Source organism: Kitasatospora sp. NPDC032121 (assembly GCF_055580145.1).
The window spans coordinates 53,085-106,968 of record NZ_JBVILX010000020.1; the positions used below are offsets into that span (position 1 = coordinate 53,085).

Consider the following 53,884-nt stretch of genomic DNA (forward strand, 5'->3'; position numbering starts at 1 on the left):
CGCCAAGCCCACCGTCGGCGAACGCATCTTCGACGCCTTCGTGACCGGCACCTGGGCGATCGAGTCCACCAGCACCCGCGGCGACAAGGCCCACGGCAGGATCACCATCGAGTCCAGCGGCCGCAACGGCGGCTGGACGCTCGTCTGGGACGACCTCGACGGCAAGCCCGTCACCTGGCGCGGCAGCCTGCTGCTGCGCGGCGGGCACCTGTCGCTGAGCCTCTTCGAGGGCCCCGAGAAGCTGATGGCCGGGCACCCCGAGGCCCTCCAGGTCCCGGACGCCGTGGGCGACACCGTCCAGCTGACCCTCCCCTGGGCACCACCCGGCGCCACCGCCGCGAGCAGCAAGGACAAGCTGAACGTCAGCTACGCGAACAGCGTCCTGACCATCGCCCACACCTCGGGCGGCAAGCCCACCACCCACGTCTGCACCCGCACCTGACCCGGTCAGTCAGTCTCGGCGGCAGGCCGGGTGCGGGTGAACCAGCAGGCCAGCAGCAGGTTGGGCACCCAGCACAGCCAGGCGATCGCGGTGTAGGAGGTACGGAAGTCCAGGTGCAAGGCGGCGGCGGCGAGCAGCATGAGGCGCAGGGTGACGGCGGCGAAGGTCAGCGCGAAGCTGCGGACCATCCAGCGGCGGTGGTCGGTCACCCGGCCGTCGAGGATCGCCCGCAGCCCGGCGCCGCCGGTCACCAGCCAGGCCACGGCCAGGCAGGCGAACCCGGCCCCGGTGACGGCGCCCCCGTACGCGACGGGCGCCAGCAGCAGCGCCCCCGCCGCGCCGACCAGGCAGGCGAGCAGGTAGGTGGCGCCGGTCCGGCGGTGCAGGCGCGGCCGGCGATCGCGCAGGCGGCGGGAGAACTGCCACGGCCCGACCGCGAGGGCGGTGATGGCGCCGAAGATGTGGACGTAGAGCGGGAGTTGGTGGCTCAGGTAGGTGGCGCGCTGGTGGCGGAAGAACGTGGACGGGTCGAAGCTGAGGTACTTGGCGGAGGTGACGACGATGAGCGTGGAGAGCACCGTCATGACGGCCCAACCGGCCCGTGTGATGCGCATACCTCCGAGTCTCGGGCCTGGCGGCCCCGACGGGAATCCGGGTCGACCCCGATGAGCACCCTCAGACAACACTCATCTCCCGTTTGATAGAAGGGAGTTGAGCACATTCCCCCAGTGAGGTGCATTGTCGGCAGCTTCCTCGCCCTGGACTGACCAGACCCGACGCGAACACCCCCGGCCCGGCGCGGAAGTTCCGCGCCGGGCCGGGGCACGTCGGGTCACGCGGCCCGCTGGCCGTGGAGCAGGACGGGCAGGGAGCGGTGGGCGAGGGCCTCGGTGGCGCGGGCGGCCTGGGAGGGGGCCATGAAGTCCGGCAGGTCCGGGGCGGGGACGAAGCGGGCGCCCAGCAGGCCGCTCCTGCGCTGCGACGGGACGGTGATCCGGGTGCTGTCGGGGACGGTGCCGCCGTCGAAGACCAGGTTGAGGCGCTGCAGGTAGCGGTCGGCCGGGGTGAAGTCGACGGCGAGGATGTCGGTGAGACGCACGATCAGCCCGGTGTCCGCGTGGAGGTGGCGGGCGGCGGCCAGGTGCGGGGGCTCGTTGGGGCGGGCGGAGCCGCCCGGGAGGATCATGCCGTCCATGTAGTCCGGGTCGACGAGCAGGACGTCGCCGCGCTGGTTGCGGATCAGGACGAGGCAGCCGAGCCGGCAGACGGGGGGCTTGGCGAGCAGGCGGGGGTCGTGCATCGGGGGTCGCTTTCAGACGTCGAAGGTGAGGCGCTCGTAGCGCAGGCCCTTGCGGAGCAGGTCGACCATGCGCAGGAGGTCGACGGGGCGGGCGGTGAGGTGCAGCAGGTAGCTGCACGTCAGGCGGCCGGTGTCCCAGTCCACTTCGAGGGTGGGGAGGTGGACGCCGCCGAGCGCGAGGACGGTGGTGAGGTCGTCCAGGACGTCGGCGGCGTTGCGGCGCTGCTCGGCGGTGGCACGGGAGAGGGTGGACATCACCGCTCCCCGGGGCGCTTGTGGACCTCGAAGGCGCGCCAGGCGCTGTAGGCGTCGCCGAAGAAGACGAAGGCGGCCAGGTCACCACCGGGCCGACGCAGCCACTCGCCGGTCATCTCGTTGCGGACCCGGTAGCGGTCGGCCTCCGGGTCCCAGCGGACGCCGTAGCCGTGGAGGCGCGGGAGTTGGTCGTGGGGCATGGGAATGGAACCCTCTGCGATCGGAGTTTCACGTTCTGTACATATGGTGGCGCAAGGTCCCCTAGGATCAGAAGTGGCTTGCTACTTGCCATGAGGCACCACGGGAGTTGAGGGCTGCCATGAACAAGAAGAAGATTGACCCGGAGTCGAGCCCCTGGGCGCCCTTCGGAATCCAGCTCAGGGCCTTCCGAGAGGCCAAGGACCTCCTCCAGGAGGAGCTGGCCCCGCTCATCGGGTGCTCGCCCTCCCACCTCTCCTACATCGAACTTGCGCACCGGCCGCCGAGCCGCAAACTTGCGGAGCTCTCCGACATCGCCCTCGACACGGGCGGCACCATGCTGCTGATGTGGTATCAGCTGAAGAACGCCGCGATCCTGGAGGGTTTTCCGGAGTACGCCCGGTATGAGCTCCTGGCGGAGCAGATCAGGATCTTCGAAGTCAACGTCATCGCCGGTCTTCTGCAGACCCGGGCCTATGCGACCGCAATCGAGATGAGTGCTGTCAGGCTTGGCACCGCGACCGAAAAGCTGGCCGAGGAACGCATCGAGTTCAGGCTTGCCCGCCAGACGATCATGGAGCGGGCTCATCCTCCACTCGTGCACGTGGTCCTGGACGAAAGTTGCCTGAGAAGGGTCGTTGGTGGGCGAGACGTCATGGTCGAGCAGTTGCTCCACCTTGAGAAGTTGGCCGAGCGACCTGAAGTGATCATTCAGGTCGCGCCGTTCACCCTCGGTGAGAGTCGGCCGTTCACGCACATGGCGTACCTCCTTACCATGCCGAACCGCAAAGTTCTCGCTTATGGCGAGGTTGAACAGCGCGGCTACATCGATCGCGATACCAAGTCAGTTGCCTCCCTGACCAAGAGCTACGATCGGCTTACGGTCGAGGCCCATGGCCAGGCCGAATCGCTGGCTTTCATCCGTGCGGCAAGGAGGGACCTGGAGTGGATGTCGACCTGACTGACGTTTCCTGGCGCAAGAGTTCGTACAGCGGCACCGGGGGCGGTGCCTGCATCGAGGTCGCCGACGGCTTCGCCGACGTCACCCCCGTACGCGACTCCAAGGACCCCTCCGGCCCCGCCCTCCTCTTCCCCACCGCCGCCTGGCAGGCCTTCGTCACCGCCGTCCGCACCGGCGAGTTCGACACCCACTGACCGTGACCACCAGCCCCACCACCCCAACCCCGGGGCGGCGGGGCCGAGCTGCGCGCACCCGCACTGCCGAGACCCCCGCCCGCAACACTTTTTCAGGCGCTCTGCAAGGCGAATACGAAGGTGGCCGTGCTGAGCACGAGCATGCCGGTGGCGTTGAGGAAGAGGTTGCGTCCCAGATCGCGGGCGCGAATGTGCATGCCCACGGCGGTGAGGAAGTAGCAGACGACGGCGGCGCTGGTCAGCACCGCCAGCGGGGCGGACCAGATGCCCGCGACCAGTCCTGCGGCCGTCACGGTCTTGAGCAGCGGTAGGAGCGGCCAGAACCTGCGGGGGAATCCGACGTCCCGCAGGCAGTCGTGGATGAAGCCGACCGGCTTGAGGCACATCGCGGCGTCCGCGAGCTGGATGACGGCGAGGCCGGCCAGCGGCCACCAGAACTGGATCACAGTTGCTGCTCCTTTAAAGGTTCGGATCTGCGCGCCCCGAGCAAGGGCACGTCTGAGAGACAGGGCGGCGCGGCGATTCGTGACACCGTCACCGAAGGCCCGTGGTCAAGTCAGTTGCCTCCCTGACCAAGAGCTACGATCGGCTTACGGTCGAGGCCCATGGCCAGGCCGAATCGCTGGCTTTCATCCGTGCGGCAAGGAGGGACCTGGAGTGGATGTCGACCTGACTGACGTTTCCTGGCGCAAGAGTTCGTACAGCGGCACCGGGGGCGGTGCCTGCATCGAGGTCGCCGACGGCTTCGCCGACGTCACCCCCGTACGCGACTCCAAGGACCCCTCCGGCCCCGCCCTCCTCTTCCCCACCGCCGCCTGGCAGGCCTTCGTCACCGCCGTCCGCACCGGCGAGTTCGACACCCACTGACCGTGACCACCGGCCCCGCCGCCCCAACCCGGGGCGGCGGGGCCGAGCTGCGCACACCCGCGCTGCCGAAACCCCCGCCCGCCCGCAACCCCGTCGTCATTCACCGGACTGGAGTACGGCGACCGTTGTACGGCGCCTCAGCTGGCGCACCCCGCTCCAAGTCGAAACGCGACATCCGCCAGTCGGTCGACCATGTCGTGTCCAACGAGGCGACGGGCGGCCCCGGGGGGGGGGGGGGGGGGGGGGGGGGGGGGGGGGGTGGCCCCCCCCCCCCCCCCCCCCCCCCGCCGCATGCGCGCGGAAGCGTCCGAAGAGGCGTCCGAGGAGGCGCTCGAAGACACGTCCGCGGAGGCGCCCGCAGGCGCGCCCACCGAAGTTCCCGCTCCGCCCGACGCTCCGTCACGCGTCGTTCACGCGCTGGTCGCTGACCTTCGGATGAATGAGGGCGCCCGCAGTTGTACAGCCAACTGCGGGCTCCCCTCTCCCCGCCTCCGTGACCAGCCGTACCCGGCCCCGGCGCACCGTCCCCCGGCGGGCCCCGGCCCCGGGCGGCGGACAGGACAACCGTGGCCGCAGGCAGCGCCCTGACGCTCAGCTCCTCCAGCAACCCCACCGAAGGCGACCGGCTCACCTTCCACTGGACCACCGACGCCCCCGACGCCAAGAACTGGGTCGGCATCTACGACGGCGGCCGCCAGCCCGGCAACGGCGGCTCGCTGCTGTGGAAGTACACCCCGGGCACCTCGGGCGACGTCCAGCTCGACACCTCGGCGCTGACCGGCGGCCCGTACACCGCCTACCTGCTCGCCAAGGACGGCTACGGCATCCTCGCCCGGACCGAGCCGTTCGCCTTCCGCCCCAAGCCCGCCGTCGTGCGCCCGCACGCCGCCGTCGACTCCTTCACCGCCACGCCGGTCGCCCCGGGCGCGGCCGTGACGGTCCGGCTCGGCGGACTCTGGTCCCGTCCGGCCGGAAACCCGGCCGGCTCCGCTACCTTCCGCAAGGTCGCCGGCCCGGCCTGGGCCTCCGTCAGCGCCGACGGCATCCTCACCGGCACCGCCCCCGCCGCCCCCGGCAAGGCCCCCGAGCCGGTGGTCGTCGGCGTCAAGGACAGTACGGGCGCCACCGACACCGTCACCGTCCTCGTTCCGGTGGTCGACCCGGCCGCCGCACCGCGCCTCAAGGCCGCCGGCTGGAACCTGCACGACGCGGGCTCCGCCCACACCGACGCGCTGGAGAAGCAGCTGCGCGTGGTCCTCGCCCAGGGCCTGGACGTGCTCGCCCTCCAGGAGACCGCGGGGGAGCGGGCCAGGACCCTGGCCGACGCCCTCGGCTGGTACGCCTACCAGAGTCCGGGCAGCATCGGCATCCTCAGCCGCCACCCGCTCGGCGACGTCACCCCGCCGACCGCCGAGCTGCCCGCCGCCGCGGTCACCCTGCGGCTGCCCGGCGGCCGCAGCGTCCGCTTCTGGGCCGCCCACCTGGACGAGGCGGGTTACGGCCCGTACGCGGTCCAGGACGGCCGGACCGCCGCCGAGGTGCTGGCCGCGGAGAAGGGTTCGCTGCGGCTGAAGCAGGCCGAGGCGCTGGCCGCCGCCGTGCGCGCGGACATCGCCCGGCGCATCCCGGTGGTCCTGGCCGGCGCGCTCTCCTCGCCCTCGCACCGGGACTGGACGGCCGCCACCGCCGCCGCCCACCAGGGGGTCGGCGCGCTCGCCTGGCCGGTCACCGTGGCCCTCCAGGACGCCGGCCTGACCGACGCCTTCCGCGAGGAGTGCCCCGACCCGGTCAAGGCCCCGGGCAACACTTGGTCGCCCACCCGCAAGCGGCGCGGCGACCGCCCCGAGCCGCAGGACCGGATCGACTACGTCCAGTACGCGGGCCCGCTGAAGCTGGTCGAGGCGCACACCCTGGTCGCCGACTGGCCGCAGCCCGAGCCCGGTGCCGCCGCCAACGAGTGGCCCTCCGACACCGCCGCCGCGGTCGCCACCTTCCGGCTCTGAGCTCCCAGGCTCCCCGACTCCCAGCTCCGAGAGGCCAGTTCGTCATGCCCGAGCTCTCCCGCCGCACCTTCGTCGGCGCCACCGCGGCCGCCGGCGCCACCGCCCTGACCGGTCTGACGGCCACCCAGGCCGCCGCCGCCCCGGCCCCCGCGCCCACCGCCGGCGCCAAGCCGGCCGTCCCGCTCACCGGCACCGTCAAGGACGTCAGGCACGTCGTCGTCCTGATGCAGGAGAACCGTTCCTTCGACCACTACTTCGGCACCCTGGCCGGCGTCCGCGGCTTCGGCGACAAGCAGGCGCTCCAGTTCCCGGACGGCACCGACGTCTTCCGCCAGCCCGACAGCCGGCGCAGCGACGGCGGCGTGATGCTGCCGTACCGGATGGACACCGCCAAGTACAACGCGCAGAACGCCGGCGGCCTCCCGCACGACTGGGCCACCGGCCACCAGGCCATCAACAACGGCGCCATGAACAAGTGGGTCGCCGCCAAGGGCGAGCGCACCATGGGCTACTTCACCCGGGACGACATCCCCTACCAGTACGCCCTGGCCGACGCGTTCACCGTCTGCGACGCCTACTTCACCTCGCTGGCGGGCCCGACCGACCCCAACCGCCTCTACCTGTGGACCGGCACCTCCGGCCCCGGCCGCGACGGCACCACGGGGCCGTGGATCGACAACACCCCGGTCACCGACAACCCCGTCGCCGACTGGACCACCTACGCCGAGCGCCTGGAGGCGGCCGGCGTCAGCTGGCGCGTCTACCACAACCCCAGCAAGGACGACCGCACCGGCGACTACGACGACAACGCGCTCTCCTACTTCAAGCAGTTCCACGACTTCCCGCACGACGACCCGCGTTACGTCAACGCGATGACGAAGTTCGACCCCGCCGACTTCGACCGCCACTGCAAGGACGGCACCCTGCCGACCGTCTCCTGGCTGGTCGCGCCCTACCTGTTCTCCGAGCACCCGGAGGCCGGCCCGGCCTACGGCGCGCACTGGGTCGACCAGGCCCTGCAGTCGCTGATGTCCAACCCGGAGGTCTGGCGGCACACCGTCTTCCTGGTGATGTACGACGAGAACGACGGCTACTTCGACCACATGGTCCCGCCCACCCCCGAGCCCGGCACCCCCGAGGAGTTCACCCAGGGACGGGCCATCGGCCTCGGCAACCGGGTACCGCTCTGGGTGATCTCGCCCTGGTCGCGCGGCGGCTGGGTCAACTCCCAGGTCTTCGACCACACGTCCGTGCTGCGCTTCATGGAGCTGGTCACCGGGGTGGCCGAGCCCAACATCTCGGCCTGGCGCCGGGCCGTTTGCGGGGACCTCACCAGCTGCTTCGACTTCGCCGCCCCGGAGCACTCGATCCCGGCGCTGCCCGACACCAAGGCGCTGATGGCCAGGGCCGACGCGGGCACCAAACTGCCCGGTGTCGCGCTGCCGGCGGTCGGCGCCCAGGCGATGCCCGTCCAGGAGCGCGGCGAGCGCCCGCACCGCCCGCTGCCGTACCAGCCGTGGGCCGACGTCGAGGTGGACCGGAGGACCGGCAAGGTCACCTGCACGATGAGCAACGACGGCTCGGTGGCGTTCCCGTACGCCGTCTACCCGAACATCCTGCTCCCCTTCGCCGGCACCCCGTACACCGTCGCCCCCGGCGCCACCGCCCGGTACGTCTGGGACGCCGCCACCACGGGCGGCCGCTACGACTTCACCGTGCACGGCCCGGACGGCTTCGTCCGCCGCTTCGCCGGCACCGTGGTGCGCGACGGTCAGGACGGCCAGAACGACATCGGCGTGCCGATCGTCACCGCCGACCTGCGCGGCAACCGCAAGCTCACCCTGCAGTTGGCCAACGACGGGATGACCGACGTGGCCTTCACCGCCGCGCCCAACGACTTCGCGGGCACCGCGCAGACCGTCTGGGTCAAGCCCGGCAAGCAGGCCAACCTGGCCTGGCCGCTGGACAAGCAGGGCCGCTACGACGTCGTCGTGACCGCCCACACCGGTCAGCGCTTCGTCCAGCGCTACGCGGGCTGGGTGCACTGACGCGAGGCCGGCCGGGGGCGCCGATCCGGTGACCCCCGGCCGTGGCTCGGCCGCCGTACCGGACCCCGCCGTTACCGTCGGGCGCATGCAGAAAATCACCACCGTCCTCTGGTTCGACGACCGGGCCGAAGAGGCCGCCGCCTTCTACACCTCCCTGTTCCCGAACTCCCGGATCACCAGGACCACCCGCTACGGCGAGGCCGGCCCCCGTCCGGCCGGCTCGGTGATGACCGTCGAGTTCGAGCTGGCCGGCCGCGAGTACATGGCCCTCAACGGGGGCCCCGAGTTCCACTTCACCGAGGCGATCTCGCTCCAGGTGGAGTGCGAGGACCAGCAGGAGGTCGACGCACTCTGGGCGGGACTCACCGCCGACGGCGGTCAGCCGGGCCCGTGCGGCTGGCTCAAGGACAGATACGGCCTCTCCTGGCAGATCACCCCCCGGGTGCTGCTCGACCTGGTCGCGGGCGAGGACCGGGCCAAGGCGGACCGCGTCTTCGCGGCCATGCTGCGGATGCAGAAGATCGAGATCCAGCCGCTGCTCGCCGCGGCCGAGGGGTGAGGCCGTGACCGCCCTCAGCCACCGCGGCATCACCTACCTGCGGGCCACCCCTGAGCGGGTCTGGCACGCGCTCACCAACGCCGACGAGTCAGGCCTCTACTGGGGCCACCGCAACGTCTCCACCTGGCTGCTCGGCGCGCCCTGGGAGCACCAGCGGACCGACGGCTCCGGCATCGCCGACGTCACCGGCACGGTCGAGGCGGTCGACCGCCCGCACCGGCTGGTCACCACCTGGGCCGGGCCGCAGGAGGACCGGGCCGGCTGGCCGTCCCGGGTCACCTTCGAGATCCAGGGCTGGCAGGACCTCACCCGGCTCACCGTCATCCACGAGAACCTCGCCGACGAGGCCGCGCGGGCCGACGCCGAACAGGGCTGGTCGGCGGTGCTCGCCAATCTCAAGACCTACCTGGAGACCGGCCACCCGCTGCCGCAGCAGCCCTGGCTGATGCCCTGACCGCAGCGCTCCGGGGAACGGCGCCGGGCGGGACACCTCGGGGAACGGCGCCGGACCCGCCGGCCCGGACCCGCCGGCCCGGACCCGGCGAAGCGCCGGGCGGGACACCCCGGCAACGGCGCCCGGCCTACGCCGCCGGGCGCTGCGCCTTGACGGAGGACCGCCCGCCGCGGGCCCGCTCGCCCCGCAGCAGGCGGCGCAGCGCGGCGTAGCGGGAGAACCGCTCCCGGTTCGCCACCGACGCCCGGTCCAGCTCCTCCATCAGCCGCCGGCCGCGGTGCTCCAGGTCCATCTCGTCCAGGATGCGGTCCACCTCGGCCAGTATCGAACCGTGCAGCTGCCAGGCCTCCGGGTGCTCCTGGACCTTGCGCAGCAGCAGCTGGGCGACGTTCTCCCGGCAGGTCCACGCGGCTGCCAGCTCGGCGGTCAGTCGCTCCTCCGCCTCCTCGGCGTTGCGGCTCACCTGAGTGGTCACCAGCACCGCGTAGCTCACCATCGCGCCGCCCACGTGCGCCAGCAGTTCCTCGAGCCCCACCGCGACGTCCGGCGGGAAGAGCCGTTCATCGGGTCCGCGCCGCTTGGCCAGATCGGTCAGCGAGCGGGCCAGCACCCGGATCACGACGACGCAGATCTCCAGCGTGTCCAGCCCGGTGCGCAGCACCAGCCGGGACAGCAGCCCCTCGCTGATCCGCGGGTTGAACCGCAGGCTGTCCTCGGCCTGGCGCAGCGCCGCGTCCACGTCGGCGATCGCCTGGTCCAGCCGGCGGGCCTCGTGCAGCCGCTCGGCGGCCCTGGCCACCGGGGTGGGGCGGCCCAGCTCCTCGGAGATGTCCAGCAGCAGCTGGCGGGCCCGCCGGGCGAGGTCCTCGATCGACTCCCCGGCGGTGTCCACCCAGACCGGTGGCGCGAACAGCAGGTTGAACAGCAGGCCGACGGCGGCCCCGATGAGCGTCTCCAGCACCCGGTCCCAGGCCTGCGAGGCCAGCTTGGTCACGCCCAGGATCAGCATCGCGCTGATCGCGACCTCCTGGACGAACTCCTCGACCCGGACGAACCGGCCGACGACCAGTGAGGCCAGGATGATCAGCCCGAGGCTCCACCAGGAGAGCCCGACCACGGAGCTGAAGCCGATCGCGATCAGCACCCCGACCACCACCGAGTTGACCCGCCGGATGCTGGTCTTGAGCGTCGAGTAGACGGTGACCTGGACCACCAGCAGCGCGGTCAGCGGCGCCGTCAGCGGGGCGGGCTCGCTGCTCAGCTGCGTCGCCACCGCGTAGGAGATGGTGGCCGCGACGGTGGCCCGGATGGTCTGGACCACGAAGGGGTCTCGGGCGCTGCGGCGGACCAGGTCCTTGAGGGTCTCCGGGAGAAGGGCCATGTCGCCCTTCTTTCCCCGAAGCCGCCGTTCACACCGCTCCCGGGACCTTCCGGCACCCGTACGCCCGCATCGGGCCGGGCCGGTGCGGGCCGGGCCCGTGCCGTGCGCCGCCGCCGGTACCCCGCTAGTCGTCGCGGTTGAAGCGCAGCTTCCAGGGCGCCAGCGCGGACTCGACCTGCACGCCCATGCTCATCTTCGAGGCGCCCTCGATCCGCTCCTCGAAGCGGATCGGCACCTCGCGGATGGTCATGCCCTGCTTGACGACCCGGTAGTTCATCTCGACCTGGAACGAGTAGCCGTTGCTCTGCACGGTCGGCAGGTCGATGGCGCGCAGGGTGTCGGCCCGCCAGGCCTTGAAGCCGGCCGTGGCGTCCCGGACGCCGAGGCTGAGGATCGCGTTGACGTAGAAGTTCGCCCAGGCGGAGAGCGCCTTGCGGTGCCAGGGCCACTCCTCGGCGGTGGAGCCGCCCGGGACGTAGCGCGAGCCCAGCACCACGGCGGTGCCGTCGGTGAGCAGCGTCTCGACCATCGCGGGTATCGCGGAGGCCGGGTGGGAGAGGTCGGCGTCCATCTGCACCACGACGTCGGCGCCCTCGTCCAGCGCCTTGGCCATGCCGGCCAGGTAGGCGCGGCCGAGGCCGTCCTTCTCGGTGCGGTGCAGCACGCTCACGGTGCCGCCGGAGTCCGCGGCGAGCTTGTCGGCGATCTCACCGGTGCCGTCGGGGGAGTTGTCGTCGACCACCAGCAGGTGCAGGTCGGGCACCGGGAGCTCCGCGAGCAGGCCCGCGAGGACCGGGAGGTTCTCCCGCTCGTTGTACGTGGGGACGACCACAACGACCTTGGGGGAGGCCTCGACCATGTTCTGTTTCCCTCGTGCCTGCTCCGGATGGGACCGTGCGAGTGTACCGGGGGTGTCGGGCGCTGCCGGCCCCGGCTCAGGGCGCGGGCGTCCGCACCGCCGCTCACGGCCGGCCGGGCCGGGCCCGCTACGCCGTGCCGTAGACGGCCGCGAGGTTGTCCTGGGCGGGGTGGGTCCGGCCGGCCGGTCCGGCTGCGAAGGAGCGCAGGACGTTCTCGGTGACCTGGCGGACCAGGTCCCCGGCGTGCGAGTCGATGCCGTGGTCGGCCTTGCCGCCGCCGGGGCCGCGGGCCTCCAGCGCCTCGACCCAGCGCATCGTCCCGGTGGCGAACACCCCGGCGCCGCTCGGCACGGTGTAGTAGGCGGTGTCGGAGTGGGAGCGGCGGCCGTCGCAGACCACGGGGGAGTGGGCGATCACCTCGATCGGCCGCGGGGTGGGGAAGCCGGTGTCCACCCGGTCGTACTCCACCCCGACCAGGTGCGGGAACGACGCGCCCGCCGCGACGCCCGTCCCCTCGAAGGCCCAGTGCCCGGGCGAGGTGACCACGTACGGGGCGTCCACCGGGTAGCCGTCGTAGATGACGCCGAGCATCGAACTCTCCGGGTCGGCGCCCGGGCCGACCCGGTAGTCGGTGGTCGCCGGGGCGCCCGACCGGTGGCCCGGATCCTGCGCCCACGAGTCCTTGTAACAGACCACCGTGCGGTCGGGGCCGAGCTCGGTCGGCTCGAAGCGGACCCGGCGGAAGCAGCAGTTGGCGCCGAGGATCGCCAGGTTGGTCCCGGCGTCCCGGGCCGCGACCACGTTGGCCCGCTGCTCGGGCGACCAGTACTCGTCGTGGCCCAGGGACAGGACGGCGCTCGCCCCGGTCAGCAGGCCGGGCTCGCGGGCCACGTCGATGCCGGTGGTGTACGCGAGCGGCAGGCCGAGCCGCTCGGCGAGGGCGACCAGCGGCGCCTCGTAGACCAGGAACAGCCCGGCGCCGTGGTCGTAGTCGTACGGCCGGTCGAAGACGACCTGCAGCGAGCGGGTGGCCAGGCCGCCGGTCGGGCCGTTGTAGAGGCTGTAGCCGCCCCACTCGTTGTAGGCCTGCCAGGTCGCCGGCGCGCTCATGATCACGGTCCGGCCGGCGGTGCTCGCCGAGCGGACGGTGAGCGGGACGTAGCGCCGGCCGGAGCCGTCCTCGGCGTCCAGGCGCAGCAGGTAGGCGCCCTCGGGCCAGCCGGCGGTGTCCACCGCGAGGGTGCGCTGCCAGCCGGTCAGCACGGTGCGGGTCGCCGGGTCCACGTGCGGCGCGGCCTGCTTGCCGCCGGGGACGTGCTCGCGGCGCCAGACCAGCCGGGCGCGGGCACCGTCGTACCAGCCCATCCGGTAGGCGGAGACGGTGAAGGCGGCGGCGGGGGTGGAGACGTGCAGGCCGAAGGACTCCCCGGGCAGGACGCTGACCCGGTCGGCGAAACCCTCGATGGCGCCGTCCGGGCCGGGGTCGGTGATCTCCCAGTCGGGGTTGCCGGGCAGGGAGCGTTCGCTCGTCGGGCCGGTGTGCCCGTCGGCGACCGGGCCGCCGGTGGCGGGGGCGGTGGCACCGGGAGTCGAGGCGCCGGGTGCCGAGGCGGCTGCCGGGGTGGAGGAGTGCGGGTCGGTCGCGGGGTCCGGGCGGCGGGGGCCGCAGGAGGTGACGGCGGCCGCCATCAGGCCCAGGCCCAGAACCCTCCGCCGGCTCGGCTCCACCACCGCGACCTCCCTGTTTCCCTCGTCCGTGTCCCGTGTCCCGTGTTCCGTGTTTCGTGCCCGTGGCCGCCCGGCCGGGCATGTCGGGTGCGCGGACATCCTCGCGCGTTTCGCGAGGCCGGTGTAGGCCGCCGCGCCGGATCACGGGGTGCCGCGGGGGTGCCGCCCTGCGGGGTGGGGCCCGGGACGGCCCGCCACCGGGGAGGGCCGTACGGGCGCACCCGGGTGTGTCGGCCCGCGCGCTTGCCCGACCCCGGCGATCACGTCCCCTAGCCTGACCAGGCCCGCCGTCCGGCGGCCGCAGGGGGCCCGGAGCCGCGCGCCCGGCCGAGTCGTGGACAGGGGTGCACGTGGTGTCGTCGGGGTCGGCCGAGCAGGGGGCGGTGCCTGCCTCCCGGGGTGGGCGGTTCCGGGCCTGGCTGCTGGAAGGCCTGTCCGACATGGCCAAACAGCACCCCGGCCCGCACGCCGAGCCGCAGCAGGAGAAGGGCCAGCGCTGGTGGCGGGTCATGTGCCTGACCGGCCTGGACTACTTCTCCACGCTCGGCTACCAGCCCGGCATCGCCGCGCTCGCGGCCGGGCTGGTCTCGCCGCTGGCCACCATCGTGCTGGTGATCGTCACCCTGCTCGGCGCGCTGCCGGTCTACCGGAGGGTCGCCCAGGAGAGTCCGCACGGCCAGGGGTCGATCGCGATGCTGGAACGGCTGCTGTCGTTCTGGCAGGGCAAGCTCTTCGTGCTGACCCTGCTGGGCTTCGCGTCCACCGACTTCATGATCACCATCACCCTGTCCGCCGCCGACGCCAGCGCCCACCTGGTGGAGAACCCGCACCTGCACAGCGCCCTGACCGGCAGGCAGATCTCGCTGACCATGATCATGATCGCCCTGCTCGGCGCGGTCTTCCTCAAGGGGTTCAGCGAGGCGATCGGCCTGGCCGTGGTGCTGGTCGCGGTGTACCTCTCGCTCAACGTCGTGGTGGTGGCGAACGGGCTGTGGCACGTGCTCAGCGCCCCGCACCTGTTCAGCGACTGGACGGACGCGCTGACCGCGGAACACGGCAACGCCATCGCGATGATCGGCGTCGCCCTGATCGTCTTCCCGAAACTGGCGCTCGGCCTGTCCGGATTCGAGACCGGTGTCGCCGTGATGCCGCACATCGAGGGGGACCCGGACGACACCGAGGAGAAGCCCACCGGCCGCATCCGCGGCGCCCGCAAGCTGCTGACCACCGCCGCCGCGATCATGAGCGTGTTCCTGATCACCACCAGCTTCATCACCACGCTGCTCATCCCCGAGGACCAGTTCAAGACCGGCGGCCAGGCCAACGGGCGGGCGCTCGCCTACCTCGCCCACGAGTACCTGGGCAGCACCTTCGGCAGCGTCTACGACCTCTCCACGATCGCCATCCTCTGGTTCGCCGGGGCCTCCGCGATGGCCGGGCTGCTCAACCTGATGCCGCGCTACCTGCCGCGCTACGGCATGGCCCCGCACTGGGCCCGCGCGGTGCGGCCGACCGTCATCGTGCTCACCCTGATCGCCTTCCTGGTGACCTGGATCTTCGACGCCAACGTGGACGCCCAGGGCGGCGCCTACGCCACCGGCGTGCTGGTGCTGATCAGCTCCGCGGCCATCGCCGTCACCATCGCCGCCCACAAGGCCGGGCAGCGTCGCTGGCGGGCCGGCTTCGGAGTGATCTCGGCGGTCTTCCTCTACACCACGGCAGTGAACATCGCCGAGCGGCCGGACGGCGTCAAGATCGGCGCCTGCTTCATCGCGGGCATCATGCTGGTCTCCTTCCTGTCCCGGCTCAAGCGCGCCTTCGAACTGCGCGTCACCGACGTGGTGCTGGACGAGGTCGCGGAGCGGTTCGTCCGGGACTACACCCACCGCCCGCTCCGGCTGATCGCCAACGAGCCGAACAGCCGGGACCTCGCCGAGTACCGTGACAAGATCCACCAGATCCGGCGGGACAACGACATCCCGGCCGAGGACGACCTGGTCTTCGTCGAGGTCACCGTGCTCGACCCGTCCGACTTCGAGGCCGAGCTGACCGTGCGCGGCGAGGTGCTGCACGACCGCTACCGGGTGCTGTCGCTGGAGAGCTCCAGCGTGCCCAACGCGCTGGCCGCCCTGTTGCTGCGGGTGCGCGACCTCACCGGGCAGCAGCCGCACATCTACTTCGAGTGGACCGAGGGCAACCCCTTCGCCCAGTTCCTGCGGTTCTTCCTGTTCGGACAGGGTGAGATCGCCCCCGTCACCCGCGAGGTGCTGCGCGAGGCCGAACCGGACCGGACCCGCCGCCCGGCCGTGCACGTGGGCTGAGCGGGCCCGGGCGCGCACGTGGGCCGGGCCGTTCCGGCCGTGCACGTGGGCTGAGCCGGCCCGGGTACGCACGTGGGGGCGGGTCGTCCCGGCCGTGCACGTGGGGCGGGTCGTCCCGGCCGGTCAGCGGCTCGGGTGTGACCTGCTCCAGGCGGGGGCGACGATGGCGACCAGGGCGACGGCGAAGGCGAGTTGCAGGATGTGGCGGATCCAGTCGATGCCCGACGTGTGGCGGACGCCGATCCAGCCGGAGACGGCGTTGCCGAGCCAGGCCCCGGCCGCGCCGAGCAGCATGGTCAGCCACCAGGGGATCGACTGCGGTCCCCGCAGGATGAGCTTGGCGATCACGCCCAGCACGAAGCCGATGAGCAGGATCCACAGGAGTTGGAACATCGCAGTCCACCTTCCGAGCGCTCCCAGGGCCGGCGGCCGGGTGCGCCGTATCGCCGATGACGCGGTTCGTCCCATGATCACCCGGATCGGGTGAAGGAGCACGTCGGCGGGGGATCGCGCAGGTCAGCGGCATCTCGCTGGGCCGCCCTCGGTAGGGATGGGCGAGAACGAGCCGCAGGCGGGGCCGGAAAGTCGCTGTCCGCCGTCCGGGCCGTACGGATAGGAATGGGCGGGACGCGGACGGGCCGCGTCACCGAAAGGAGCCGACCCTCGTGACACGCCTTCGTTCCGCTGTCCTGGCCCTGGGCTGCACCGCCGCCGCGCTGACCCTGACCGCGGGGACGGCCCAGGCCGCGCCCGGTGACACCAGCACCATCTGCTCCTCCTCGCTGACGCCGGGCGGCTACGTGGACGTCCAGTGGTGGAACAGCGCCGGCTGCGGCTCCGGCTTCAACCCGAACACCAAGAAGATCATGCAGCTCACCGGCTACCCGGTCGGCACCGTGGTCAACGCCTGCGCCTCCACCTGGCCGCCGGCCGGCTGGACGATCGTGAGCACCTTCTACGGCTCCGGCTGCAACTACTCCGCGGTGCCGAGCCTGGAGAAGAACTCCTGGCAGCTCAAGCGCGTCTCCTGACGGAAGCGCCCGACCTGTTCCGATCCGACGGCGGCCGGGGTCTCAGCGGCCCCGGACCGCCGCGACGGCCTCAGCGGTCCCGGACCGCCGCGACGGCCTCAGCGGTCCCGGACCGCCGCGACGGCCTCGCGGACGCCCGGATCCGGGTCGTCCGCCAGGCTGTCCAGCAGTTCGGCGACACCCGGGGTCGACCAGCGGCAGACGGCCCAGACCAGGTCCCCCCGCACCGCCGGGTCCGGGTGGGCGGCCAGCGGCGCCAGACGCTCCAGCGGGCCGCGCCGGCGCAACCCGAACCAGTGCAGCACCGAGCGCAGTTCGGCCGGATCGCCCGGTACGCCGGCCGCCGCGATCCGCGCAAGCAGCACGGGGACGGGCGGCGGCGGGCCGTCCAGCGGGTGCGGGTGGCGCTCGCGCAGTCGGCGGGCGCCGTACTCGCCGTAGACGCGGCAGCCGAAACAGGTGCACGGCCGGGTGCCGTGGGCGCCCGGGAGGTAGCGCCAGCCGGTGACCTGCGGCACGGCGCGGACCCGGTGCACCTCGCGGGCCCCCGCCGCGCGCGGCAGGAACACCTCCCAGCCGCGCGGGTCGGCCAGCGTGCCGATCCGCCGGACCGCCTCGGCGGCCCGCAGCGGCCGCTGGGTGCCCCGGTCGCGGTCGCGGTAGTGCCCGGCCAGGACCTCCTGGTCGTCGTCCAGCCGGAGGTGCACCGCGACGAGCGCGCCCTTGGGGTGGAACCGGGCCAGCTCGCGCAGCCACTGGTGGGTCAGCGTGTACGAGGGCAGCACGGGGAAGCAGTACACCCCGCGCGCGCCGCCCTGGCCGTGGCTGTCGGCGCGGATCCCGGCGCGGCGGATGCGCGGCGCGTTGGCCGCGGCGGTCAGGTGCACGAACATCGCCATGAGGCGCGATGGTAGCGAGTGAACGGGCGGCGCTCCGAACGGTTTTCGGGAGCGGGGCGGGCGAGGGCGAGGGCGGGTCGGTCCGGCTCGGCGGGTCGGGGGTGGGTGGGTCGGCTCGGCGGGGCGAGGGTGAGCGGGTCGGCCCGGAGGGTCAGCCCGCGTTCGCGCGGGGCTCGGCTCGGGGCCCGGTCCGGCGCTCGATCAGGGCGGCCAGGCCGTCCAGGATGCGCTCCAGGCCGAACTCCAGCGCCTGGTCGCGGCCCTCCGGGTCGGCCATGGCGGCGGCGACGGCCGGGAAGCGGTCGGCGTGCTCCCGGACCACGGTGCCGAGGGCGGCCAGGAGTTCGGCCTCGGGGGTGCCGGCCGGTCCGGCGGCGCGTGACTGGGCGGTGATCCCGCGCACGTGCCCGGTGAGCAGGACGGCGGCGTCCATCCGTTCGGGGCCGGTCAGCCCGTGGCCGTCGAGCGCCGCCACCGCCCGCTCCAGCCAGGCGAGTTCCCTCGGGCCGAGCGCCCGGGCTCCGACGGTGGCGTCCAGCAGCCACGGGTGCCGGGCGAAGGACTCGGCCAAGTGGTGGGCCCAGGCGGAGAGTTGTTCCCGCCAGCCAGCACCGGTGGGTGCGTCCGGAGGTGCGCCGACGGCCGACTCGACCATCAGGGCGATCAGTTCGGCCTTGCCGGGGACGTACCGGTAGAGCGACATCTTGGTGAAGTCGAGCAGCCCGGCCACCTTCTGCATGGAGACCGCGTCGAGCCCCTCCGCGTCGGCGACCTCGACCCCGGCAGCGGCGATCCGCTCCAGGCTGAGGGCCGGCTTCGGCCCCCGGGTGGGCCTGGCCGGAGGACCCCAGAGCAACCGCACGGTGTCGCTCACCGACTCGACCATCATCCACTCCCGTCCTGGGCCCCTGCGGGGCGTGCCGCCCCGGGCTTCCGGCCGGGTGTCCGTCCGTGCCGCGACCTGGGGGGGTTGCCCATCCGATGCAACTGTGTCTACCGTACACAGCAACGAACAGTGTCCGCCAGACACAGTTTCTCGTTCCTCGGACGGAGTGGTTTCCATGAGCACCAGGGTCCTGATCTCGGGCGCGAGCATCGCCGGTCCCGCGCTGGCCCACTGGCTGGGCCGGTACGGCTTCGAGGTGACCGTGGTCGAGCTGGCGCCCGCCCTGCGCGACGGCGGCCAGGACGTCGACTTCCGCGGCCACACCCACCTGACCGTGCTCGAGCGGATGGGCGTCCTGGAGGAGCTGCGCGCGCTCGGCACCGGCGGCAGCCCGATGACCTTCGTGGGCCCCGACGGGCGCGGACTGCTGCACCTGCCCGCCGAGTTCGCCGGCGGTGACCTGGAGGTCCCGCGCGGCGAGCTGGCCCGGTTGCTCCACCGGCACAGCAGCGCCCGCGCCGAGTACGTCTTCGGCGACGCGATCACGGCGCTGGAGGAGACCCCGAGAGGGGTCCGGGTCGCCTTCCGGCACGCGGCGCCGCGCGAGTTCGACCTGGTGATCGGCGCCGACGGCCTGCACTCCAACGTCCGCCGGCTCGCCTTCGGCCCCGAGCGGCACTACGTCCGCCACCTCGGCTACTACGCGGCCACCTGGCGGCTGCCCAACGAGCACGGGCTGCCGGTCGGCGCGGTCGGCCTCAACGTCCCCGGCCGGCTGATGTCCGTCGGCGCGGCCCACCGCGACCCGGCCCGGGCCGGCGCGTTCTGCCTCTTCGCCTCGCCCGAACTGCGCTACGACCGCCACGACCCGGCAGGGCAGAAGGCGCTGGTCCGGGCCGCCTTCGCGGGCCTCGGCTGGCGGGTCCCGCAGCTGCTGGAGAGTCTGGACGCCGCCCCCGAGCTGTACTTCGACTCGATCAGCCGCGCCGACGTGCCCGCCTGGTCGACCGGCCGGATCGCGCTGATCGGCGACGCCGCCTGCGGCGCGACCATCGGCGGCATGGGCACCGGGACGGCGGTGGTCGCCGCGTACGTCCTGGCGGGCGAGCTGGCCCGGGCCGACGGCGACCACCGCGCCGCCTTCGCGCGGTACGAGCGGCTGCTGCGCGGCTACGCGCAGGGCTGCCAGAAGGGCGGGGACCGGACCGGGCCGTTCCTCGCGCCGCGGACGGCCACCGGGCTGCGGCTGCGCAACGCGCTGCTCAACCGGCGCTGGGTGCTGGAGCGGATGCTGGAGCTGGGCAAGCAGGTCAGCAGCGTCGAACTGCCGGACTACGAGTGGGAGTCGACCCAGCGGCCGTTGGCTGCGGGCTGAACGGGGCGGGGCCCAGGTGCGGACGGGGCCTCGGCGTGGACGCGGCCCCGGGTGCTGAGGGGCTGTCGGCGGGCTGCGGACGGGCTTCAGTGTGGTGGGCTGATGCGGGTGCCGTTGTCGAGCAGCGCCTCCACCTGGACGGCGGCCCGGGCGGGGCGTTCGATGGCCAGGGCGCGGTCCGGCGTGGAGCGGTCGGCGGACCGGTCCGGGCCCTTGACGGCGAGCCGGGCGACCGAGCCGAGTGACCCGGCGGCTGCCCGCCGCGAGCAGGAACTCCGATCCACGCGGGGAACGCCACCAGGCCCAGGACACGGTGTCCCGTTCGAAGCGGCTGCACGTCCGGCACGGCCGCCGCCGGTACGCTGCGGGCGGCCGGAGCCCGGCAGCAGGACGGCGGTGGCCGCGCTGCCTGCGCTGCCCGCGCTGCCCGCGCCGTCCCAGCGGTCGGTGCGCAGGCAGACCCAGGGGGCCGAACCGGCGTTCTGCGGCAGCGGCTGCACGGCGAAGGCCCAGAGGTCCAGTTGCCCGACGCCCGGTGTGCCGTCGGGGGCGGCGCAGCCGGCCCGGGACCAGGCCCGCAGCGCGTCCCGGGCGGTGGCCTCGTGCGGCTCGGGGTCGGGCGGGGTGCGGGCGGGCGGGGCGTGGTCGGCCTGGGTGCGGTCCGGTGGCGGGGCGTGGGTGAGGTGGGTGCGGTCCGGTGGCGGGGCGTGGGTGAGGTGGGTGGGGATCAGGCCGCCCGGTCGGTCGGCAGGAAGGCGCGCCGGTCGGAGACCACGGGGGAGGAACGCACTTGGAGCAGGGTGGCGCCCCGGCAGTCGGCGGGACCACCGGCCGGGGTCGGGGCGGTGAGGCCGTCGGGGTGGTCCGACGGGCGCGCGGGGGTGTCGGGGTGGTCGATCCGCCGGGTCTCGGCCGAGTCCACCCAGGGCGCCAGCAGGTAGCGGACGGTGGCGCCCTGGCGGTGCAGGACCACCGCGCCCGCCGTGGTGAGGTCCGCGTCGTCGGCCCGGGCGAGGTCCGATTCGGTGTTCTGCCCGTCCCGGCCGTCGGTGGAGCGGGCGATCCGCCCGCCGTCGTGGAACACCGCCACGCCGGTGCCGTCCACCGTCCCGGCGAACAGCAGGTGCACGGGGGCGGTGGGCGGAGCCGGGTCGGTACCCGGTTCGGCGTTGGTCCGGGCGCCGGGCCGTGACCAGGCGGCCAGGGCCCGGATGAGCAGCGCGCCGTCCGTGCTCCGCTCGCCGCGGGCCGGCCAGACGGTGAGGTCGACCCGGGTGGTGTGCTGCCAGGCGTCGGCGGTGACCCGCACCAGGTGGGAGGGGTCGGTGTCGGATCCCGGGAGCGGCACCGTCGCCGGATGGCCGGGCGCCGCGGGGAGGGAGCCGCCCAGGACGCCCACCGTGGTGGTGAGCCCGAGCACACCGACCGCGAGCACGGCCGTCAGCGTACGGCGACGGCGCAGCAGATCGGTGGGCCGCACGCGGACGGCGCACGGGTCGAAGGCCGGCGGCAGCGGGTCCGAACCGGAGGGGACCTGTCCGGCCACGGCCACCGCCGTCGGGTGCGCCGCTCCGGCCTGCAGCAGCACCTCGGTGGCCCGTTCCGGGCTCAGCCCCTCGACCGTCCGCAGGCCGAAGGCCGCCCTGGCCGGGGCGGAGAGCGCGGCGAGCGCATGGTCGAGTTCCGCGTCCTCCTCGCCGCCGTTCGGGGTGAACAGCCGCAGGCCCCAGACCCGTGGCGTGAGGAGACGGACGGCCGGGTGTGACCGGAGCGCGGTGCGCAGCACCCGCAGACGCAGCGTGGCGTAGACGGCGTCGTCGTCCGGGGCGTCGGAGGGTTCGGGAGTGGACGCCTCGGTGACTGGCGCTTCGGCGACGGTCGGCCGGGAGGCCGGGCCCAGCGGGTGGGGCAGGGTGCGCTGGACGGCGGCGTGGGCGGCGAGGACCCCGGGTGTACCGGTCGCGGTCGGCGGGCAGCGCCAGGTGCGCGAGCCGGACCAGCCGCCGGTAGTGGCGCACCAGCGCGGCCTCCGCCAGGGCCACCGGGCGTGCCGTGACGCCCCGGCGCAGCACGGCCGCGCTCACCGTCCGTTCGCGCCAAGGAACCCTCCTGGGAGCCGTGGTGCCGTCGTGGTGGACAGGCCAACGAGTCGATCATGTGATGGGTGCGCCGCCCGGGGAGATCGGCGGTCATATGACGGGTGTGCGGCGGGCCCCTGGGGCAAGGACGTCCGGCGCGTGCCGGCGGCCCTCCCGCCGACGAGCAGCGGTGGATGCCCCGCTGGCCTGGTCGGCGTGGTCGGCGTGGGTTCCCGGGGCGTCGACACGCTCGTCGACCGGCTCGCGGCGGAGCGCAACGCCTCGCTCGCGGCGGTCGGGGAGACCGCCTCGCGCCGGCTGTACGGCCGGGACTCCCGGGGTCCGGCACGGTCACGCCCGGGTGACCTCCGGTGTCGGGGCGGACCACGGGAGCAGACGCGGTCACGCCACGCCCCGAACGCCGTCGACCCGTACTCGGCCGGCCGCCGGCTCGGCCGGATGACCGGCGGGCACCGGGAAGCCGGGCGGCGACCCCGGCGTGCTCGTGTCGCGGGCCCGGGAGGGGGTCATCCCCGCGGCCGGCGGCAGGATCGCTGCGGCCTTCGTGGCGAGCCCGTGCGGTCGGGCCCGCCACTCCGGACGCGGGACGCGGGACGCGGGACGTGGGACGCGGGGCGCCGGGTGGGCGGGCCCCGATGTGCACGGCCAGGCGCTGCGGAACACGTACGGCCGGAACGGCTGGTCCTGCGGCTCCGCCACGGCCTCCGGCCGGTGCCCTCCCCGCCTGTGGGGCGACCGTCCGCCCCTGACCGTCGTCGGGAGCGCGTTCGCGGGCCGAGGCCCAAGGTCCCACCCGTTCGGCCCCTTGGCCCCTGGCGATCCCGGCCGCCACGAGCGATGCTGCCGGTACCGGCCGGGACGACCCGTGCCGGGTCGGACCAGCATCGTTGGACGAGGTGAACCGGCGTGCGGCATGCCACCGTCGAATCCGTGATGACCAGCCCCGTGGTCCTGGTCTCACCCGAGACCGGATTCCGGGAGATCGTGGCGCTGCTGAGCGAGTACGACATCACCGGCGTACCGGTGGTGGACCCGGATGGGCGGCCGCTCGGCTTGGTCTCGGAGGCCGACCTGCTGCGCACCCTCGCCGCGCAGGAGGACCCGGCCAGCCTGCTGCCGGCGCCCGAGTCGGCCCAGGCGGGCCCGGACGGCGAGGTGACCGCGGCCGACCTGATGACGGCGCAGCCGGTCTGCACCACGCCGGACACCAGCGTGGTCGCGGCGGCCCGGCTGATGAGCCGGCACGGCCTCAAGCGGCTGCCGGTGCTGGACGAGGAGGGGCGGGTCATCGGCATGGTCAGCCGCGGCGACCTGCTGCGGGTGTTCCTGCGCGAGGACGCGGTGATCCGGCGGGAGATCGTCGAGGAGGTGCTGGGCCGGATCGACGGCGTCAGCCCGGCGGAGATCGGGGTGGAGGTCAACCAGGGGCGGGTGGTGCTCAGCGGGACGGTGCCCGAACCCCACCTGGTGCCGATCGTGCTCAACCTGTGCCGCTCGGTGGACGGGGTGGTCTCGGTGACCGACCGGCTCGCGGCCGGAGGCGCGGCCCCGGTCGGCTGACCGGCCGCGCCGCCGCCGAATCGCACGTTCGTCCCGGGCTCGAACTATCCGCTTCGCATACTGCGGAGGGTATCGGGTAACTCACCCTGTGTGCCCGGCGTGCGGACTGCCGGGACACCGGAGCTTCGGGGAGGCGGCCGTGACAGTCGTGTTCGACGCGGACTTCACTTCGACCAACCAGTGGACCGCCGGGCGCAGCAGCGCCTATCCCCGGATGGGGCCGACCAACAGAAGCGACCACAAGCTCGACTACCTCAGCCGCGACTACTGCCCCGGCGGGGTGTTCACGGCGGTCAGGCGGCACAGCGGCGGGCTGTGGAGCTGCAGTCTGCTGACCACCGAGGGAAGTCCGGAGGGCTTCCAACTCCGCGCCGGGGACGTGCTGTCGGCAAGCGTGACGCTGCCCGTCGAGCTGGGCGCCTGGCCGGCGATCTGGACCTGGCGGGACGGCGGCAACGAGGTGGACCTCTTCGAGTACCACCCCGACAACCCCGACCTGCTGGAGATCTCCAACCACGTGCGGGGCGGCTTCCGTTACTGGCACGGCGCGAGCGCCGGGATCGGGCCGGGAGCGACGTTCGACCTGCGGGTCGTGCTCGGCGCGAACTCGGTGGACTGGTACGTGGCGGACGAGCTCGTCTACGCGGACCTGCACGGGGTCGGGTCGACGTGGCACGCGTACCTGATCGTCAACATGTCGGTGGCGGACGGGACTTACCACGACCGGCCGCCGTACGGCGGGCCGGACCGGCTGAGCTGGGTGTGCCACGGCCTCCAGGTCGAGCGTTGAGCGTCCGGTGGGGCGTGCGGTTCTGCGGCTGAGTATGTGGCGGGGCGTGTGGCGGGGCGTGCGATTCGGCGGCTGAGTGTGCGGCCGGGTGCGTGGCCCGGCGGGTGTGCAGGGCGCGGCGCGTGTGCGGCGCGGGGTGCGGGTGCCTACGGTTCGCGGGGTGCGAAGGAGGCGGTGATCGGACCGCGAGGGGCGTACCCGCCGAGTGGGTCGAGCGGGGTGAGCAGGTTGTGCGGGTCGCGGGGGCCGCGCGGGCCGGAGCGCTGGAACCAGACCGCCCGGCGGTGCGGGCCGATGTGGGCGGGGTCGGTCACGTACAGGTCGTCGCGCGGGGCGCGCTCGTTGCCCGGGGCGAGCGCCGCGTCCACGGCGCGGTCGGCGATCGAGTTCAGCAGCGCGATGGCGGTGGTCTCGGCGGCGGTGGGCGCGATGGCGAGGGCGGTGAGCTCGGCCCAGAGTTCGGTGGTGACGTAGCCGATCGGGGAGTGGCCGAGCGCAGGGTGGGGACGCGGGTCGGGATGGTGCCGCAGCACCCCGGCGGCGACGAGCTGCTCGGGGGAGCGGTCGTCGTCGGGCGCGTGGCCGACCGTGAGCGGCGGGACGGCGGACGTGGGCGGTGGGGCGGAGGACGTGGGCGGCGGGTGGTGGGTCACGAGCGGCACGCTACCCGGGGCGCACGCCGGATCGGGCACCGGACCGTCGTCCCGGACTTCCCTTACGCCGCTTTCACTGTCGACGGGCGCACGATGGTGGTAGGCGCTGCTCACCTCGGCGGGCCCCGGCGGGGCTGGAGGAGGAGGTCCTGATGAGGTACTGGCACGAACACAACCACGTCGGTGGCTGGGGCATGGGGCTGATGGTGTTCGGGATGCTGGTGGTCCTGGTGATCCTGGTGCTCCTCGCGGTGGCCCTGTTCCGTTACGTGTCGCACACCCGGCAGCCGATCCCGCCCGGACGGGCGGCTCCGGGCGCCGGTGGGGCGGGGGTGGGCGGAGCACAGGGCTGGGGTCAGGTGGGGCAGGGGGGCCAGGGGCCGGCCGCGGAACAGCTGCTCGCGGAGCGGTTCGCGCGGGGTGAGATCGACGCGGAGGAGTACCGGCACCGACTGGACACGTTGCGCTCGGCGAACGGGCCGGGCGGGGACTGACCCGGGGCGGCGCGCGGCTCGGGAAGCGAGCCTCGGGGAGGCGGACCTGGGGCCTGGGGGCCTTGGGGATACGAGCCTCGGGGGTACGGACGGGCCCGCCGCACTTCGCGTGCGGCGGGCCCGTCCGTCGGCGGGGTGCCTGGGGCGTCCGACCGGTTACTCGACGACCAGCTCGACCGGGATGTTGCCCCGGGTGGCGCGGGAGTAGGGGCAGACCTCGTGCGCCTGCTTGACCAGCAGCTCGCCGGTCTCGCCCGCGAGGGACTCGGGCAGCTCGACGCGCAGGACGACGGCGAGGGCGAAGCCGGCCTCGTCCTTGCCGATGGACACCTCGGCGGTCACCGAGACCTCGCTGGTGTCCACCCGGGCCTGCCGGCCGACCAGGCCGAGGGCGCTGGCGAAGCAGGCGGCGTAGCCGGCGGCGAAGAGCTGCTCCGGGTTGGTGCCCTGGCCGCTGCCGCCGAGCGCGGTCGGCATGGCCAGCGTGAGGTCCAGCTGGCCGTCGGAGCTGACGGCACGACCCTCCCGGCCGTTGGCGGTGGCGGCTGCGGTGTAGAGCGCGTCCATGGTGGCTTCCCTTCGGGTCCTGGGTGTTCCTGCGGTCGGTCGGTCGGTCGTTCGGGCGGTTGCGGGCCCGGACCGCTTCGCGGCGGCCGCTCGGTGGTCGCCGCGCTGTGACAAGTAGAGCACGCAATTCAGTTGCGCACAACTAAGTTGTGCGATGGCGATTGTTATCATGGGTCCATGACCACCAATCCCGGCCTGGCGGACGAGGAGCTGCTCCGCCTCGACCAGCAGATCTGCTTCTCGCTCAACGCGGCCTCCCGTGCCTTCGGCGGTGTGTACCGGGTGCTGCTGCGGGACCTCGGACTCACCTATCCGCAGTACCTGGTCATGCTGGTGCTGTGGGAGGAGGGCGAACTGCCCGTCAAGCGGATCGGCGAGCGGCTGCGGCTGGACTCCGGAACGCTCTCCCCGCTGCTCAAGCGCCTGGAGGCGGCCGGACTGGTGGGCCGCGAGCGGAGTCCCGAGGACGAGCGGTCGGTCACCGTCCGCCTGACCCCCGAGGGGTCGGTGCTGCGCGAGCGGGCCGGGCTGGTCCCGCGCCGACTGCTCGCGGCGACCGGGCTGCCGCTCGAGGACCTGGCGGCGCTGCGCGGGTTGCTGGACCGGGTGACCGCCGCGCTGGACACCGCCGAGGTCGAGCCGGCGCCGTAGGGGCGTGGCCGACTGGAGTGGGGGTGTTCGGGTGGGATGGCCCTGGGGCGGCTCTGGAAGGCTTGTCAAGCCATCCTTCCGTGACTCTGTGATCTGGGTCACGTTTCGGATGCGTCCGTTGGGTTCGCGAGGGTGAAGCGGCAGGTCAGCGGCGCTGTCCGAATGTGAACGGAATCTTTCGGCAATTGTCTGCCCGATCCGGTCAACATCGCGGAGCTCCCGGACGGTTACACCACGAGCCCCAAGGGGCCGTCGGCGTGCCACCAGGTGGGCCGGCCAGCTGACCGACGAAAGGGGGGCCGCGTGAGCACTCCCGGGCCGGGCGAGGAGCGGGGACTGCGAGCCGACCCGCTCGGCGACCTGCCGAACGACTTCGAGGCCTTCTTCACCCGAGAGAACTCCGGGTACCTCCGCTACGCCCAGCAACGCCTGCGGCACCGTGAGGACGCCCAGGACGCCGTCCAGAACGCGGGCACCACGCTCTACAAGAACTGGCGCCGGGCCCTGGCCAGCCCCGATCCGCAGGCCTTCGCCTTCAAGATCGTCAAGGATGCCGTGGTGGACGTGCTGCGCGAGCGTCGCCGCACCGAACGCAAGCGGCTGCGGGTGATCGCCCAGCGCCGTCCCGACACCAGCCAGGACGAGCTGAACGAGCTCGCCGAGCTGGACGCGCTGGACTGGGCGATGGAGGAGCTCGCACGGGCCGCCCCGGTCCAGGCCGACGTGGTCCGGCTGCGTCAGGCGGGAGTGTCCTACCCCGACATCGGATGCTCCCTCGGCATCGCGCACACCACCGCCCGCACCTACTACAGCCTCGGACGGCGCCACCTGGAGTACCTGCTGGAGCACCCGGACGACGGCGGGGCGCGGACATGAGGGTCGCGGACCTGCTGCACGCGCACGCCGTCGAGCTGGAGCGGGAGTTCGACGACCACGATCCGGTGGCCTTCACCCGCCGACTGGCGGAGCGGCTCGCCGCCGTCCGGCGACCCGCCCCCGTGGTGCGCGAACGCCCCGACCGGCCGCCCGCCGGCGCCCGGCCCCCGCACGCTCCGGCGGCGGGGCCCAGCCCGGGTGCGTCCGTGGCGGCGGGCTCCGGGACCGGCGCCGGAGCGGGGGTGGGGGTCGGCCCCGGGGTGCGGTCGGGCTCCGGGGCGGCGGCGGTTCCGGGACAGCTCAGGTGGGCCGGGGGACGGGCGGAGCTGCGGCGCGACCTGCGGCACCTGTGCGCGGGGGTGGCGGGCGCGGTGGAGCCGGGGGAACTGGCCCTGGACCTCGAACTCGCCGAGAAGACCGCCTTCCGGACCCTCGGCTGCCTGTTGTACGGCATGGGCCGCACGGCGGACGGCGTCTTCTGGTGGCGGATAGCCGCTCAGTACGGGGACCAGCTGGCCGTGCACTGCCTGGCGGTGCACTACACCGCCGAGGGCGAGCGGCGCGACGCGGCCCGCTGGGCCGCCCAGGCCCAGGACCTGAGCGCCCCTGGCCGGCTGCCGGAGTTGGCGCCCGACGTCCGGCCGGGCGGGGCGGCGGAGCTGGCACGGCTGCTGGCTGAGCGCTACGACGGCGAGATCCTGCTGACGGTGCGGGAGGCCGTGGCGGCGCGACCGAGGGCGCACCCCGGGCGGTTGGGCGTCCGGGCGGTGCGGGGGCGCGTGGTGGCCCGGATCCGGTGACGGGTGCGGCGATGGGTGCGGGGACGGGTGCTGCCGGTCGGGGTTCAGGCGAGCCCCGAGACGGCGGCGCCCAGGTACTCGGCGCCGAGCAGCAGCGGAACGGCGGTCATGATCGCCGCGTTGTGCGTGGCCGTCCAGGCCCGCCACTCGCCGAGGGTCTGCCGCGCGTGGTCGTTGCCCACGAGGTGGACCACGAGCGGCAGCAGGGTGCCCAGCGAGCCGAGGAGCACCATCAGGGTGGCGGCCACCGCCTTCCCGCCGATACCGATGCCGATGCCAGCAGTGATGCCGACCCCGGCGCCGGGCGGCGCGGCGGCGATGGAGGCGGCCCCGCCGACGGCCGGGATCAGGGTCTTGGGGTGGGCGACGATCAGGACCACCGCGAGACCGGCGGACCGGGCGGCGGTCAGCCGGTCGATCGAGAGCAGCCAGGCCGGTGGCGCGGTGACCCGGCCGGGGCGGGGCCGTTCGCGCCACTGCCGGGCGGCCAGCACGAGGAGCGCGGTGCCGAGGCCGAGCTTCAGCCAGGAGGACCAGGTCGGCGTGGTGCGGGCCGGGTCCAGCGCGGTGCCCGCCGCGACGACGGAGGCCACCACCGCGGCCAGGCCGAGCAGCCAGCCGGCCGTGAAGGCGATCCCGTTGGCCCGTCCGTGCGGTGAGACGAGGATCAGGAGGACGGCGATCAGCGGCAGCGGGCTGAGCGCGACCGCCACCGCGGAGGCCAGCATCGGGCCGATCGCCTCACCCATTTCCCGAGCCGCCTTCCCGTCGCCGGGCACCGTCCGCCATTCAGCTACCGACGGGCTGTCGGCGCACGGCCGGTGCCGCCGTTCGGGTGAGGTCGGGTGGGGAGAGCGGGTGGGGGCCGGGGCGGGGCGAGAGCGGCGGAGGGCCGCCGCACCGCTGGGGTGCGACGGCCCTCCGCGAGCGCGGAGCGTGTCAGTCGTTGCCGGACTCGATCGCCGCGTGGTCGAGCGCGGTGGGGTCCTCCTCGTCACCGGTGCCGGCCGCGATGGGAGCCGCACCGCCCGGGGCGAGCTCGCCGATCAGGCCGCTCCACGGCGCCAGCTGGCCGTGCACCGCGTACTGCTCCAGCTTGCTGCGCGAGTCGGCGATGTCGAGGTTGCGCATGGTCAGCTGGCCGATGCGGTCGTCCGGGACGAACGCGGCGTCGACGCTGCGCTCCATCGACAGCTTCTCGGGGTGGTAGCTGAAGTTGGGGCCCTGGGTGTCGATGACCGAGTAGTCCTGGCCGCGCCGCAGCCGCAGGGTGACGGTGCCGGTGACCGGGTGGCCGATCCAGCGCTGGATGCTGTCCCGGAGCATCAGCGACTGCGGGTCGAACCAGCGGCCCTCGTACAGCAGCCGCCCGAGCCGCCGACCCTGGGTGTGGTACGTCGCGATGGTGTCCTCGTTGTGGATGGCGTTGAGCAGCCGCTCGTAGGCGATGTGCAGCAGCGCCATGCCGGGGGCCTCGTAGATGCCGCGGCTCTTGGCCTCGATGATGCGGTTCTCGATCTGGTCCGACATGCCCAGACCGTGCCGGCCACCGATGGTGTTGGCCTCGTGGACCAGGTCGACGGCGCTGGCGAACTCCTGGCCGTTGATCCGGACCGGGCGGCCGAACTCGAACTCGATGGTGACGTCCTCGGTCTGGATCTCGACCGCCGGGTCCCAGAAGGCCACACCCATGATCGGGCTGACGATCTCCATGGAGGCGTCCAGGTACTCCAGCCGCTTGGCCTCATGGGTGGCGCCCCAGATGTTGGCGTCGGTCGAGTAGGCCTTCTCGGCGGAGTCCCGGTACGGGAGGTCCCGCTCGGCGAGCCACTCGGACATCTCCTTGCGGCCGCCGAGCTGGTCGACGAACGCCTGGTCCAGCCACGGCTTGTAGATCCGCAGGTTGGGGTTGGCGAGCAGGCCGTAGCGGTAGAACCGCTCGATGTCGTTGCCCTTGTAGGTGGAGCCGTCGCCCCAGATGGAGACGCCGTCCTCCTGCATGGCGCGCACCAGCAGCGTGCCGGTCACGGCGCGGCCGAGCGGGGTGGTGTTGAAGTACGTCTGCCCGGCGGAGCGGATGTGGAAGGCGCCGCAGGCGAGGGCGGCCAGGCCCTCCTCGACCAGCGCGGCCCGGCAGTCGACCAGCCGGGCCTGCTCGGCGCCGTACGCGCGGCCCCGGGCCGGGACGTCGGCGAGGTTCGGCTCGTCGTACTGGCCGATGTCGGCCGTGTAGGCGTAGGGGAGGGCACCGTGTTCGCGCATCCACGCGACGGCGACGGAGGTGTCCAACCCACCGGAGAATGCGATGCCGATCCGTTCACCGACCGGCAGCTTGCTCAAGACCTTCGACATGGATGCACCCTCTGACCCGCGAGAGCGGGCCCCTGATCTAGCGATGTGTGACGGGATTCGGCGTAATCGATCCGATGCCCGAACTCTGGCATAGATTTGCAGAGTAATGCAAGGGCATACGGACTCCCCGGTGGCGACGGTGGCTCGCAGGGCCATTGCGTGCGGGTCTTGTGTCCGGCCAACTCCGTTGTGCAGTCCGTTAGTTGGGGAGGATCAGGGCGCCTGGGTGGGCCGCCGGGTGCGCAGCCAGGCGGTACGGGAGGCGAGTACGCCCAGCCCGAGGGCGACCAGGTGGCCGGCGTCGGCCAGCTGCTGGTCCAGCGCCCAGGCGGTGGCCAGGGCCAGCGCGAGCGCAGGCAGGCCGTAGCGGCGCAGCGGGAGCGGGCCCAGGGCGAGCAGACAGGCGCTGGTGGCGACCAGGCCGTAGCTGATGCCCACGTCGCGGGCGTGGGAGAGCGCGCCGGGGATGCGGGCGGTCACCATCACCCACATGGCGCCCTCGGTGAGCAGGGTGGCGCCCAGGTGTCCGAAGAGGAAGACCGCTCCGGCCCGGGCCGGACCCCAGCGCCACTCGGCCAGGCCCAGGGCGGCGGCGACCGCCGCGATGCCCGCCCAGGCCGGGACGCCGTCGACCACCAGGCCGCTGGTGAACAGGGTCCACCACTTGCCCACTTCCAGGTGGTGGACATTGCTGCTGTTGTGCCGGACGAACCGGGCCCGCTCGGCATGGCCCTGGCTCGCCAGCCAGGCTGCCGTCACGGTCAACAGCAGGACGTACGCCGCGGTCAGTCGCAGCCGGGCGGCGGCTCCCAGGGCGGCGGCTCTTGGGCCGGCGGCTCTCGGGGCCGGGCGCCGGGAGGCATCGGGGCCGGTCGGTGTCCTCGTCGTGAGGCGATCGCTCATCGTGCCTGGTGCCCTTGTTCGGCGGTTCCCGGTGAGGGATCGCCCGGTGCGCGGCCGGGAAGCTCGCAGCCGGACGGTCCGAGCGCCAGCGTACGCGAGCGGCCGGAAGGCGGTGGGGGCCGGAGGCGGGTGTGCGGTCCGGGACCGGGAACCCTCGTGTGGTCGCGCATCGGCCTCGGTCGTGGCGGGTGGCGGTGGAGCCGGGTGGGGGCGAGGGTGAGGGGAGCAGCGTCGAGGAGGCGTCGATGGCCGGTAGCACCGCCGGGGGCTCCGAAGCGCACGGGCGGCCCTGGTGGGCGCGGGCAGGCCGCGCGGTGTGGGCCTACGTCCGGCGCGCGCCGGGCACCTACATCTGGCTGGCGATCCTGCTCGTCACCACGCAGGTGATCAGGCACGTCGATCCGGCGACCGCGGACCGCATCCTGCATCGGCGCTCGACCAACCTCCACCACCTCCAGGTCTCGCCGGTGCGCGTCCTGGCGACCAGCGCCCTGTGGATCGCGGGCGGTGGCTGGCCGCTCTACTTCCTGCTGTACAACGTCTTCCACGTGCCGGCCGAACGGTGGCTCGGCACCCTGCGCTGGATCTCCGTGGCGGCCCTCGCACATGTCGGTGCGACCTACCTCAGCGAAGGCGTGCTCGGCTGGGCGATCCGCCGCGGGTTGGCCCCGCCGAGGGCCGTCTACACCCTGGACTACGGCGTCAGCTACGCGCTGGCCGGAGTGGTCGCGGTACTCGCCTACCTGATCGTGCCGCCCTGGCGGTACCTGTACGCGGCAGGGGTGCTGGTCGTCTACGGACTGGGTGTGCAGCAGAGCCGGGACTACACCAGCATCGGTCACTTCAGCGCGGCGCTGATCGGATTCGCCTGCTATCCGCTGACGCGGGACCGCCCGGGATCCTTCGACCCGGTCGCCTCGACCCGGGCGCTCTGGCGGCGGGCACGCGGGCGGTGGGCGCGCGGGCGGGCCGTGATCGGCCGCTCGTGACGGCGGACGCCGACCGGCCCGCTGCTGCCCGGTCCGCTCCGTACGAGCGGGCCGGGCAGCGGCGGCGCATGCGACGGGCGCGGGGCGGCTACGGGCCGACTCGCTGGGACACGCAGAGGATGTTGCCCTCGCTGTCCTTGAACCAGGCCGCGCGCATGCCCTCGCCCTCGGCGACGCCGTCGACGGGTCCGCAGGCCGGGGAAGTCGTACTCCTCGAAGGTGATGCCGCGGCCGCGGAGGCCGGTCATCTCGCCGTCGAGGTCGGCGACCTTGAAGCCGGCGAGGGTGTGGGCGGCCTGACCACCGCTGGGGGTGCGGTAGACGGTGAACTGGGCGCCGCCGCTGTCGCAGACGAACTCCTCCTCGCCCTCCTCGGTCAGCTTGAGGCCGAGGGTGTCGGTGTAGAAGGCCTTGGCGCGGGCGAGATCGGTGGCGGGGATGACAGCTTGTAGCGGAGCGTCTCCAAGCATGGTGTTTCGCCTCCTCCCTGTCACCGGGCCAGGGACGCGCGGGCCGTGCCGCCCGGTGAGCGCAGGACCGCGTCGGGCCGTGCGCGGGAGGCTGCCGGGAGTCATGCGGGGGCCAGCCTCCAGAGCGAGGTGACCTCGGCGGCGCGGGCGGCGCGCAGGAGGGGATCGGACCGATCGGGGGCGGTGGCCCGGGGGTGGCGGGGGACGGTGTCGAGACGCCCGGTGATGCGCAGCCCGGCCTCGGAGACGGCGCCGAGCAGGTCGGCGCGGGAGCGCAGTCCGAGGTGTTCGGCGAGGTCGGAGAGGACGAGCCAGCCCTCGCCACCGGGCAGTAGACGGTCGGCCAGGCCGTCGAGGAAGCCGCGGAGCATGTGGCCGTTCCGGTCGAACACGCCCTCGTCGAGGCTGGAGCTCGGGCGGCCGGGCAGCCACGGGGGATTGCACACGATCAGGGCGGCGGCGGTCGCGGCCGGGAGGGTAGAGGCCGGTGCCGGCGATCTTGATGCGGTCGGCGAGCCCGAGGCGGCGGGCGTTGTCTCGGGCGCAGGCGAGGGCGCGTGGATTGGCGTCGGTGACCAGGACCTCGCGCAGTCCGCGCCGCGCCAGGAGCGCGGCGAGCACCCCCGTGCCGGTGCCGAGGTCCTGGGCGGTGGCCGTGGGGTCGGTACGGGCGGCCGGTGGCAGCGGCGCCCGGGCGACGAGGTCGACGTACTCGCCGCGGACGGGCGAGAAGACCCCGTAGTGCGGGTGGATGCGGGCGCCGAGGGCCGGAACCTCGACGCCCCTGGTGCGCCACTGGTGTGCGCCGATCACACCGAGGAGCTCGCGAAGGGACACGATTCTGTTGTCAAGGAGCGGTCCGTAGGCCGCCAGGCAGGCCTCGCGGACGTCGGGCGCCCGGTGGAGCCGGACGCGGTGGTCCGCGCCGAGCGGCACCAACAGCGTGCTGAAGACACGCGCGAGGCGGGCGCGTTCCCGACGGTGCTGCCGGAAGGCATCGGCCGGGGAGCCGGGGGTGGATCGGGGCCGGCGCCGCTCGGCGCGGCGGCGCATGGCGTGCAGGAGGCGTAGTGCGCCGGGGTAGGTGCCCTGCCAGAGCAGGGCGGTGCCCTCGCACGCCAGGCTGTAGGCGGCCCCGGTGGACAGGGTGTCGTCGGCGGCGATCAGGCGCCGCAGCGGAGGTGCTCCGTTCTCGCTGTGCCAGGGTGCGGGCAGGGTGGAAGAGACGGGCAGGGTGATGATGCCGGGCCGGTGGGTGTCGGACACCGGGACTCCTCGTGGTCGATCGTGCAGGGGACACGAAGAGCACTTCGACGAGGAGGTGAGCAGCAGGCGCGTCGGGCGGTGGCGCCGCCGGGATGGCGGGCGCGGGGCGTCAGGCCAGGTGCGGCTAACGCGTCGAAGCGCGAGCCGAGGTGTCACCGAGTACGAGGCCCGGCACGACGGCGGGCCGTATACCACTGATCATCTGCGGGCCTCCTTTCCGAATGTCCGAACCAGCTGGTCCTGTGCGGATGTTCGTACGCTTTCACACAGAGTGGTTGGATCGCAACCGATTTATCGCCGGCCCGACGGCCAGTCGTGCGGCACGCGCTCCAGCACGCCCGCGCCGAACAGCTCGTACAGCGGCAGGGTCTCCAGATGGACGTAGCCGATGTGACAGTCGCAGACCGGCAGGGGGCAGGCGCGCGGCCGCAGTCGGGAGCGGTAGCTGCCGTCGTAGAGGTTGCCGAGGACGTCCCGGACGAAGTGGCAGCGGCGCACGGTGCCGTCGCCGTCGACCGACAGTACGGACTCCCCGGTGCGGCACGGCAGCCCGGCGCTGGGGTGGGCGTGCCGGCTGTAGCCGAAGTGCGGGTCCACCGCGGCCCACTGGGCGGCCTCGGCGTCGGTGTAGGCGAGGCCCTCGGCGGCGTTGACCCACAGGTAGACGCCGTCGGAGAGCTCGGCGCGCAGCCGACGGGCCTCGGTGAGGTGCTCGGGTTGGCCGACCACGCCGACGCTGTAGCGCACGCCGAGTGCGTCCAGCTCGCGGCACTTGGCGAGGAAGCGCTCGCGGGTGACCTGGCCGGGGTGGAAGGTGACCCAGAGGGCGAGGGCGTCGAGGTCCGCCTCGGCGAGCCAGCCCGTGCGGCAGCTGAGGTTGGTCTGGATCGCGACGCGGCGGACGTGCGGCAGGTGGCTCAGCTCGACCAGCGCGCGGCGGTACCAGGACCGCACCAGCCCCTCGCCCCAGGGGGTGAACAGCAACGACAGGGTGTCGCCGGTGTCCTTGCGCCCGGCGGCCCAGCCGGTGAAGCGCTCCAACGCGGCCCGGTCGGCCCGAAGTTGCTCGGGGCTGTCGCGCCGCTTGGCGAACGGGCAGTACGGGCAGTCGTAGTCGCAGGAGGCGAGCGGACCGCGGTAGAGCAGCGTGAGGCTCCGCGCGCCGTCCTCCGGCAAAGGAGGGGCGGAGGACATGCCGAGGAAGGTCATTTCGCCTCGTACGCGGCCATCCGGGCCCGGACCTCGGGCGAGAACAGCATCGGCCCGACGGCGTCCGAGTGCGCCAGCCCCTCCGGGCCGAGCCGCAGGTACGCCGGATCGCCCTCGGCGAGCCAGCCGCGCTCGGCGAACCCGGCCAGCTCCGTCGGGAAGTCCTCGACCGGTGAACTGCCGAACCGGGCGCGGTAGTCCGCCAGCGCCATGCCCTCGGCCTGGAGCAGTGACTGCACCAGGTGCCGCCGGCGGGGCTCCTCGCCGCCCATCCAGTGGCCGACCTCGGCCCGGTGGAAGTCCTCGGTGGCGACGTAGTCGTCGATGATGCCGCGCACCGCGGTGGCGTTCACCGCGTAGTCGAAGGAGTAGTGCAGCCGCGAGGTGTAGGAGCGGGCGCCGCAGCCCAGCCCGACCATGCCGTCGGTCTGGCAGGCGTACTCGCTCGCTCCGGCCTGCGGGGAGGCGGCGCGGCGGAACATCCGCATCGACACCTGCTGGTACCCGTGGGCGAGCAGGTGGTCGCGGCCGGCCCGGTAGAGCGCGAGCCGGCGGGCGTCCCAGGCGGCCTGGCTCTCCTGCTCGCCGCGCCGGGCCAGGCCGGTCAGCGGGCGGACGTACAGCGGGTAGAGGTACAGCTCCTCGGGCTGCCAGGCGAGCGCGGTGTCCAGCGAGCGGAGCCAACTCGCCTCGGTCTGGCCGTCGATGCCGTAGATGAGGTCGATGTTGAGCACCGGGAAGCCAGCCGCGCGGATCCGGCCGAGGGCGGCCTCCACCTCGGCCCGCTTCTGCGGGCGGACCGCGGAGCGCGCCTCGGCGTCGTCGAAGGACTGCACGCCCAGGCTCAACCGGGTGGTGCCCCGGGCGGCCAGCACCTCCAGCCGGTCGGCGGTCGCGGTGGCGGGTGAGGCCTCCACCGAGAGCGGTACCGCCCTCAGGTCGGCGCCCATCCGCTGCTCGGCTATGTCACACAGCCGCTCCAGCTCACCGGCCGTCAGATAGGTGGGGGTGCCGCCGCCGAACGCGGCCAGCGCGAACCGGGCCCCGTCGTCCAGTGCCGAGCGCACCGCCGTGGCCTGGCGCTCCAGGGCGTCCAGGTACGCCGTGGTCAGGCCCTCGGGGCTGCCGATCCGGGTGAACAGGTTGCAGAAGCCGCAACGGACCTCGCAGAACGGTATGTGGAGGTAGAGCGAGAGGGCGTGCTGCGCCTCGCCGGCCCACAGCTCGCGCAGCGGGGGACGCCCGGGCAGCGGGCGGTAGGCCGTCTTGTGCGGGTACGCGTAGACGTACGACTGGTACGGCGAGTCCGGGCGCGGGGGTGCGGTGGTCATGCGTGCTCCTCGGAGGTCGCGGTGGGGTGCGCCGCCCGGGCGGGGAGGGTGAAGTGCGCGTACGGGACCGTCCAGACCACCTCGTGGCCGATCCGGTGCCCGGTGTAGCCGTCCTCGCCGTAGGCGGTGCCGTGGTCGGAGCAGACCATCGCGAAGCAGGGGCGGCGGGCGCTCATCGCGGCGAACAGGCGGCCGATGTGCGCGTCCACGTACTCCAGGGCGGCGGCGTGGCTGTCCCGGGAGTCCCCGTGCTCGCGAGTGGCGCCGGGCAGGTGGAACCAGTTCGGCTGGTGCAGCGCCGAGACGTTCAGGAAGAGGAACAGCGGCTGGTCGGCGGGCTGTTCGGAGGCGACCCGCTCGGCCCGGGCGACCTGCTCCTCGAAGGACGTCGGCGACGCCACGCCCAACTCGGGCGCCCAGTGGCTCTCCTGGAAGAGGCCGGGCAGCACCGAGCCCAGCGGGCCCTGCTTGTTGAAGAACCCGACGCCGCCGATGCACACCGTGCGGTACCCGGAGGCGGCCAGGGCCGTCGGCAGGTCAGGGGCGTCGAACACCCAGGTGCGCGGGGCGGTGCTCTCCGAGCCGGCGAAGCGGGCGGCGAACAGGCGCGGGTGCGGGCCGTCTGGAGAGGCCGGTGTCGGCAGGAAGCCGGCCAGGATCGCCTGGTGGGAGGCGTAGGTGAAGCTGCCGGGCGCGTGCCGGCGCTCCCAGCGGCCGCCGGGGAGGACGGCGGCGAGGTTCGGGATGCGGCCGGCGGCGGCCAGCTCCTCGGCGACGTCGAAGCGGAGCGTGTCGAGGGTGACGAGCAGCAGGTCGTGGGTGCCCACGACGGCGTTCATGTCGGGAGCGGGAGCGGGAGCCGGGACGGGGGCGGTGTTCTGGTGGTTCATCGAGCGGGTTCCGTGATCTGGTGGTCCGTCGCCACGGGGGACGACGGGGAGGGGGCGGTGAGTGCGGCCAGCTGGGCGCCGTAGGTGTCCAGACCCTCGGCGGGGCCGCCGGGCAGGCCGGTGAGGTTGGGGAGCAGGTCGCCGAAGGCGTTCACTTCGCCGACCAGGGCGCGCCGCCAGCCGGCCGTGGGCAGGACGTCGACACCGACCATCGGTGAGCCGGGGAAGCAGGCCGCCGCGCGTTCGGCCGTCTCCAGCAGGGCCGGCCAGGCCGGCCCCGCCGTCTCCCGGACCTGCTCGACGCTGCCGCGGGCCCCGCCGAGGTGCAGGTTGGTCATCGGCTGGGTGCTGGTGCGCACCACGGCGTGGGTGGCCCGGCCGGCGACCACCACGACCCGCAGGTCTGCGGAGCGGCCGGACTGCGAGGCCTTCGGGATCCACTGCTCGACGTGCAGCCCGTCCGGTGCCAGGGCGTCGACGATCGCGGCGACCTCCCGCTCGTCGCGGTAGCGGCGCACCCGCAGCGAGTTGTGCAGCCGGCCGTCGGCCAGCTCCACCGAGGTGGTGGCCTGCAGGTGCCCGCGCGGCCCGAACTCCAGGGCCATCACCCCGGAGGCGGAGGAGCCGTGCGCGGGCTTGACGAAGACCCGGCGCAGGCCGGCCTCGGCGAGGCGCTCGCGCAGGTGCTCCCAGTCGGTGACCTCGCCGCCGAGCGCCCTGGGCACCGGCACCCCGCCCGCGGCGAGCAGGGCGTGCGCCCGGCGCTTGTCGAACATCACGGCGATCTCCTCCGGATCGCCGAGCAGCCGCACGCCGGGCCGGGCGGCCAGCCCGCGCAGCGCGGCCATGACGCCCTCGTACCAGACGGCCGTGCCCTCGACCCTGGTCGGCGCGTAGCCGGAGCCCAGCGCCGGGCCGCGCAGCAGCCTGTCGACCTCCGGCTCCTCGCCGGGTGACTCGACGCGCAGCAGACCGCCCTCGGGCAGCCGGTACCGGCCACGCAGCACGTCCAGCCAGGGCAGGACGGCGGGCTCGGGCAGCCCGGCGGCCCGGGCGGCGGCCGCGAACAGCGTCACCCGTCGGTGCCCCGGATTGCCGAGGACGGTCAGCCGCATGGTCATCGCCTCCGCACCCGCCTACTCGGCGACCGAGACGTAGCGGTCGTCCTCGTCGTCCATCTCGTCGCCCTCGGCCTCGCTGAGGTCGATCTCGACCCCGGGCAGGGCCTCCCGCAGGCGCTCCTGCAGCGCGTCACTCAGGTAGTGGTGGTGCAGGTCGAGGGCGCGCAGGTGGGTGAGCGGCTGGCCCTCCAGCAGGGCCGTGGCACCCTCGTCGGAGAGCACACCCATGGAGAGGTCGAGCGACTCCAGCCGGGCGACCACCGGGGCGTGCGCCACCGCGGCGGCGATCTCGTCCTGGAACTCGCTGTTGGCCAGCCCGAGGTGGCGCAGCCTCGGCAGCCGGGTGCCGTCCAGGAACGGCGCCAGGTCGTCCGGCGTGGCGTCACCGCCGTACTCGTCCACACCGAGCCAGAGGTCCAGGCGCTCCAGCGCGGGCAGTTCGGAGCCGGCCACCGCGCGCACCACGGTGGCCGGAAGGCCGCCGGACTCGAATCGCAGGCTGGTCAGCCGGTCGTGCCGGACCGGCTCCAGTGCGAGGTCCATGCCGCCGCGCACGGCCAGCGACCTCAGCCCGGGGAAGGCGTTCAGCAGCGGGGTGACGTCGTCCATCTCGAGCCAGGAGATCTCGCACTCGTCGTACGTCACCTCACCGAGGAACAGCGCCTCCAGGGCGGGCAGGCGCCGAGCGTCGGCGGTGACGGCCTCGACCGCGGGGCCCACGGAGGTGTAGCCGTCCTGCCACCAGGCGCCGATCACCACGGCGCGCACACCGGCCGGATCGACCTTCTCCAGGAAGGACCGCCAGAGGTGGGCGAAGTCCTGCTTGGAACCGTATTCGAGGGACAGCCGCCAGGCGACGGCGCCGGCGGCGGGCCGGGGCCGGGCGTCGTCGGGCGTGAACTCGTGGATCGGCAGCTCGTGGAAGCGTTCGATGTGGCGGGAGACGGCCATGTCGGATCCTGGTGGGTCGAGTGGTCGGACGGATGGTCGGACGCGTGCGGGAGGTCGGCCGGTGCGCGCGGGAGGTGACGGCTACTCGGCCACGGCCACGTAGCGCCAGCGGTCGTCGGGCTTGCCGGCCTCGGAGAGGTCGATCTCGACCCCGGCCAGGGCCTGGCGCAGGCGCTGCTGCATCTGCTCGGTGAGGTAGTGGTGGTGCAGGTCGAGGGCGCGCAGGTGAGTGAGCGGCTGGCCCTCCAGCAGGGCGGTGGCGCCCTGGTCCGTCAGCACGCCCATGGAGAGGTCGAGCGACTCCAGCCGGGCGACGACGGGCGCGTGCGCCACCGCGGCCGCGATGTCGTCCTGGAACTCGCTGTTCTGGAGGCCGAGGTGGCGCAGCGCCGGGAAGCGGGTGCCGTCCAGGAACGGAGCGAGGTCGTCCAGCGTGGCGTCGCCGCCGTAGTTGTCCACGCCCAGCCAGAACTCCAGCCGCGCCAGGGCCGGGAAGTCGCAGCCGGCCACCGCGCGCACGACCGAGCCCGGCAGGCCGCCGGCCTCGAAGCGCAGCGCCTCGAGCGCCTCGTGCCGCAGCGGCTCCAGGGCCAGCCCGCCCTTGCCGTCCCAGTCCTGCGAGGCGCCGCGCACCACCAGCTCGGCCAGCCGCGGGAAGGCCGTCAGCAGCGGTGTGATGTCACACTGCTGGATCCAGGAGATCTCGCACTCCTCGGCGATGATGTCGCCGACGAACAGCGCGCGCAGGGCGGGCAGCCGACCGGCGGCGGCGACGATCGCCTCCATCGGCTCCCGGAAGCCGTCCGGCTCGTCCGGCGACCACTGGCCGATCACCACCGCGGTGACCCGCTCGGTGTCGACGGCGGCGAGGAACTGCTCCCAGCGCTCGACGAACGTCGCGTCGGACTCGTAGTCGAGCCTGATCCGCCAGGCAGCCGAGGCCGCGTCCGGCAGCCGGACGGCGCCGGAGCCGCCCTTCTCCTCGGCCTCCGCCAAGGCCGCCACGAAGTCGAAGACGGGGAGACCGTGGAACCGTTCGATGTGGTCGTTGACAGTCATGCACTGCTCCTCGGGGATCTGGGCCGAACAACTGTCTACCAGCCGGGACTGACAATCCGGCGGCCGGGTCACCGCCCGGGCGCGTTGTCAGACCCTTGCCCTATGTTCGGGTCCTGGCTCCGGAGAGTGACCGCGGCGGACGCGGCGGAGCCATGGGTTCCGGCGTCCGCCGGAGTCCGGCCGTACGGCGAGGGAGGACTGATGTACCGCCAGGGCGATGTGCTGATCGTGCCGGTCGAGGAGGGCGCGGTGCCGCCGCGGGTGGCCGAGCTGGCCGTGCGGGCCCGGGACGCCCGGGGCCGGATGGTGCTCGCGCTCGGCGAGGTCACCGGGCACGCGCACGCCGTGGTCGGCCCCGGCGCGCTGCGCCGCGAGAGCGGGCCGTTCGGCGCGAGCTGGCTCCACCTGCCCGAGGGCGGCCGGGTGGTGCACGAGGAGCACGCGGCGATACCGCTACCCAAGGGGTGGTACCGGGTGGTCCGCCAGCGCGAGTACGTGCCGGGCGCCGTGCGGGTGGTCGCGGACTGACGACCGCTCCGCCCGCCGCACGGGGGTCGGCGGGCGGGTGAGCGCGGGGCGGGGCACGAGGGCGGAGCGCGCGGCCGGGGCCGCGGCACGGAACGGGAACGGACGGCCGGGCGGGGAGCCCGGCCGGGAACGGAGCAGGGATGGACACGGTGATCCATGACGAGGTCCACGGCGGCGCCGCGCAGGCGGTGTCCGGGCCGGCCGAGGTGACGGCCCGCTGGCGGGCGGCCGCGGCGGCCACCGGGGCGGGCGACCGGGCCGCGGCCGAGCACGCCGTCCGGGCCGCCTACCGGGCGGCCGGGCTGCCCGAGCCCGAGGCGGTCCGCTGGTTCGGGTCGCCGCTCGCCGCGACGGAGGCGGCGCTGGAGCTGCGGGCCGCCGGCGCGCAGAGCGTGCGCGAGGCCGTGCGCACCCGGCCCTGGGAGGAGGCCCGGCGGCGGGCCGTCGAGCAGGTCGGCGCCGCCGGGTGGGCGGGCCACTGGGCGCTCACCGGCGGCGAGCTCGGCCCGGTCACCACCCCGCTCGCCGACCGGCTGCGCAACGCCGTGCTCGACCGGCTCGCCCCCGAGGCCGACCGGGAGGCCGACGCCGCCGTGGCCGAGGAGGCCCGGGCCCGTCGCACCACCGTCCGGCTCGCCCTGCTGGACGCCGTGCGGGGCCAGCACGACGCGCCGTGGTTCGCCGCCTTCGAAGCCGCCGGGGCGGGCGCCGACTCCGTCGCCCCGCTCGCCGAGCTGGCCCGGTGGGCCGGCTGGTGGTGGCCGTACCGGGACGTGGCACTGATCAGCGAGCGGCCCACCGCCCTGCACCGCGACGAGGCCGGCCGGCTCGACCGCGCGGACGGGCCCGCCCTGGAGTACGCCGACGGCTTCGCCCTGCACGCCTGGCGCGGCATGCCCGTCCCGCCGGAGTTCCTGGCCGGCCTGGCCGGGGTGACGGTCGAGCGGATCCGCACCGAGGAGAACGCCGAGCTGCGCCGCGTCCTGCTGGAGCACTACGGCTACGAGCGCTACCTGGCCGACTCCGGCGCCGAGCCCGTCCACCGGGACGAGACCGGTGTGCTCTGGCGGATCGTCCTGCCCGACGACGAGCCGGTGGTGATGGTCGAGGTGGTCAACTCCACCCCCGAGCCGGACGGCACCCACCGCACCTACTGGCTGCGCGTCCCCCCGAGCACCCGCACCGCGCGCGCCGGGGTCGCCTGGACCTTCGGCATAGCCGAGAGCGCCTACCACCCGCAGCGCGAGACCTGACCGAGGGCGCCTCCCGGCATCCGGAGCAGGCCCCTGAGCTGCGCGTGTTGACCCTTACCCCACGTCAGGCCGCACGGTGGGGCGCAGCAGAACGCACGGATGATCGGAGGGACGCATGAGCTGGTCGGTGGGCCAGGTCTCCGGCTTCGCCGGGGTCACGATCCGGACCCTGCACTACTACGACCGGTCCGGGCTGCTCTCGCCCAGTGAGCGCAGCCCGGCCGGCTACCGGCTCTACAGCGGCGCGGACCTCGCCAGGCTCCAGCAGATCCTCTTCTACCGGGAACTCGGCTTCCCGCTCGACGAGATCGCCGACATCCTGGCGGATCCGCAAGCCAACGCGCTCGACCACCTGCTGGCGAGACGCCAGGCCCTCACCGAGCAGATCGGCCGCCTGCAGAAGCTGGTCGACGTCGCCGAGCGGGCCATCGAGGTCCAGCGCACCGGGGTCGAACTGACGCCCCAGGAGCGCTTCGAGGTCTTCGGGGACGTGGTCTTCGACCTCAGCTACGCGGCCGACGCCCACCTCAAGTGGGGCGAGCGGGACAGCCACCAGGAGGCCCTGGCCCGCGCCGCCACCCACTCCAAGGAGGACTGGCAGCAGCTGATGGCGGAGGCCGCCGAATGGCGCGGCCGGCTCCTGGACGCCTTCGACGAGGGGCTGCCGGTCGACCACCGGACGGTGCTGGACCTCGCCGAGCAGCACCGGCAGCACATCACCCGGTGGTTCACGCCCTGCCCGCCGGAGATGCACTGCCGGATCGCCGACGACTACGAGGCGGACGCCCGCGCCTTCGCCCTCGTCGTCCCGCCGGCCGAACAGCGCCCCGGCCTGGCCGGCTACCTCCGGTCGGCGATCGGCGCCAACGCCGAACGGCGCGACGGCAGCGGCCACCAGGAGGCGGCCCGATGAGGATCCTCGTGATGGCCGCCGGATCGTACGGCGACGTCGCCCCCTACACCGGTCTCGGGGCGCACCTGCGCGGTGCCGGGCACGAGGTCGTGCTCGCGGCGCCCGAAACCTTCCGCGAGCTGGTGGCCGGCAGCGGCCTCGACTTCCGCCCGCTCCCGGTCGATCCGCGCGGGGCAGGCGCCGAGTCGCGCGGCGGGCGCTCCGAACTCCTCGCACGGGCCGCCGCGTTCATCGGGCAGCTGGGGGGAGCGCTCGCGGACGCCGCCGCTACGGGCGCCGATCTGCTCCTGCTCGCCACCACCACCGCGCCACTGGGCTGGCACCTCGCGGAGGCGATGGGCGTCCCCAGCCTGGGGGTCTACCTCCAACCCACGCTGCCGACCCGGGAGTTCCCGCCGGTCGTCGGGGGCGGCCGCTCGCTGGGCAGTTGGGGCAACCGGGCGGCGGGGGCGCTCGGCCAGCGGGTCGTCGACCGCCTGCACACCGAGGCCGCACGCAGCCTGCGGTCGCGGCTGGGCCTCCCGGCGCTCTCCCAGACCGCGTGCCGACAGGCCAGGGAGCGGGCGAACTGGCCGGTGCTGCACGGCTTCAGCCCGACCGTCGTACCGCGCCCGGCCGACTGGCGGGAGGGGCTGCGGGTGGTCGGCAACTGGTGGCCGCACGTGGCGGAGGACTACCGCCTCCCGGCCGAGGTCGAGGACTTCCTGCGGGCCGGGCCGCCGCCGGTCTTCATCGGCTTCGGCAGCATGGCGGCGGGGCAGGGCGAGCGGCTGAGCACCCTCGCGGTGGAGGCCCTGCGGCGGGCGGACGCCCGGGGCGTGGTGCAGGCCGGCTGGGCCGGGATCTCCGGGCAGGGCGACGACGTGCTGACGGTCGGCGAACTCCCGCACGCGCGGCTGTTCCCGCACATGGCGGCCGTGGTGCACCACGCGGGTGCGGGCACGGCGGCCGCGACGCTGCGCGCGGGTGTGCCGAGCGTCCCCGTCCCGGTGGCGGCGGATCAGCCGTTCTGGGCCGGCCGGCTCAGCCGACTCGGGGCCGCCACCCCTCCGATCGGGTTCGCCGACCTGACCGCCGACCGGCTGGCGGCGGCCATCCGCCGGGCCGTCGAGGAGCAGCGGCTGCGGGAGCGGGCGCAGGAGGCGGCCCGCGCGATGGCGAAGGAGGACGGCGCGAGCCGGGTCGCGGAGGCGGTGGTGGCCTTGGGCCGGTAGCGGAGGCATGCGGCGGCGGAGCTCGGGCCGGTCGGGCCCGCGGGCCGGCGTACACGAGGTGGAACGCGAGCAACGGCGCGGCGAATCACCGGCCGGCTGACGCCCGCCCGTCGGGAGGAGCCCCGGCGGGCGGGCGGCGAACGAACGTCAGGACTGCGCGACGAGGTCCAGGTAGGCGTCGTGCCAGAGGTCCTCGTCGCCGTCCGGCAGGAGCAGCACGCGGTCGGGCCGGAGGGCCTCGATGGCGCCGGGGTCGTGGGTGACCATCACGATGGCGCCCGGGTAGGCGCCGACCGCCGCCAGGACCTCCGTGCGGGAGGCCGGGTCGAGGTTGTTGGTCGGCTCGTCCAGCAGCAGGACGTTGGCGCCGGAGTGCACCAGGGCGGCGAGGGCGAGCCGGGTCTTCTCGCCGCCGGAGAGCACCCCGGCCGGCTTGTCGGCGTCGTCGCCACGGAAGAGGAACGCGCCGAGCACGTGGCGCAGTTCGCCGTCGGTCAGGCCGGGCGCGGCCGCGGCGAGGTTGTCGCGGACGCTGAGCGCCGGGTCGAGGGTGTCGTGCTCCTGGGCGAAGTAGCCGAGCCGCAGTCCGGTGCCGGGGACGATGCGGCCCGAGTCCGGTGTCTCCCGGCCGGCCAGGATGCGCAGCAGGGTGGTCTTGCCGGCCCCGTTCAGGCCGAGCACGACCAGCCGGCTGCCGCGGTCCACGGCGAGGTCCAGGCCGGTCAGCACCGGCCGGCCGCCGTAGGACTTGGCGAGGCTGATCGCGCCGAGCGGCATCCGGCCGCACGGGGCGGGCTCGGGCAGCCGGATCCTGGCGGTGCGCTCGGCCTGCCGGACGGGTTCGAGTCCGGCGAGCATCCGGTCGGCCCGGCGGGCCATGCTGCGGGCGGTGGTCGCGGTGGCGACGTTGGCCCGCATCCGGTCGGCCTGGGCGTGCAGGGAGGCGGCCTTGCGCTCGGCGTTGGCCCGTTCCCGGGTGCGGCGGCGCTCGTCGGCGGCGCGCTGGGTCAGGTAGGCCTGCCAGCCGGTGTTGTGGACGTCGACCGTGGCGCGCTGCGGGTCGAGGTGGAAGACCCGGTTGACGGTCTCGGCGAGCAGCCCGAGGTCGTGGCTGATCAGTACCAGCCCGCCCTGGTGGCCGGCGAGGAAGCCGCGCAGCCAGGTGATGGCGTCGGCGTCCAGGTGGTTGGTCGGCTCGTCCAGCAGCAGGGTGCCGTGGTCGGCGAACAGGATGCGGGCCAGCTCGACCCGGCGGCGCTGGCCGCCGGAGAGCGTGCCGACGGGGGAGTCCATCACCCGGGTGGGCAGCCCGAGTCCGGCCGCGACCCGGGCCGCTTCGGCCTCGGCCGCGTAGCCGCCCCGGGACTGGAACCCGGCCTCGGCCCGGACGTACGCGTCCATCGCCCGGCGCTCCTCGGCCGCCGACCCGGCCCGGGCCATCGCCGCCTCGGCGGCGCGCAGGGCGTGGACGGCGCTGTCCAGGCCGCGGGCGGACAGGATGCGGTCGGTGACAGTGACCGACGGGTCGGCGGCGCGGGAGTCCTGCGGGAGGTAGCCGACGGCCCCGGTCCGGGTGACGGTGCCGGCGGCGGGCGCCAGCTGTCCGGCGAGGGTGGCGAGCAGGGTGGTCTTGCCGGCGCCGTTGCGGCCGACCAGGCCGATCCGGTCGCCGGGGGCGATGTGCAGGGTGACGTCGGACAGCAGCAGGCGGGCGCCGACGCGCACGTCGACACCACGGGTGGTGATCATGGGATAACGCTCCGAAACGACTAGCGGACAGACGGGTGGCGTGGAAGCGGTCCGTCGGCTAGGAGATGCGGGGCGTAGACATGTGGGGCACGGTAGCCGCCGGGGCGGAGCGGGCGCATCCGAATTAACGGGCGACGCGTCCGGAGCGGGGCCGTCGGTGCACGTTTTTTGCCCCCATTCACTTTTGCCCCATCCACAGCGGGGCGTCGGTGCACGCTGCCCGCCCGCGGCAGGTTGGCGGGTGCACGCTGCCCCGCCCCCAGTGGCGACGTTTCGGCCATCCGTCTCGGCGGATGGCGCACGGGGCGTTCTTGTCGTGATCACGGTGCAATCGCTTGCATGTCCGCATGGCCCGACGTGACCTCGTACTCCTGACCGATCACAGTTCGACCGAAGGCAGCCGGAAGGTGCTCGCCGCCGCCGCCCGGACACTGACCGGCCGGGAGCCCGTACACCTGGACGCCCGGCACTTCATGACCGGCGGCAGCGGCCTGGTCGAGGCCGACGACGAGGGCGGGTTCCGGCTGGAGGCGGGCGGTCGGAGGGTGTCCGCCGACACGGTGATCGTGTACGAGATCCCGCCGCACCGGCGGCGCGCGTTCGAGGACTGCCAGCGGCGGCTGCGTGGATTCGGCGCCCGGTCGCTCGGTGTCGACGCCGAGGCGTGGCGGGTGGCCACCGAGAAGGACCTCACCATCGCCCGCTTCCTCCGGGACGGCGTGCCGCACATGCCCAGCATCGCGCTCTCCAAGCCGAGCCCGGAGGCCGTCGCCCAGGCCTTCGCGGAGCTCGGCGGCGACGTCTGGGCCCGGCCCTGTGTCGGCATGGGCGGGGACGACGTCTTCCACGTCACCACCCGTGCCCAGCTCGACGCCGCCGCGCGGCACTACGCGCGGGCGGGAGCGGACTGGCTGATCGCCCGCGACGCCCGCAACGTCCTCCCGGACGGGAGCCGCCACCAGTACCGGGTGGTGGTGCTGCACGGGCGGGTGGTCCGGGTGGTCGAGCACGTTCAGGCGGACCCGGACGCGCCCTGCAACGAGAGCCGGGGCGCCGTCTCCACCCTGCTCGACTACGGCGACCTGCCCGACGGGCTGGCGGAGGCGGCCGTCGCGGCGGCCGCCTCCCTGGGCCTGGACCTCGCCGGGGTGGACCTCGCCGCCGAAAGCGGCGGCGTGGTGTTCGAGGTCAACGTCCACCCCGCGTTCGGCCGACGCGGCCTGGAACAGGTGGCGCTGCCGTACGTCGCGGCGCACCTCGGCGAGTAGCAAGCACCCGGGTGCCCCCGGCGCCGGGCTGAGGCCCTCGGACCCACGGCCCGTGACCCGTGACCGGCTCGGGCCCACGGTCCGCGCCCCATCGGGTCACTGCCCCCTCGGGTCACTGCCCCCCAGGTCACTGCCCCCCAGGTCAATGCCTCCTCGGGTTCAATGCCGCCTCGCCTGCTCAGGCCCGCAGGATCGCCGCGAGCACGGGCGGCCGGAACAGCAGTGACGGCGGCGACACCAGCGACATCACCTCGTGGAACGCCGAAGTGACGGCCGGGTCCCGGGTGCTGGCGGCCAGTACCTTGTCGAAGAACCGGTGCTGGAGCCCGACCAGGCTGCCGGAGGGCGCGCCGGTGGTGGCGCGGAAGCGGGCGTCCTCGGCGCAGGAGATCATCCACGGGATCTTGGACGCCGCGGCGACGGCGTGCCGCGCGGCCCGGGCGGTGGCGTGCCCGATCCCGCCGTGCCGCTTCGCGGTGCGGCGCAGCTCCCGGGCGCAGAACAGGGCGACGGTGACGCCCTGCCCGTACACCGGGTTGAAGGTGCTCGCGGCGTCGCCGACCACCACCAGCCCGTCCGGGGAGCTGCGCTCGTAGTGCCGGCGCACGCCCGGCCCGGGGTGGAAGCCGCGTATCCCGCCCGCCGGTTCGGCGTCCCGCAGCAGCTCGTGCAGGAGCGGGTCGCGCAGCAGGCCCAGGTGCTCGATGAACCCCTCCTCGCCGGGCCCCGGTTCGGCGCCGCGCATCCCGGCGAGGCTGACGATCCAGCGGTCGCCCTCGACCGGCAGCAGCACGCCCATGCGCGGCTCGTCCGGCGCCTTGGTCTGGAGGTAGGCCGCCCGGCCCGGCCCGAGCTCGGACCCGGTGGGGCGGTGGAAGATCTGGGAGGCGTACGCGACGCCCGCGTCCACCCGCTCCTCGGGTACCGGCGGGCAGCCCAGCTCGGCGAGCCACTTCGGCACCGAGGTCGAACGGCCCGCCGCGTCCACCACCAACTCGGCCGGGATCTCCCGGACTTCTCCGCGTTCGGAGCTGCGCGCCGAGCCGTTCTCCGAGTCGCGCGCGGAGCCGTTCTCCGAGTCGCGCGCGGAGCCGTTCTCCGAGTCGCGCGCGGAGCCGTTCTCCGAGTCGTGCGCGGAGCTGTCCCCGGACCGCTCCGAGTCGTGCGCCGACCCGCGCGAGCGGACCTTCACCCCGGTCACCACGCCCGCCGAGCCGAGCAGCCCGACCACGTCCGTCCCCTCCAGGATCTCGATCGCGGGGTGGGCGCGGATCCGGTCCAGCACCAGCTTGTCCAGCAGCGGCCGGGTGCAGGAGAGGAAGCTCACCTGTGCCGGGTACTCGGCCAGCCACCCCGCGGCGCACAGCCACTGGACGTCCGAGGCGGCCACCCGCTGGGCGCCCGCGGCCGTCAGCTCCTGCCGGATGCCGGGCATCATCTCCTCCAGCAGCCGGTGCCCGGCCTCCAGCACCAGGTGGGCGTGCCGGCCCTGCGGCACCCCGGCCCGGAACTCCGCCCCTGCCGGGTACCGGTCCCGCTCCACCACGACGATCCGCTCGGCGAACCCGCGCAGCGCCCACGCGGCCGCCAGTCCCGCGAGCCCGCCGCCCATCACCACTGCCGTTCCCCGCCCCGGGGCCCTCTCCGAAGAAGTCATGGCACGTAGCGTAGTGGCGCCGTCTCCTCCCCGTGATCACTTCGCTCCGGACGAACGCGCCTGCCCGCCGGGGCCGTTGACGCAGCGTGAGGTACGAACCCGGGCGGTCCGTGGTGTGCGGGCGTGAGCGGTGGGCGTGGTGGGAGCGGTCCGTGGCAGGGCCCCGGTCGGAGCCCGGGGCGTGCGGGTACTAGACTCGGCGGGGTTGTGCTGGCACCCCTCCCGGTGCGCAGGCGCGCGGAGGCGAGGAGGTGAGAGCCGTGGAGTGCAGTAGTACGGGTCGAAGTCGGCCCCGCCCCCGGTTGTCCCGCACCACTCGCGGCCCCCGGCACACCTCCTCCCGTACGGCTCCCGCGCGGCGCTGACCTCGTCCTCCCGACGAGGCGCCGCCGGTCGCGCCGTGCGCGTGGCGGCCGGCCGGGCGCCACCGGTCCGCCGTGTTCCCGTACGGCGGCCGGGCATCCACCGTGGAGGTTCCCGCCATGTCCGACTGGCGTGTGCGCGCCGTGCGCGCGAGCAAGCGTCCGTTCTCCCGTTCCGTCGTCCGGTCCACGGACACCCAGCCGGCGCCCGAGCACTCGATGGACCCGCGCCCCGACCAGCCCGTCGAACCGGTGACGCTGGAACGTTCCGTCGTGGACGCGGCGGTCTACCGGGACGGCCGCCGGACGGAGGCGCCCGCCGACCTCGCCGACATCTACCGCGAGCTGCCCGGCCGGCCCGGCACCATGGCCTGGATCGGCCTGTTCCGCCCCGCCGAGGCGCAGCTGCTGGAGGCCGCCGACCGGTTCAACCTGCACGAGCTGGCCGTCGAGGACGCCATCGTCGCCCACCAGCGGCCGAAGCTGGAGCGCTACGGCGACACCCTGTTCGTGGTGCTGCGCGCCGCCCGCTACCTGGACGAGGCGGAGGAGGTCGACTTCGGCGAGATCCACCTCTTCGTCGGCCCCGACTTCGTGCTCACCGTCCGCCACTCCCAGGCCCCGGACCTCTCGGCGGTGCGCCGCCGCCTGGAGGAGGACCCGGAGCTGCTGGCACTCGGCCCGGAGGCGGTGCTGTACGCGGTGCTGGACGCCGTGGTGGACGGCTACGCGCCGGTGATCGCAGGCCTCCAGCACGACATCGACGAGATCGAGACCGAGGTGTTCGGCGGCGACCCGCAGGTCTCCCGCCGCATCTACGAGCTGTCCCGCGAGGTGATCGAGTTCCAGCGGGCCACCCGTCCGCTGCTGGAGATCATGAAGAGCCTGGAGGCGGGCTTCGGCAAGTACGGTACCGACGACGACCTCCAGCGCTACCTGCGCGACGTCGCCGACCACGCCACCTACGCCGCCGAGCGGGTGGACGGCTTCCGGCAGATGCTCCAGAACATCCTGACCGTCAACGCGACCCTGGTCTCGCAGCGGCAGAACGAGGAGATGAAGCAGCTCGCCGAGGCGGGGCACGCGCAGAACGACGAGATCAAGAAGATCTCCTCCTGGGCGGCCATCCTCTTCGCGCCGACCTTGATCGGAACGGTCTACGGGATGAACTTCGAGACGATGCCGGAGCTCAAGTGGGTCTTCGGCTACCCGTTCGCGATCGGGCTGATGGCGCTGGTGTGCACCGGGTTGTACCTGGTGTTCAAGAAGCGGGACTGGCTGTAGGACCGAGGGGAGCGAGGCCGGAGCCTTCCGTCGGCTCCTCGGCACGGCCTGGCGTCTGGCTCCTCGGCACGGCCTGGCGGCCGGTTCCTCGGCACGCCCTGACCACCGAACTGACCACCGAACGCCCTAGCCGGGCAGCAGCCGCTCGTACTCGGCCGCCGGGTCCGTCTGGCGCCGGTACTCGAGGTGCAGCCGGACGGCGCCGTCCGCTCCGGCCAGGTGCTCGAGCGGGCCCCGGCCGGCCGGGAGCGGGCGGGGCTGCGGCCACTGCTGGGCGAGGACGGCGAGCGCGCTGCCGTCCGCGCCGCGCACCACCCAGGTGGCGCGGCCGCCGCCGATCAGCGGGAGCCGGGGCCTGGGGAGTCCGAGGGCGGCGAGTGCCGCCGGGGCGTCCAGGCCGTCGGGGAGCGTGGCGGCCTCGGCGTGCGGGGCGTCGGCGTCGTCGCCGGCCGAGACGCTGTCCCGGGTGAGGAGGATGCGCATGACGGGAGGATAGGCGGGGCCGGCGGGGGTGACCCGCAGGGGTGGCGGCCGAGACCTCACCCGTGTGCCGGATTGACAACCGGCCTTGCCGTGCTGGCAAATGGCAGGCATGGCCGACGAAGAGCTCGAGAACGTCCTCACCACGGTGGGCCCGCGGCTGCGGGCGCTGCGCCGGGAGCGCGGCACCACCCTCGCCAAACTGGCGGCCACCACCGGCATCTCGCTCAGCACGCTGTCCCGGCTGGAGTCAGGGCAGCGCAAGCCGACGCTGGAGCTGCTGCTGCCGCTGGCCCGGGAGTACCGGGTGCCGCTGGACGAACTGGTCGGCGCCCCGGCCACCGGGGACCCGAGGATCCACCCGCGCCCGGTGACCAGGAACGGCCAGACCATCGTCCCACTCACCCGCCACCTGGGCGGGCTGCACGCCTACAAGCACATCGTGCCACCGGGCAGGAACGCCGGGCCCGAGCTGGAGCTGAAGGTCCACGAGGGGTACGAGTGGCTGTACGTGCTGTCCGGACGGCTGCGGCTGGTGCTCGGCACCCACGACCTGGTGCTGACGGCCGGTGAGGCCGCCGAGTTCGACACGCGCACCCCGCACGCCTTCGGCAACGCGGGCCCGCAGGTGGTGGAGTTCCTCAGCCTGTTCGGTCCGCAGGGTGAGCGCATCCACGTCAGGGCGCGCCCGGGAACCTCTGTTCGGTAGGTTCGTTCCTGACAGGGGGTCTTCCTACCGGCTCCCGCCAGGCCGCGGGAGGGGCCGAGGAAATGAGTGTGCAGCGGAGCGCGGAGTCCGGTGAGAGCGGCGGCGGAGCCGGGGAACGCGAGGACGCCCGGGACGGCCGGGCGCGGGCGGGTACGGGCACCACGGTGACGGAGGGCGCGGACGTGGGCGCCGGCGGGGCGGGGAAGGTTCCCGGGGCGCCCGACGGGGAGGCGGAGGAGAAGGCCGAACGCCCCCGGAAGAAGCGGCCGTTCTGGCAGGAGCTGCCGATCCTGCTGGTGATCGCGCTGCTGCTCTCGCTCGGCATCAAGACCTTCTTCGTCCAGGCCTTCTCCATCCCCTCCGGGTCGATGGAACAGACCCTCGCGATCGGCGACCGGGTCCTGGTGGACAAGTTCACCCCGTGGTTCGGCGCCAAGCCCGAGCGCGGCGAGGTGGTGGTGTTCCGCGATCCGGGCGGCTGGCTGGAGGGCGCGCCGACCACCTCCGGCGACTCCGTGACCGGCACCGTCCAGAAGGTGCTGAGCACCGTCGGCCTGATGCCCTCGGCGGACGAGAAGGACCTGATCAAGCGGGTGATCGCAGTCGGCGGGGACACCATCGACTGCGAGGCCGGCGCGCCGCTGAAGGTCAACGGCGTCGCGCTGGACGAGCCGTACCTGTTCCCCGGCTCGACGCCCTGCGGCGACGATCCGGTCGGCACCGTCACCGTGCCCAAGGGCAAGCTGTGGGTGATGGGCGACCACCGCAACAACTCGCGCGACTCCCGCTGGCACCACAACCAGACCGGCGACGGCTTCGTGCCGGTGGACAACGTGGTCGGCCGGGCCTTCGTGGTCGCCTGGCCGCTGTCCGACTGGTCGACCCTGCCGGTCCCGGACACCTTCGACAAGGTGCCGGCCGGGGCGGCGGGCGCGGCCGGTGCGCCGTTCGAGGAGCCGCCGGCGCCGGAGGCCGCCGCGCTGGCCGGGATCGTGCCGCTCGCCCTGTGGCGACGGCGGTCCTCGCGCAAGGACCGCTGAGGCCGGCCCACCCCGCCCCAGCTCACCCCGCCCAGGTCCACCCTGCCCAGACCCACCGCACCCCGGCGCTCAGCCGACGGGCCACGGGTCGATCGTCTTCGGCGGAACTCCTCCCGCCGACCTCTACACGCCTGTAGAGTTCAGGAGGTGAGCTGCACCCCCGGCCGCCGGCCGCCCCGAGCGGGCGTCCGGCGGCCGGGGCCGGGTCGGGAGGCGGAGCCGTGATGGAGAGTCAGTGCAGTCCCGAGGGTGCCGGGGGCGCCGGGGGCCCGGCGGAAGCGGAGCCCGAGGACCGGGACGTCCGATGGGTCTACCAGCCGGTCGAGGTGGACCTCGGGGACGGTGCCTGGGCACTCGGCCGGATCAGCGCGTGGTGGCAGGACGCGGCCGGGCAGCGCTGGTGCCGGCTGCGGATCGGCCGCAGCGGACAGCCCGCGCTCTGGCAGCGCTTCGACCCGGTGCGGGTGCTCCTGCTGCCGGTCTCCGGGCTCTGAGCAGGCGGGACGCGAGTTTCTGGCGGAACCGTTCGGCAGCCCATATCGTCCCTGGGAGCGACCGCTGACAGGCCACTTAGCGACCGGGGACGACGTGACTTCGGAGATCTACTTCAGCAACAACTACCGCGATCTGTGCG

Annotated in this window: 56 protein-coding genes and 1 pseudogene (2 of these 57 only partly in view); 28 read left to right on the forward strand and 29 right to left on the reverse strand. The window is 73.9% G+C overall.

From position 1 onward, the window contains the following. On the forward strand, positions 1-442 hold the 3' portion of the coding sequence (locus ACZ5OX_RS33445; protein ID WP_465635284.1) for a hypothetical protein. The gene continues 254 nt to the left of window position 1, outside the view; 442 of the gene's 696 nt are visible here — the last part of the coding sequence; the start codon falls outside the window, past its left edge; its stop codon occupies positions 440-442. A gap of 5 nt (positions 443-447) precedes the next feature. Here ACZ5OX_RS33445 and ACZ5OX_RS33450 read toward each other — a convergent pair whose 3' ends face one another. From ACZ5OX_RS33450 to ACZ5OX_RS33465, 4 genes are all read right to left on the reverse strand, one after another. Next, positions 448-1,056, reverse strand: coding sequence for a DUF2306 domain-containing protein (locus ACZ5OX_RS33450; RefSeq protein WP_465635286.1), 609 nt, complete (start codon positions 1,054-1,056; stop codon positions 448-450). 218 nt (positions 1,057-1,274) lie between these two features. Beyond that, the gene (locus tag ACZ5OX_RS33455) at positions 1,275-1,742 is read right to left on the reverse strand and encodes an NUDIX domain-containing protein (protein WP_449810276.1); all 468 of its coding nucleotides are present in this window, start codon (positions 1,740-1,742) and stop codon (positions 1,275-1,277) included. A gap of 12 nt (positions 1,743-1,754) precedes the next feature. Then, positions 1,755-1,997, reverse strand: a complete 243-nt coding sequence (locus ACZ5OX_RS33460; RefSeq protein ID WP_449791959.1) for a hypothetical protein — start codon at positions 1,995-1,997, stop codon at positions 1,755-1,757. Beyond that, complete coding sequence (locus ACZ5OX_RS33465) at positions 1,997-2,197, reverse strand: hypothetical protein (protein WP_449791960.1); 201 nt, start codon at positions 2,195-2,197, stop codon at positions 1,997-1,999. Before ACZ5OX_RS33465 ends, ACZ5OX_RS33460 begins: the two co-directional genes overlap by 1 nt. Positions 2,198-2,316: 119 nt before the next feature. Between ACZ5OX_RS33465 and ACZ5OX_RS33470 the strand changes: the two genes are divergently transcribed. Further along, the gene (locus ACZ5OX_RS33470) at positions 2,317-3,156 is read left to right on the forward strand and encodes a helix-turn-helix domain-containing protein (protein WP_465635289.1); all 840 of its coding nucleotides are present in this window, start codon (positions 2,317-2,319) and stop codon (positions 3,154-3,156) included. Then, entirely contained in the window at positions 3,141-3,350 is a 210-nt protein-coding gene (locus ACZ5OX_RS33475) for a DUF397 domain-containing protein (RefSeq protein WP_449791964.1), read from the forward strand. The genes ACZ5OX_RS33470 and ACZ5OX_RS33475 overlap by 16 nt, the downstream gene beginning before the upstream one ends. Before the next feature lie 92 nt (positions 3,351-3,442). Here the strand turns inward: ACZ5OX_RS33475 and ACZ5OX_RS33480 are convergent, their stop codons facing one another. Beyond that, a complete protein-coding gene (locus tag ACZ5OX_RS33480) occupies positions 3,443-3,796 on the reverse strand; it encodes a DoxX family protein (protein ID WP_465635291.1) in 354 nt (117 codons plus the stop codon). A gap of 211 nt (positions 3,797-4,007) precedes the next feature. On the opposite strand from ACZ5OX_RS33480, the gene ACZ5OX_RS33485 reads away from it, so the two are divergent. The 5 genes from ACZ5OX_RS33485 (at position 4,008) to ACZ5OX_RS33505 (ending at position 9,281) form a co-directional block, all read left to right on the forward strand. Next, positions 4,008-4,217 carry a DUF397 domain-containing protein gene (locus ACZ5OX_RS33485; RefSeq protein WP_449791964.1) on the forward strand — a complete coding sequence of 70 codons (210 nt, stop codon included), beginning with the start codon at positions 4,008-4,010 and terminating at the stop codon, positions 4,215-4,217. A 566-nt stretch (positions 4,218-4,783) separates the two neighbouring features. Then, positions 4,784-6,220: an endonuclease/exonuclease/phosphatase family protein gene (locus ACZ5OX_RS33490; protein ID WP_465635293.1), complete on the forward strand. Its 1,437-nt coding sequence runs from the start codon at positions 4,784-4,786 to the stop codon at positions 6,218-6,220. 44 nt (positions 6,221-6,264) lie between these two features. Then, the gene (locus tag ACZ5OX_RS33495; protein ID WP_465635295.1) at positions 6,265-8,268 is read left to right on the forward strand and encodes a phosphocholine-specific phospholipase C; all 2,004 of its coding nucleotides are present in this window, start codon (positions 6,265-6,267) and stop codon (positions 8,266-8,268) included. Positions 8,269-8,353: 85 nt separating this feature from the next. Next, positions 8,354-8,827 (forward strand): VOC family protein, encoded by a 474-nt coding sequence (locus ACZ5OX_RS33500; protein ID WP_465635297.1) that lies wholly within the window; start codon positions 8,354-8,356, stop codon positions 8,825-8,827. Between the two features lie 4 nt (positions 8,828-8,831). After that, positions 8,832-9,281 carry an SRPBCC domain-containing protein gene (locus tag ACZ5OX_RS33505; RefSeq protein WP_392877756.1) on the forward strand — a complete coding sequence of 150 codons (450 nt, stop codon included), beginning with the start codon at positions 8,832-8,834 and terminating at the stop codon, positions 9,279-9,281. A 127-nt stretch (positions 9,282-9,408) separates the two neighbouring features. Here the strand turns inward: ACZ5OX_RS33505 and ACZ5OX_RS33510 are convergent, their stop codons facing one another. The 3 genes from ACZ5OX_RS33510 to ACZ5OX_RS33520 all read right to left on the reverse strand — a co-directional run bounded on the left by ACZ5OX_RS33510 (position 9,409) and on the right by ACZ5OX_RS33520 (position 13,253). After that, on the reverse strand, positions 9,409-10,662 hold the full coding sequence (locus ACZ5OX_RS33510; RefSeq protein ID WP_465635299.1) for an FUSC family protein: 1,254 nt from the start codon (positions 10,660-10,662) through the stop codon (positions 9,409-9,411). A gap of 124 nt (positions 10,663-10,786) precedes the next feature. Next, the gene (locus tag ACZ5OX_RS33515) at positions 10,787-11,521 is read right to left on the reverse strand and encodes a polyprenol monophosphomannose synthase (protein ID WP_465635301.1); all 735 of its coding nucleotides are present in this window, start codon (positions 11,519-11,521) and stop codon (positions 10,787-10,789) included. Between the two features lie 127 nt (positions 11,522-11,648). Continuing rightward, the gene (locus ACZ5OX_RS33520) at positions 11,649-13,253 is read right to left on the reverse strand and encodes a N,N-dimethylformamidase beta subunit family domain-containing protein (RefSeq protein WP_465635303.1); all 1,605 of its coding nucleotides are present in this window, start codon (positions 13,251-13,253) and stop codon (positions 11,649-11,651) included. Between the two features lie 437 nt (positions 13,254-13,690). Between ACZ5OX_RS33520 and ACZ5OX_RS33525 the strand changes: the two genes are divergently transcribed. Continuing rightward, on the forward strand, positions 13,691-15,571 hold the full coding sequence (locus ACZ5OX_RS33525; RefSeq protein ID WP_465635425.1) for an APC family permease: 1,881 nt from the start codon (positions 13,691-13,693) through the stop codon (positions 15,569-15,571). A gap of 123 nt (positions 15,572-15,694) precedes the next feature. Here the strand turns inward: ACZ5OX_RS33525 and ACZ5OX_RS33530 are convergent, their stop codons facing one another. Further along, entirely contained in the window at positions 15,695-15,964 is a 270-nt protein-coding gene (locus ACZ5OX_RS33530; RefSeq protein WP_449792881.1) for a GlsB/YeaQ/YmgE family stress response membrane protein, read from the reverse strand. A gap of 272 nt (positions 15,965-16,236) precedes the next feature. Between ACZ5OX_RS33530 and ACZ5OX_RS33535 the strand changes: the two genes are divergently transcribed. Next, positions 16,237-16,602: a hypothetical protein gene (locus tag ACZ5OX_RS33535; RefSeq protein WP_392877744.1), complete on the forward strand. Its 366-nt coding sequence runs from the start codon at positions 16,237-16,239 to the stop codon at positions 16,600-16,602. Positions 16,603-16,700: 98 nt separating this feature from the next. On the opposite strand, the gene ACZ5OX_RS33540 is transcribed toward ACZ5OX_RS33535, so the two are convergent. Continuing rightward, a complete protein-coding gene (locus tag ACZ5OX_RS33540) occupies positions 16,701-17,501 on the reverse strand; it encodes a HEAT repeat domain-containing protein (RefSeq protein WP_465635305.1) in 801 nt (266 codons plus the stop codon). Between the two features lie 151 nt (positions 17,502-17,652). Continuing rightward, positions 17,653-18,375, reverse strand: coding sequence for a TetR/AcrR family transcriptional regulator (locus ACZ5OX_RS33545; protein WP_465635307.1), 723 nt, complete (start codon positions 18,373-18,375; stop codon positions 17,653-17,655). Between the two features lie 187 nt (positions 18,376-18,562). Between ACZ5OX_RS33545 and ACZ5OX_RS33550 the strand changes: the two genes are divergently transcribed. Next, a complete protein-coding gene (locus tag ACZ5OX_RS33550; protein ID WP_465635309.1) occupies positions 18,563-19,762 on the forward strand; it encodes an FAD-dependent monooxygenase in 1,200 nt (399 codons plus the stop codon). A gap of 86 nt (positions 19,763-19,848) precedes the next feature. Here the strand turns inward: ACZ5OX_RS33550 and ACZ5OX_RS33555 are convergent, their stop codons facing one another. Together ACZ5OX_RS33555 and ACZ5OX_RS33560 are read right to left on the reverse strand one after the other, a co-directional pair. After that, on the reverse strand, positions 19,849-20,046 hold the full coding sequence (locus ACZ5OX_RS33555; protein ID WP_465635311.1) for a hypothetical protein: 198 nt from the start codon (positions 20,044-20,046) through the stop codon (positions 19,849-19,851). A 443-nt stretch (positions 20,047-20,489) separates the two neighbouring features. Further along, on the reverse strand, positions 20,490-21,548 hold the full coding sequence (locus tag ACZ5OX_RS33560; protein ID WP_465635313.1) for a hypothetical protein: 1,059 nt from the start codon (positions 21,546-21,548) through the stop codon (positions 20,490-20,492). A gap of 1,246 nt (positions 21,549-22,794) precedes the next feature. Here ACZ5OX_RS33560 and ACZ5OX_RS33565 point away from each other — a divergent pair. Together ACZ5OX_RS33565 and ACZ5OX_RS33570 are read left to right on the forward strand one after the other, a co-directional pair. Then, positions 22,795-23,421, forward strand: a complete 627-nt coding sequence (locus ACZ5OX_RS33565) for a CBS domain-containing protein (RefSeq protein ID WP_465635427.1) — start codon at positions 22,795-22,797, stop codon at positions 23,419-23,421. 139 nt (positions 23,422-23,560) lie between these two features. Beyond that, complete coding sequence (locus ACZ5OX_RS33570; RefSeq protein WP_465635315.1) at positions 23,561-24,211, forward strand: LamG domain-containing protein; 651 nt, start codon at positions 23,561-23,563, stop codon at positions 24,209-24,211. A 146-nt stretch (positions 24,212-24,357) separates the two neighbouring features. On the opposite strand, the gene ACZ5OX_RS33575 is transcribed toward ACZ5OX_RS33570, so the two are convergent. Continuing rightward, positions 24,358-24,864 carry a hypothetical protein gene (locus ACZ5OX_RS33575; protein WP_465635317.1) on the reverse strand — a complete coding sequence of 169 codons (507 nt, stop codon included), beginning with the start codon at positions 24,862-24,864 and terminating at the stop codon, positions 24,358-24,360. 152 nt (positions 24,865-25,016) lie between these two features. On the opposite strand from ACZ5OX_RS33575, the gene ACZ5OX_RS33580 reads away from it, so the two are divergent. Then, entirely contained in the window at positions 25,017-25,358 is a 342-nt protein-coding gene (locus ACZ5OX_RS33580) for a hypothetical protein (protein ID WP_465635319.1), read from the forward strand. Positions 25,359-25,514: 156 nt separating this feature from the next. Here ACZ5OX_RS33580 and ACZ5OX_RS33585 read toward each other — a convergent pair whose 3' ends face one another. Continuing rightward, on the reverse strand, positions 25,515-25,925 hold the full coding sequence (locus tag ACZ5OX_RS33585) for an organic hydroperoxide resistance protein (protein WP_465635320.1): 411 nt from the start codon (positions 25,923-25,925) through the stop codon (positions 25,515-25,517). Between the two features lie 177 nt (positions 25,926-26,102). Between ACZ5OX_RS33585 and ACZ5OX_RS33590 the strand changes: the two genes are divergently transcribed. The 3 genes from ACZ5OX_RS33590 (at position 26,103) to ACZ5OX_RS33600 (ending at position 28,252) form a co-directional block, all read left to right on the forward strand. After that, complete coding sequence (locus ACZ5OX_RS33590; RefSeq protein WP_465635322.1) at positions 26,103-26,576, forward strand: MarR family winged helix-turn-helix transcriptional regulator; 474 nt, start codon at positions 26,103-26,105, stop codon at positions 26,574-26,576. Between the two features lie 303 nt (positions 26,577-26,879). Further along, the gene (locus ACZ5OX_RS33595; RefSeq protein ID WP_465635324.1) at positions 26,880-27,452 is read left to right on the forward strand and encodes an RNA polymerase sigma factor; all 573 of its coding nucleotides are present in this window, start codon (positions 26,880-26,882) and stop codon (positions 27,450-27,452) included. Beyond that, the gene (locus ACZ5OX_RS33600; RefSeq protein WP_465635326.1) at positions 27,449-28,252 is read left to right on the forward strand and encodes a hypothetical protein; all 804 of its coding nucleotides are present in this window, start codon (positions 27,449-27,451) and stop codon (positions 28,250-28,252) included. The genes ACZ5OX_RS33595 and ACZ5OX_RS33600 overlap by 4 nt, the downstream gene beginning before the upstream one ends. 44 nt (positions 28,253-28,296) lie before the next feature. Here the strand turns inward: ACZ5OX_RS33600 and ACZ5OX_RS33605 are convergent, their stop codons facing one another. The 3 genes from ACZ5OX_RS33605 to ACZ5OX_RS33615 form a co-directional block, all read right to left on the reverse strand. Next, positions 28,297-29,001: a GAP family protein gene (locus ACZ5OX_RS33605; protein ID WP_465635328.1), complete on the reverse strand. Its 705-nt coding sequence runs from the start codon at positions 28,999-29,001 to the stop codon at positions 28,297-28,299. A gap of 190 nt (positions 29,002-29,191) precedes the next feature. Further along, the gene (gene argG, locus ACZ5OX_RS33610; protein WP_392877718.1) at positions 29,192-30,604 is read right to left on the reverse strand and encodes an argininosuccinate synthase; all 1,413 of its coding nucleotides are present in this window, start codon (positions 30,602-30,604) and stop codon (positions 29,192-29,194) included. 213 nt (positions 30,605-30,817) lie between these two features. Beyond that, on the reverse strand, positions 30,818-31,507 hold the full coding sequence (locus tag ACZ5OX_RS33615) for a rhomboid-like protein (RefSeq protein ID WP_465635330.1): 690 nt from the start codon (positions 31,505-31,507) through the stop codon (positions 30,818-30,820). A gap of 245 nt (positions 31,508-31,752) precedes the next feature. Here ACZ5OX_RS33615 and ACZ5OX_RS33620 point away from each other — a divergent pair, with 245 nt between their 5' ends. After that, complete coding sequence (locus ACZ5OX_RS33620; RefSeq protein WP_465635332.1) at positions 31,753-32,496, forward strand: rhomboid-like protein; 744 nt, start codon at positions 31,753-31,755, stop codon at positions 32,494-32,496. Here the strand turns inward: ACZ5OX_RS33620 and ACZ5OX_RS33625 are convergent. The 8 genes and pseudogenes from ACZ5OX_RS33625 to ACZ5OX_RS33660 form a co-directional block, all read right to left on the reverse strand. Further along, complete coding sequence (locus ACZ5OX_RS33625; RefSeq protein WP_465635334.1) at positions 32,379-33,071, reverse strand: VOC family protein; 693 nt, start codon at positions 33,069-33,071, stop codon at positions 32,379-32,381. The genes ACZ5OX_RS33620 and ACZ5OX_RS33625 overlap by 118 nt on opposite strands. Further along, positions 33,068-34,208 (reverse strand): annotated as a pseudogene (locus ACZ5OX_RS33630) (methyltransferase). The gene ACZ5OX_RS33625 and the pseudogene ACZ5OX_RS33630 overlap by 4 nt, the downstream one beginning before the upstream one ends. Positions 34,209-34,523: 315 nt before the next feature. After that, entirely contained in the window at positions 34,524-35,426 is a 903-nt protein-coding gene (locus ACZ5OX_RS33635; protein ID WP_465635336.1) for an STM4011 family radical SAM protein, read from the reverse strand. 11 nt (positions 35,427-35,437) lie between these two features. Continuing rightward, entirely contained in the window at positions 35,438-36,772 is a 1,335-nt protein-coding gene (locus ACZ5OX_RS33640) for an STM4012 family radical SAM protein (protein WP_465635338.1), read from the reverse strand. After that, positions 36,769-37,611 carry an STM4013/SEN3800 family hydrolase gene (locus ACZ5OX_RS33645; RefSeq protein ID WP_465635429.1) on the reverse strand — a complete coding sequence of 281 codons (843 nt, stop codon included), beginning with the start codon at positions 37,609-37,611 and terminating at the stop codon, positions 36,769-36,771. The genes ACZ5OX_RS33640 and ACZ5OX_RS33645 overlap by 4 nt, the downstream gene beginning before the upstream one ends. Before the next feature lie 47 nt (positions 37,612-37,658). After that, positions 37,659-38,783: an STM4014 family protein gene (locus tag ACZ5OX_RS33650; RefSeq protein WP_465635340.1), complete on the reverse strand. Its 1,125-nt coding sequence runs from the start codon at positions 38,781-38,783 to the stop codon at positions 37,659-37,661. Positions 38,784-38,798: 15 nt separating this feature from the next. Further along, positions 38,799-39,734, reverse strand: coding sequence for an STM4015 family protein (locus ACZ5OX_RS33655; protein ID WP_465635342.1), 936 nt, complete (start codon positions 39,732-39,734; stop codon positions 38,799-38,801). 81 nt (positions 39,735-39,815) lie between these two features. Further along, positions 39,816-40,793 (reverse strand): STM4015 family protein, encoded by a 978-nt coding sequence (locus ACZ5OX_RS33660; RefSeq protein WP_465635344.1) that lies wholly within the window; start codon positions 40,791-40,793, stop codon positions 39,816-39,818. Positions 40,794-40,994: 201 nt separating this feature from the next. On the opposite strand from ACZ5OX_RS33660, the gene ACZ5OX_RS33665 reads away from it, so the two are divergent. From ACZ5OX_RS33665 to ACZ5OX_RS33680, 4 genes are all read left to right on the forward strand, one after another. After that, on the forward strand, positions 40,995-41,321 hold the full coding sequence (locus tag ACZ5OX_RS33665; protein ID WP_449792857.1) for a hypothetical protein: 327 nt from the start codon (positions 40,995-40,997) through the stop codon (positions 41,319-41,321). A 140-nt stretch (positions 41,322-41,461) separates the two neighbouring features. Beyond that, positions 41,462-42,574: a DUF6745 domain-containing protein gene (locus ACZ5OX_RS33670; RefSeq protein WP_465635346.1), complete on the forward strand. Its 1,113-nt coding sequence runs from the start codon at positions 41,462-41,464 to the stop codon at positions 42,572-42,574. Between the two features lie 115 nt (positions 42,575-42,689). Further along, on the forward strand, positions 42,690-43,487 hold the full coding sequence (locus ACZ5OX_RS33675; protein WP_392877695.1) for a MerR family transcriptional regulator: 798 nt from the start codon (positions 42,690-42,692) through the stop codon (positions 43,485-43,487). Then, a complete protein-coding gene (locus tag ACZ5OX_RS33680; protein ID WP_465635348.1) occupies positions 43,484-44,701 on the forward strand; it encodes a glycosyltransferase in 1,218 nt (405 codons plus the stop codon). The genes ACZ5OX_RS33675 and ACZ5OX_RS33680 overlap by 4 nt, the downstream gene beginning before the upstream one ends. Before the next feature lie 147 nt (positions 44,702-44,848). Here ACZ5OX_RS33680 and ACZ5OX_RS33685 read toward each other — a convergent pair whose 3' ends face one another. Then, positions 44,849-46,450 carry an ABC-F family ATP-binding cassette domain-containing protein gene (locus ACZ5OX_RS33685; RefSeq protein ID WP_465635350.1) on the reverse strand — a complete coding sequence of 534 codons (1,602 nt, stop codon included), beginning with the start codon at positions 46,448-46,450 and terminating at the stop codon, positions 44,849-44,851. A 347-nt stretch (positions 46,451-46,797) separates the two neighbouring features. Here ACZ5OX_RS33685 and ACZ5OX_RS33690 point away from each other — a divergent pair, with 347 nt between their 5' ends. Further along, positions 46,798-47,718 (forward strand): ATP-grasp domain-containing protein, encoded by a 921-nt coding sequence (locus ACZ5OX_RS33690; RefSeq protein WP_465635351.1) that lies wholly within the window; start codon positions 46,798-46,800, stop codon positions 47,716-47,718. Between the two features lie 178 nt (positions 47,719-47,896). On the opposite strand, the gene ACZ5OX_RS33695 is transcribed toward ACZ5OX_RS33690, so the two are convergent. Then, the gene (locus ACZ5OX_RS33695) at positions 47,897-49,375 is read right to left on the reverse strand and encodes an NAD(P)/FAD-dependent oxidoreductase (protein ID WP_465635353.1); all 1,479 of its coding nucleotides are present in this window, start codon (positions 49,373-49,375) and stop codon (positions 47,897-47,899) included. A gap of 482 nt (positions 49,376-49,857) precedes the next feature. On the opposite strand from ACZ5OX_RS33695, the gene ACZ5OX_RS33700 reads away from it, so the two are divergent. After that, the gene (locus tag ACZ5OX_RS33700; protein WP_449792631.1) at positions 49,858-51,021 is read left to right on the forward strand and encodes a magnesium and cobalt transport protein CorA; all 1,164 of its coding nucleotides are present in this window, start codon (positions 49,858-49,860) and stop codon (positions 51,019-51,021) included. Positions 51,022-51,147: 126 nt separating this feature from the next. On the opposite strand, the gene ACZ5OX_RS33705 is transcribed toward ACZ5OX_RS33700, so the two are convergent. After that, positions 51,148-51,504, reverse strand: coding sequence for a hypothetical protein (locus tag ACZ5OX_RS33705; protein ID WP_465635355.1), 357 nt, complete (start codon positions 51,502-51,504; stop codon positions 51,148-51,150). 109 nt (positions 51,505-51,613) lie between these two features. On the opposite strand from ACZ5OX_RS33705, the gene ACZ5OX_RS33710 reads away from it, so the two are divergent. The 4 genes from ACZ5OX_RS33710 to ACZ5OX_RS33725 all read left to right on the forward strand — a co-directional run. Further along, positions 51,614-52,210 (forward strand): helix-turn-helix domain-containing protein, encoded by a 597-nt coding sequence (locus tag ACZ5OX_RS33710; RefSeq protein WP_465635357.1) that lies wholly within the window; start codon positions 51,614-51,616, stop codon positions 52,208-52,210. A 62-nt stretch (positions 52,211-52,272) separates the two neighbouring features. Further along, complete coding sequence (gene lepB / locus ACZ5OX_RS33715; RefSeq protein WP_465635358.1) at positions 52,273-53,250, forward strand: signal peptidase I; 978 nt, start codon at positions 52,273-52,275, stop codon at positions 53,248-53,250. 221 nt (positions 53,251-53,471) lie between these two features. Then, positions 53,472-53,744 carry a hypothetical protein gene (locus tag ACZ5OX_RS33720; RefSeq protein WP_465635360.1) on the forward strand — a complete coding sequence of 91 codons (273 nt, stop codon included), beginning with the start codon at positions 53,472-53,474 and terminating at the stop codon, positions 53,742-53,744. Between the two features lie 94 nt (positions 53,745-53,838). Beyond that, positions 53,839-53,884, forward strand: the 5' end (the start) of a protein-coding gene (locus tag ACZ5OX_RS33725; protein WP_465635362.1) for a double zinc ribbon domain-containing protein. It continues 614 nt past the right edge of the window; only the first 46 of its 660 coding nucleotides appear in the window; it begins with the start codon at positions 53,839-53,841; its stop codon lies off the right edge, out of view.

Coding starts and splice junctions, on each gene's coding strand:
- ACZ5OX_RS33450 (WP_465635286.1), bottom strand. CDS start 1,056: ATGCGCATCACACGGGCCGGTTGGGCCGTCATGACGGTGCTCTCCACG.
- ACZ5OX_RS33455 (WP_449810276.1), bottom strand. CDS start 1,742: ATGCACGACCCCCGCCTGCTCGCCAAGCCCCCCGTCTGCCGGCTCGGC.
- ACZ5OX_RS33460 (WP_449791959.1), bottom strand. CDS start 1,997: ATGTCCACCCTCTCCCGTGCCACCGCCGAGCAGCGCCGCAACGCCGCC.
- ACZ5OX_RS33465 (WP_449791960.1), bottom strand. CDS start 2,197: ATGCCCCACGACCAACTCCCGCGCCTCCACGGCTACGGCGTCCGCTGG.
- ACZ5OX_RS33470 (WP_465635289.1), top strand. CDS start 2,317: ATGAACAAGAAGAAGATTGACCCGGAGTCGAGCCCCTGGGCGCCCTTC.
- ACZ5OX_RS33495 (WP_465635295.1), top strand. CDS start 6,265: ATGCCCGAGCTCTCCCGCCGCACCTTCGTCGGCGCCACCGCGGCCGCC.
- ACZ5OX_RS33500 (WP_465635297.1), top strand. CDS start 8,354: ATGCAGAAAATCACCACCGTCCTCTGGTTCGACGACCGGGCCGAAGAG.
- ACZ5OX_RS33510 (WP_465635299.1), bottom strand. CDS start 10,662: ATGGCCCTTCTCCCGGAGACCCTCAAGGACCTGGTCCGCCGCAGCGCC.
- ACZ5OX_RS33515 (WP_465635301.1), bottom strand. CDS start 11,521: ATGGTCGAGGCCTCCCCCAAGGTCGTTGTGGTCGTCCCCACGTACAAC.
- ACZ5OX_RS33525 (WP_465635425.1), top strand. CDS start 13,691: ATGGCCAAACAGCACCCCGGCCCGCACGCCGAGCCGCAGCAGGAGAAG.
- ACZ5OX_RS33530 (WP_449792881.1), bottom strand. CDS start 15,964: ATGTTCCAACTCCTGTGGATCCTGCTCATCGGCTTCGTGCTGGGCGTG.
- ACZ5OX_RS33540 (WP_465635305.1), bottom strand. CDS start 17,501: ATGGCGATGTTCGTGCACCTGACCGCCGCGGCCAACGCGCCGCGCATC.
- ACZ5OX_RS33550 (WP_465635309.1), top strand. CDS start 18,563: ATGAGCACCAGGGTCCTGATCTCGGGCGCGAGCATCGCCGGTCCCGCG.
- ACZ5OX_RS33565 (WP_465635427.1), top strand. CDS start 22,795: ATGACCAGCCCCGTGGTCCTGGTCTCACCCGAGACCGGATTCCGGGAG.
- ACZ5OX_RS33580 (WP_465635319.1), top strand. CDS start 25,017: ATGAGGTACTGGCACGAACACAACCACGTCGGTGGCTGGGGCATGGGG.
- ACZ5OX_RS33585 (WP_465635320.1), bottom strand. CDS start 25,925: ATGGACGCGCTCTACACCGCAGCCGCCACCGCCAACGGCCGGGAGGGT.
- ACZ5OX_RS33590 (WP_465635322.1), top strand. CDS start 26,103: ATGACCACCAATCCCGGCCTGGCGGACGAGGAGCTGCTCCGCCTCGAC.
- ACZ5OX_RS33600 (WP_465635326.1), top strand. CDS start 27,449: ATGAGGGTCGCGGACCTGCTGCACGCGCACGCCGTCGAGCTGGAGCGG.
- ACZ5OX_RS33605 (WP_465635328.1), bottom strand. CDS start 29,001: ATGGGTGAGGCGATCGGCCCGATGCTGGCCTCCGCGGTGGCGGTCGCG.
- argG (WP_392877718.1), bottom strand. CDS start 30,604: ATGTCGAAGGTCTTGAGCAAGCTGCCGGTCGGTGAACGGATCGGCATC.
- ACZ5OX_RS33615 (WP_465635330.1), bottom strand. CDS start 31,507: ATGAGCGATCGCCTCACGACGAGGACACCGACCGGCCCCGATGCCTCC.
- ACZ5OX_RS33620 (WP_465635332.1), top strand. CDS start 31,753: ATGGCCGGTAGCACCGCCGGGGGCTCCGAAGCGCACGGGCGGCCCTGG.
- ACZ5OX_RS33625 (WP_465635334.1), bottom strand. CDS start 33,071: ATGACTCCCGGCAGCCTCCCGCGCACGGCCCGACGCGGTCCTGCGCTC.
- ACZ5OX_RS33635 (WP_465635336.1), bottom strand. CDS start 35,426: ATGTCCTCCGCCCCTCCTTTGCCGGAGGACGGCGCGCGGAGCCTCACG.
- ACZ5OX_RS33640 (WP_465635338.1), bottom strand. CDS start 36,772: ATGACCACCGCACCCCCGCGCCCGGACTCGCCGTACCAGTCGTACGTC.
- ACZ5OX_RS33645 (WP_465635429.1), bottom strand. CDS start 37,611: ATGAACGCCGTCGTGGGCACCCACGACCTGCTGCTCGTCACCCTCGAC.
- ACZ5OX_RS33650 (WP_465635340.1), bottom strand. CDS start 38,783: ATGACCATGCGGCTGACCGTCCTCGGCAATCCGGGGCACCGACGGGTG.
- ACZ5OX_RS33655 (WP_465635342.1), bottom strand. CDS start 39,734: ATGGCCGTCTCCCGCCACATCGAACGCTTCCACGAGCTGCCGATCCAC.
- ACZ5OX_RS33660 (WP_465635344.1), bottom strand. CDS start 40,793: ATGACTGTCAACGACCACATCGAACGGTTCCACGGTCTCCCCGTCTTC.
- ACZ5OX_RS33665 (WP_449792857.1), top strand. CDS start 40,995: ATGTACCGCCAGGGCGATGTGCTGATCGTGCCGGTCGAGGAGGGCGCG.
- ACZ5OX_RS33670 (WP_465635346.1), top strand. CDS start 41,462: ATGGACACGGTGATCCATGACGAGGTCCACGGCGGCGCCGCGCAGGCG.
- ACZ5OX_RS33675 (WP_392877695.1), top strand. CDS start 42,690: ATGAGCTGGTCGGTGGGCCAGGTCTCCGGCTTCGCCGGGGTCACGATC.
- ACZ5OX_RS33680 (WP_465635348.1), top strand. CDS start 43,484: ATGAGGATCCTCGTGATGGCCGCCGGATCGTACGGCGACGTCGCCCCC.
- ACZ5OX_RS33685 (WP_465635350.1), bottom strand. CDS start 46,450: ATGATCACCACCCGTGGTGTCGACGTGCGCGTCGGCGCCCGCCTGCTG.
- ACZ5OX_RS33690 (WP_465635351.1), top strand. CDS start 46,798: ATGGCCCGACGTGACCTCGTACTCCTGACCGATCACAGTTCGACCGAA.
- ACZ5OX_RS33695 (WP_465635353.1), bottom strand. CDS start 49,375: ATGACTTCTTCGGAGAGGGCCCCGGGGCGGGGAACGGCAGTGGTGATG.
- ACZ5OX_RS33700 (WP_449792631.1), top strand. CDS start 49,858: ATGTCCGACTGGCGTGTGCGCGCCGTGCGCGCGAGCAAGCGTCCGTTC.
- ACZ5OX_RS33705 (WP_465635355.1), bottom strand. CDS start 51,504: ATGCGCATCCTCCTCACCCGGGACAGCGTCTCGGCCGGCGACGACGCC.
- ACZ5OX_RS33710 (WP_465635357.1), top strand. CDS start 51,614: ATGGCCGACGAAGAGCTCGAGAACGTCCTCACCACGGTGGGCCCGCGG.
- lepB (WP_465635358.1), top strand. CDS start 52,273: ATGAGTGTGCAGCGGAGCGCGGAGTCCGGTGAGAGCGGCGGCGGAGCC.